Raw genomic sequence first — 57,671 nt, 5'->3', positions numbered from 1 at the left:
GGGCAATTGCAGGAGGATCTGGTATGGAATACTATATTGGATCATTTGATGGAAAAAAATTTACACCAGATACTCCAGATGCTTATTGGCTTGACTACGGTCCAGATTTTTATGCAGGGGTAACTTGGGAGAATGCGCCGAATAATGATGAATACCGTACAATGATTGCCTGGATGAGTAATTGGAAATATGCAAACAACACGCCAACTTCTACTTGGCGCAGTGCAAATACCATTCCAAGAAAGCTAGAACTAAAAACGGTAGATAACGGTGAAATTAAATTAATCCAAACTCCAGTTAGCCAATTAGAAAATTTACGTCATAACAGCAAATCTTATAAACAGCAAACAATTAGCGAAAATAATAATTTACTTTCTAATATTAGCAGTGATACGCTTGAATTAGTAGCTGATTTTAAGGTGGATAACACAACTTCTGCGAGCACTTTTGGATTCAAGGTTAGAAAAGGAAATAGCCAATTTACAACGATAGGCTATGACAAGAACAAGAAAACCATTTATGTTGATCGCACGAATTCTGGAGACTCCGGATTTTATGACCAATTTGCAAAATTACATGAAGCACCTCTAGCAACTACCAACGGTCATATTAAAATGCATATCTTTATTGATCGATCATCTGTTGAATTATTTGCAAATGACGGACAAGTTACCATCACAGACCAAATATTTCCAGATCCTTCAAGCAATTCTATTGAGTTATTTGCAAATGATGGTGAAGTTACACTTGATTCCCTGCAAGTATATTCACTTAACGATATTTGGGGCAAAAGCCCGCTCCATTCAGATATTACCGATTGGCATAATATTAATGGTCTATGGGCCGATACATACGCTGGCAAACAAGGAAGCGATATGGAGGATGCCTTTACACTCGGTAAACAAATGAGCAAAGACTTTCACTATGAGGCTAATATTAAAATCGGCAACCAAGGAGCTGGTGGATTAGTTTTCCGCTCCGATGACAATGCAGATAATGCGTATATTGCCAATTTAGATTTAAATGGACAATTAGTAAAGTTATGGAAAAGAGAAAGCGGACAAGCTATCATTCTAGCTACCGTTCCGTATAAAATAGATCCGGAAACCATTTACCATATGAAAATTGAAGCACATGATAATCAAATAAAGTTGTCCATTAATAATGAATTGCTACTAACGGAACAAGACGACTCCTTTACTGAAGGTAAATTAGGATTAAATGTATGGAATGGCACATCCTCCTTCCAAAATGTAAAGCTTAAAAATATAGATTAATAGTAAGAAAGGGCATGCCAAGCAATTCTTTTGGCACGCCCTTTCTTCTTTATAAGCTATCAAAATAATGGTTATAGCTTTTATTTGTAATTGTGCACTCTTTACAATTCTATTTAACGAATAGCACCGTAAGGAAGGACACCAGTAATTTTTGATGTATCTTTATCTAAAGAAATATTCAAAGTAGGAGCAAAAGTACCTCCTAAAATTGTATTATCATTATTTTCATGATCTTTTACTTCATTAATAAAACTTAATACGGTCAAATTATCCATTACCAGCCATGAATATGTTTGAACATCATTATCTTTAGGATTTGCAATTACTAAACCATTTTTATTCAATGGTTTATAATTTTTTTGTAAAGACGAGCTCACAAACCCATACAAACCATCTGGTCCTTGTAACCTAGGTGCATATGTAAATGCATGGCTTATTGTAAATAAATAGTACTTACTATTTTTCACAACAATATGAGGTCGCTCTAGCTGTTGATTAACACCAGTTGCATCAAGCAATGGTGGTAAAAGTTTTAAATCTGTATAACTTTTACCCTTTAATTCCGCAATCCCTATATTTCCATTATACTTTTCCGCACCTTCTGGAACAGGGTTGTTTTTTCGATACTCCCAATTACCAATATTCTGTTTCTGAACTACTGGATTATCTCCTCCTGTATTCCCTTCAAAGATAATGTATTTCTTCCCTGTTTTCGGATCTTTAAAGAAAGATGGATCGCGGAAAGAATAAACAATTGGGGCATTTAATGCTAGGGATTGTTCTTTCGTTTGATAATACTTTCCATCTGGCTGTAATATAACTTTATGTTTCGACCAATTAGATAACTTTAAGCTCTTTTTCTTCTTATCTTCTTTTATATCAAAACTTGTTTCTACAATCCTCTGCTCTAAATTGTAATAATTCTCAGGTCTAGGGTCATTCTTTGCACCTGATCGCCCAGTAGCCGTATAGTATAGATGAACCTTATTATCTTTCGTAATAATCGAAGATCCAGCCCATTGCATTTGACCTAGCGCATCTTCATTTTTATATGCTAATCCACCCATTTTCCAAGATACTCCATCCTTTGAATAAAAATAGCGAATAGCTGCCTCAAAGTGACGATCATTCCACCCGATAGATCTAGGTGCAGTAAGGGCAAAAATAACTTTATAACCATTTACTTTAGCAATTTTTCCTTCTTCAGTTGTAAGAGGCCAAGTATCCCAAATCCAAAGGTTGTTAACAGCTAAAGGAAAATACTTGTCTATCTCTGGAGAAGTATTTTTACTAGATAGTTTAAAGTTTTGTGCTTGTTGGCGAGTCCAATATGAAACTTTAGGTTCTTCATTAACAGTAGTAGTTTTAGCTTCAGCTACTTGTGGTAGATTAAAAGCAAATAATATACTAGCCAGCATTCCTCCTATAACTGTATATTTAATAGCTTTTAATAACTGTTTTTTCAAAAAATTTCCTCCGTTCATTATTCTATTATCCTAGTAAAAAACCCTTTATTACACTAGTCGAAATGTATAGAATAGCTTTAATTGTTTACTTTTGTAAAATCCTTGTATATAGTATCATATTTTGTTATAATTTCCAACACTAAATTCCTATTACAATATACATGACCTTATTTCTTAATTTTATATGGTATAGTGAGTGGGAAAATTGATTTAAGTAGTTGTTTCGATACATATTTTCCCTTTACCATATTTTTTATTTTTATTAAAATAACGGAAATTTATTAGTAAAAAAGATTGACTAATAATATTTTTCGTGTAATCTTTTCCATAAGTATGATTATTTTTAGTAGAAGAATAAAATTAGGCTGCCACACACCTATCTCTTTTCCTTAAAATCAATAGGTTATTTAAAAATGGACAACAATTGCCCTCCATTTCTTATTCAGAGCCCTACTACTCTCACTTAAGAATTCTATTAAAAATATAAAATAATACTTATTTAAGTATTAAACTGAATCATTCCTTTTCCACCTACTATTTTAATTAATTTTTTATTAAGGAGATGTTTTAATGCCAAAACCAAGTAAACTTTTAGTAACACTAATTTTTGTTTTGGGCTTATTTCTTCTAACGCCTAAAACTCTAATACTAGCAAATGAAATAAAACGTTCTAATACTAATGCAAACTTTGCAACGAAAAATTTAATAACAGTATATACATCCCGAAATACAAACTTAAAAAGTGATCCAAGAATAAATTCAAAAACAATAAAGAAATTAAATAAACAAACTACTTTAAAGCTAGTATCTAATAAGTCAAGTAAAGGTTTTAAAGAAGTAGTCTATAATAATACGAAAGGTTATATAGAAAGCAAACATATAAGCGACTATAAAGTTGAAAAAGTTACTAAGAATCAGCCTATAAAATATAAATCAATTATTAAATATGACTCACAGATGCCAACAACCTATAAAGAGAACACACAAAAAGGTTCCAATGGAATAAAAGAAATTACATATGAAAATAAGTATAAAAATGGCAAAGAATTATATAAATTAAAATATATAAGTGAAAAGACGATAAGACAAAAAATTAACAAAATAACAGTCGTTGGTAAGAAACCGGTTCCTCTATATGTGAACAACTTGCAAAGTTATATAACAAGAGATCATGTTGCTAACTATAAATATAATACTGATAATATAGTGCCTTCACATAATGGTAGTGATTTAAAAAATTTCCCGAAGGATAATAACGGTGTTGCTTTACATGTATGGGATAGTTGGCCGTTAATGACTGAAGATGGAAAAGTTGCTTCAATCGGTAAATCTAAATGGAAAGTCATATTTGGTTTAACAACACCGTATAATGACCGAACTGGAGCTTCTAAAATTGCTTATTATTATACTAATTCTGATAGTGACTTTAGTACTTGGAAGTTTGGTGGGTATGTTATTCCAGAAGATAAAAGAATTATTGATTCAACTAAAGGAATTGGTTCTGGCAGTAGGGAATGGTCTGGTTCATCTATAATTGACCAAAAAGGTAATTTACATTTATTCTATACGGTTTCGGATAGAGGACAAGATATAGCTACTGCTATTATGCCTATAAAAGATACTGGAGACAAATTAGTTATTGCCCCTCCAACTTTTAATGAAATAATCATGTCCCCTGACGGATATTATTATCAAACTCAAGAACAAGCAAATGAAAGAGCATCGGAAACAAATGCACCACAAAATTTCACGTTTAGGGATCCTCACTTCTTTCAAGATCCAAAGACAAAGAAAAATTATTTGGTTTTCGAAGGTAATACAGGAAATGGAAATGATGATAGAGAAGGACTTGTGTTTAGAGATTATTATGGTGAACAAAAGTTATACGAAAAAGATTATAAACAATTATCTAACATGGAAAAAAACACAAACGGTGCTCTAGGGATTGTAGAATTAACAAATAAAGAATATACAAAAGTTAAATACATGGAGCCATTATTAACCTCTAATCTAATTACCGATGAAATTGAAAGAGCAAATATTATTTACAATAATGGACGATATTATCTTTTTACAACAACCCATGGAGCTAATATGTTCATTGGTACTGGAAGAGATGGCGATTTAATTAACGATACCTTGTTTAATAATGAATTTAAATCAAAAATGGATTTGTCTGGCCGTGAGTTTATGTTAGGATATACAGCTACATCTCTTTTCGGAGAATATGAACCTTTAAATGGAAATGGGCTTGTGTTGACTACCAAAGTTAACGACTCAATTAACTATTCTTATTCATGGCTTGTTTTACCAAACTTAAATGTAATTTCATATGCAAGATTTTCAGTACCAACTGATGACCCAAACAGCCCTCATTTGGCTACTGCTGCACCATCGCTCAAACTCCATATTAATGGAAAAAGAACTAAAGTAGATCCTAAATTACTAGACCAATCTCAACTTATTGATGATACTATAAAAAAATAAATTATTATAGACTATTAGGTGATCAATCAAGATTCACATAATAGTCTATTTTTTTACAAGGCTGTTTTCTAAAAGTTTGTTGTTTTTGAATAAAACAATAAACATGGTTGAAGCACTGAGCAGCCTGAATACACGTAGACTCCTGCGGGAAAAGCGAGAAAGACGAGACCCCACAGGAGCATAGCATTGATGCGGCTCGGCACTCGTCCGCGGAAAGCGAAGTGTATTTGTATTCAGGCTGCGGGGTAAATAACAACACTCTATACGCAAAGAGCCTTTTACAAAAAGTGCAAAAAAATAAGAAGCTATTGCTTCAAAATTAATTCTCCTTCATTAGAGTTAATAAATCTTCACTACATTAGTGAAATTTAATCATATATTTATAAATGAAAGAACCCTTTAGCACCTCCAAAATAAAATACATGGATGGATAAAAGGTCCTTTATGTTACATGATATACTTTTTACTCATCATACTTACGTCTATTCAACTACTTGTGCAGGCTTTAATTTAGTCTTCATCAATGTTACACTATCTTCGTTAAACTTTAACTTTAAAGAAGGTGCAGCATCTCTTTTTGCAACAATTTGATTATCAATTGTTGAATTATCAGCAAAACTTAATACAAGCCCATTTTTTTGTACTCCCCATGCATAAGTATAATTTAAATCTCCACCAGTACTAGTCCCAGCTAGTACTACACCATCATCATTTACTGGAGAATATGGACCAAATAAATTTTGAGATGTGAAGCCATGCAAAGAATCATAACTATGCATATTATTGTTAAAATCTTGATTAAGCCACCCGTGTGAAGTAGTAAATAAATAGTATCTTCCATTTTTATATACCATACTTGGTCTTTCTGTTTCATCAGTAACCAAATTAGATGCTAACAATGGTGGGAGTAATTTTGCTTTAGTAAAATCATCATTCAACTCCAAAATACCTATACTTGCGTTAGCAGATTCAGCATTATTTGGTAAAATATCATGCTTATGGTTTTCATAATAGAACTTATTTCCAAAATATTTCTGCTGTACTAATTCCCCAGCACTTTCTCCAGTATTCCCCTCAAAAATTAAATATTTTTTACCTGTTTTAGGATCCGAAAAGAAAAACGGATCACGAAAAGCATACTTTTGTGGGATTCCATGTGTGTTTTGGTAATCTAGAGATTGGTATACCGTTTCATATAGCTTGCCATCCGCTTTAGCCAAAAGAGTCTGCTTAGCTTTTCCATCGCTATTAAATTTCACACCACTGCCATTAACTTCAATATTCATTACAGTTGTTACAATATTTTGATCATATAAACCTGGATATACAAAACTTGATGATGTATAAAATAAATGTAGTTTATTATCAGAACCTACAATTGCACTTCCTGACCATTCTTGTTTAGTATGATCAAAAGTTTCTGGGGTTACAGTTCCGCCTTCTATCCAATTATCTTTTCCGTTTTTAGAATAAAAATAATAAATTCTAGCAGATTCACCAGGTCCGTCATTTCTTTCTCCTAGTACAAAATATACGTACCAGCCACCTACTTTTGCTACATCTCCACTTTCTGTAAGCAATGACCAGTTATCCCATAGTCTATATTTGCTAGATAAAGCTTTCCCATTACTAAAATCTGGCTTAGGAACTAACCTATTAGGGTTATTATAAGTAATCCTAGCAGCTTGCTCTCTTGTCCAATTAGTTGTTTGATCATAATTATAATTCACAATGTTTTGATTTTGATTCGGAACCTTCACCTTTGAATTACTAAGGTTTTTCGCAGCTATATAGCCTGTGATTCTTTTTTTATTTTTATCTGTATATGTTACTAAAAAATATGTATCTGATTGAGGACTAATTGTACTAACCTTTGTATTTACTGGTACATTTATATTTAACGGCTTATCATTCAACCTTGGATACAGTATCGTATTCTCTTTTGTATATTTCGTTACTTGAACAGGATTTTTTGATACTCTTGAAGCATATATATAGCCTTCTTGTCCCTTGTAACTAACTTTAAACATTTTTTTAGACTTATTAGTTGAACTTTGTAACTTAGTATTAATTGGAATAGATACCAATTTCTTTTTGCTACTTGTCGAATCACTATATAAAATAGAAGTTTGCTGTACATAGTAGGTATTTTTAGTACTAGCTTGAACATTCAAACTTAAACTATTTATTAGCACTAAAAATACCACTGACATTACTGTAAATATACTTATCCTTTTCAATATTTTACCTCCTGTATAGTTATAATTACCCTTAACATAATACTATATTAATAGTCAATTGTCTATTTGCTCTTCCATTAGTGGAATTATCATCTATTAAAAAGTAATATTATCCACTAATCATCGAACTAAATTCATATATTATAAATGTAGAATCCTTGTCTGAATGTGAAGAAAGAAAGGTATCCTTTCCAAATAATTTCGCCTTTAATTGTTTTAACATATGGATACTAAATAAAAGGAAATCCTTCTACTTTACAACTTTTAAGTAAAGCTATTATAAAAAACGACTAGAAAGTTTATCCCTTCTAGTCGTTTTTACTTATTACTTAATATATTTTACTTTGTATAAGAAGAAGTACCTTCTTCCAATGTTATTTGCCCCTGTTCAAGAATATTGTTTTTCACAACAGAAGATGTAGATCCTTGTATGTTGACTAAAAAGCTTGGAGCAAATGTAGAACGGCGATTTATAAATTGTCCTCTATTTGTCATATAACTTGTAATTACGACATTATTGCCTTCTTTTTGCGGAATAGCATAATGAGCGTATGTGAACGTAACATCATCTTTTGGAAGATTCATATAAAGAACAAGTCCAGTTCCATTTAATGGTTTAAATTCTCCAGTTAATGAATCTGATACATACCCTAGCATATAAATATCGTTATTGGTTACACCATCAACTGCCATTTTAGAGCCCCTTGAACTTGTAAACAAATACCATTTCCCATTTAATTCAAAAACATTAGCACGTTCAATTTCATCTGTTACCGTGTTAGATGCAATTAATGGCTGCATCACTTTTTTTAACGTATAATCGTCATTTATCTCAATAATGCCTATTGCACCGTTTGCTAAAGAAGCTATTTTTTTCTTGCCATTATTAAATAGTTTAGCTTGAGTTTCTATATAGTAGTTATCATCTCCACCATAATAAGCCTTATTATAGAGAGAGTTATCTCCATGATAGCCGGTTTCTGTTCCCGTATTCCCTTCAAACACAAGGAACTTACGACCATTTTCTTCTATATAATGAGGATCTCTTAACGTATGGTTATCCTTTGTGCTAAATGCACCCTCATTAATAAACTGTTGTACATTTTGATAGATTTTTCCATCTCCATCAAAAATAGATTTATGATCTTCTACACCTTCTATTTTAATTGTTTCATTATCTGGTTGTGAAACATTAATTTGGGCTGTAGTTAAAGTTTGCTTGCTATATCCAGTTCCCCCATCCTCAGGTGATCCAGAGAAATCTGTATAGAATAAGCGAATTTTCCCATCAGATGTTAAGGTAGCAGACCCTGACCATTCTTGCGTTTGATACTTTAGATAAGGGTCATTTGGTACAAATTTATCACTATCTCCAAACACTCTCCCAGCGTTTTTCCAGCTGTCAAGTGATGTCTCACCTGCTTTTTGATAGAACATATAAACGAAGGTATCCTCACTGTCAATCGGATTCCCAGCTAAGCCAAAAACAATATTGTATCCATTATACGTTGCTACTTGTCCGTTTCCATCTTGCAATGGCCAAGTATCCCACACGTCTAAATTAATTAAGTTGCCAAACTTATCATACCCTTTTGCAGAAGGGATGTTTCTTATTTTAGTTCCATCAAATGCTGGAACTTTAAATTCTTCACTGTTTTGTTGTTGTACAATTTGCTCCATCTGATATTGAGTAATATGGGAGATGCCATAACTATTATTATTAGAATAAGGTTTTGCAGACGTATCCGAAGAACGTACATATGCTATTTGACCATTGTAAAGAACTTCATATGTTTTTTCTGATAAAACACTAGTTGTTACTAGCTTAGTATTAGTAGGCACTTGTGCAAGCAACACATTGTTCTTACCATAAACCGGCACAGAAACAGGTGCTTTTGAAGAATCCAACTTAGATGCATACACAGTAAATTGTTTGCCTTTTGTTGCTAAACGGTTTGTATAAACATAACCTTTTTTGCCATTGTATGTTACTTCTACCATTTTATCTGATAGTAAACTTGCTGTTGTCACTTTTGCATTAATTTCTAAGTTTGCGATTTTTTTCTTTTTGCTGCTGTCATATAAATTAGTTTTTTCTGTAATAAAGTAAGTTACTGGTACTGGCTTGCTTGAAAGACGGCTTATATAGATATAGCCTTTTTTCCCTTTGTATGTTACCTCTACCATTTTATCTGATAGCGGGCTTGTTGTTGTCACTTTTGTATTAATTTCGAGTGTTGCGATTTTTTTCTTTTTTGTTTTGTCGTATAAATTTGACTTTTCGTCGACATATTTCGTTACTGTTACTGGTTTTGTTGAAAGACGACTTGCATATACATAGCCTTTTTTCCCTTTGTATGTTACTTCGTACATTTTACTATATTTAGATGTTTTAGTCGTCAATTTATTATTAATATCCACTACGTCAATTTGTTTCTTTTTACTTGATGTACCATTATAAAGATTTGCTGTTTTTGCAACATAATATGTTGTACTTTTACTGCTTGCTTGAACATCTTGCTGAAAATTTCCGATTACGAAAAAACTTAATATGATCATGCAAGCAACTTTAAACCAATGTCTCATTATTCTCCTCCTTACAATTATTACATAAACAATATAACTTAAATCGACAAATTACACTAGATTTATATTATTTCATTTTATTTACAACTTTATTAAATATATTATACTTGTATTAATAATCATTGAAATAATAGGCTTTCTTTTTACTATTAAGATCGCCTAGAGTACATTTGGTGTTTTACTGGAAATTCAGGAAACGATAAAAATATCGTGGATTTGTCGAATTATGAAAAGCAAAAAAATCAGTCCATCATACCTTCTATAAAACGATAATCGGGGTGATTTTCGACAGTGTATAAAATTTTTAAGCTTCTTTCCTCAAAACTTCTTCCATTTTCTCATAAAGATTCTTTACTTCGCTAAATGGTTTCTTCGTTACTATACTTTATAAAAATACCAAAATGTTCAATAAAACTACCTTCTGCAATTCCCATAATATGTTAACATAGAATAAGCACATAACATGGGAGATGATATAAAAAATGTTTAACGAAACCATTTTATCTATTCAAGATTTACGAAAGAATTATGGATCAAAAGAAGTGTTAAAAGGCGTTTCACTCGAAGTAAAAAAAGGAGAAATTATAGGTTATATCGGTCCAAACGGGGCTGGAAAAAGCACGACCGTGAAAATACTGCTTGGCCTGGAAGAGGAATTTGCTGGTGAAGTGAAGATCTTTGGAAAGGACATTGCAGACGGTGACATAGCATACAAACAAAGAATTGGCTATGTTCCAGAAATAGCGGAGGTATATGATAACTTAACTGCTTATGAATATTTAACCTTCATCGGCGAGCTATATGGATTATCCTTTGATCTTGTCGAATATAAAGCAAAAACATTAATGGAATTATTCGGAATTGGCGAAGTTTTTCATACTAGAATCTCTTCTTATTCAAAAGGAATGAGGCAAAAATTGCTCATTATTTCTAGTTTATTGCATAATCCTGAATTATTGTTTTTTGATGAACCTATTAATGGGCTGGATGCAAATAGTGTGATGATTTTTAAAGAAATACTTACGCAAATGGCTTCTAATGGAAAAACCATATTCTACTCATCTCATATTATGGATGTTGTCGAGAAAATCAGCAGCAGAATCATCCTTCTTTATGATGGAAAAATTGCTGCAGATGGAACGTTTGAACAATTAAAGCAGCAAAACACAGAGGGATCGCTCGAATCCATTTTTAATCAATTAACAGGCTTTAGCGAGCATAAGGAAATCGGTGCTAGATTCATTTCCGTTATGGAAGAGGTGTAAAAATAGAGATGAAAGATTTTTTTACCCTTAAACTATTAGATCGATTCGAGCCTTTATTTAACCGCTTCGGAGTAAATTACGAGTTAATGAGAAAGATTCTGCAAATTAAGCTTACAATGGATCAACGCAGAGTGCCGACTATTTTTAATCAACAAAGATCAAAACAGAAAAATAAAAAAGACAGTAATGGCTACATAAAATCTTTATGGATTTACATACTTTTCGGGCTTTTTATCATTCCATTCATCATCATAGGAGATAATTATCTTTTTCAAATGAGCATTGCATTCGGCATCCTCATGTTTTTAGTGATGACCTCAATGATTTCCGATTTTTCATCCGTCCTTTTGGATATTAGAGACCAAAATATTTTATTCACAAAACCAATTAATAAAAAAACGATCCACGCTGCAAAAGCAGTTCATATTTTTATCTATTTAACCTTGCTCACGCTCTCCATCATTGGCATTCCGTTAATAGTTGGATTAGTAAAAGTCGGTGTTCTCTTTTTCCTCACCATGATTGTTTGTGTTATTTTAATTAATATATTTATTGTCGTGATAACGGCATTATTGTATTTATTCGTTTTACAATTTTTTGATGGCGAAAAGCTGAAAGACATCATTAATTATGTGCAAATTGCATTATCCTTATCTGTAATGATTGGCTACCAAGTGCTTGTTCGATCTTTTGAATTAGTTCATATACAATATGTTTTCGATCCACAATGGTGGCATGTGTTTATTTCTCCTATTTGGTTTGCAGCAATAATTGAACTAGCGATGAAAGGGGAGTTTACACCGTTTTATGCTGTTTTGGCACTTTGCGGCATCGTTATTCCGATCCTTGCATTTGCTGTTTATATTCGCCTCATGCCGTTATTTGAAAAAAACTTGCAAAAGCTTGCAAAAACAATAGCGGGTAAACAAAAAAGACGCAGCAAAGTAAGAGAGTTGCTGTTAAAATGTATTTGTTTTACAAAAGAAGAACGAACATTCTTTCGATTTGCTGGCTTGATGATGAAAAACGAACGTGATTTCAAACTGAAAGTATATCCATCATTAGGGTTTTCCCTTGTCATCCCTTTTATCTTTTTACTAACCAACTTTCAATCAGACGAAGGGATTCATTTTTCCACCAGTAAATCCTACTTTACGATTTACTTTAGTTTAATTATCATTCCAACGGTTCTTTATATGGTAAGATTTTCGGGAAAATACCGTGGTGCCTGGATTTATTCTATCACGCCTTTAAAAGGGCTCTACCCTGTCTTCAGCGGGACAATAAAAGCTTTTATCGTGAAACTTTTTTTACCATTGTATTTGCTTCTAAGTGTTATTTTTGCCCTTTTATTCGGGATACGAATATGGCCTGATCTTCTTGCTGTCTTCGTTAATGGCTGCATCTATGCTGTTATTTGTTTTTTATGTATGGAAAAAGCACTGCCGTTCTCAGAATCATTTGATTCGATAAACCAAAACAACAATTGGCAGATCTTTGTCTTAATATTAATTGTTCCGCTGCTGGCCGGCTTGCATTATTTTATTAGTAAAATATTGTTTGGCACCTATATTTACTTAGCTGTGGTAATACTTGCATTAGCTGTTTTATGGAAAATAGCCTTTTCTGTTTCCTGGAGAAAAATGAGGGAAGCTTAAGAAAAGCGGTTATAAGGAAGAAATGGAGAATAACTTAGCATGATTGATTTTATAAACCTTTCTACGGAAGAAATTGCCCAGCAGCTTTTAGGCAAGTTGCTAATTCATAAAACGCCGTCTTGTTTATTTAGTGGCTTTATCGTGGAAACGGAAGCTTATGTTGGAGAAATAGATATTGCTTGCCACAGTTATGCTGGAAAACGTACTGCTAGGCTTGAATCTATGTATCAACAAGGTGGAACGATTTATATTTATATGATGCACACACATCATATGTTAAACATCGTCACAAAAAAGGCCGGCGACCCTCAAGCCGTGCTTATTCGGGCTATAGAGCCTGTTGCAGGGATAGAACAGATGGAGTTAAACCGGAATAATACTGGAATTCTCGTCAGCAATGGGCCTGGAAAATTAACAAAAGCAATGGCGATTACAAAAGCTTTAGATGGCAGCACCTTAAATGAAAAGCATTTATTTATTGACGAAGCCAACAGCAAAATCCCGAAAGAGATGATCACAACACCTCGCATCGGAATACCTAATAAAGAAGAATGGACATTAGCACCGTTACGTTATTATGTAAAAGGAAACCCTTATGTTTCGGGTATTCGTAAAAAAGATTGGGTATTGGATTGTTGGAATTAAGCATAATTAAGTGTTTATTAGACAAAACTAAGGAAAAGCTCCTCTTTTTGTCTAATAGACACCTTATCAAAGACAAAACTACCAAAAAAGCTCCTCATTTTGTCTAATAGACGCATTATCAAAGACAAAACTACCAAAAAAACTCCTCATTTTGTCTAATAGACGCATTATCAAAGACAAAACTACCAAAAAAACTCCTCATTTTGTCTAATAAACACCTTATCAAAGACAAAACTACCAAAAAAGCTCCTCATTTTGTCTAATAGACGTATTATCAAAGACAAAACTACCAAAAAACTCCTCATTTTGTCTAATAGACGCCTCATTCAACTATAGATTATCTTTAGTGTGGAGACTTACTGTATAAAAGGGATTAGATCTTTTTAACAAATTCTGACTTTAGCTTCATAGCACCGAATCCATCAATTTTACATTCAATATCATGATCCCCATCAACCAAACGGATATTTTTTACTTTTGTTCCTATTTTCAAAACGGATGAGCTGCCTTTTACTTTAAGATCTTTAATAATGGATATAGAATCACCATCGTTTAAGACATTCCCATTTGCATCTTTAATTACTTTCACATCGTCGGCTTCTGTTTCTAACGTCCACTCATGTGCACACTCTGGACAAACGAATAGACTTCCATCTTCATACGTATATTCTGAACTACATTTTGGACAATTTGGCAAATCAAGCATTAATTGTTTTCCTCCATACATTATTATTCATTTCAACTTCTTATTTTATCGTAAAAATAGCAATTATGTACTTAAAATTTTCAAAGCATAAAGAACATCTTTTGTAATAAAAACCAAGGTATGATAAAAGTAGTTCAATATAGATAAGACAACAAAGGGGAAATTTATTATGCAAATTATTAACGTTAGAGAACATCCAGAATATAAAGCAAAAGCGATTAAATATTTTCAAAGCAAGTGGGCAAACGAAAACAATATGAAAGTTTATGAGGACTGTATTACACACAGCATAACAACAGATAGTCCCCTCCCTATTTGGTATTTGATGGTGGATTCAGGTAACATTATTGGCTGTGCAGGGCTTATCAGCAATGATTTTATTAGTCGTATGGATTTATGGCCTTGGTTCTGTTCACTTTATATTGAAAAAAGCTATCGTGGTAGATCTTTAGGTAAAGAGCTGCTTTTACGTGCTAAAGCTGATGCCTATAAAGCAGGATTCAATAAAGTTTTCCTCTGTACTGACCATATTGGATACTATGAAAAATATGGATTCACTTATATAGGTGACGGATACCACTCTTGGGGAGGTAGTTCAAGAATTTATGAGAGCAATAGCCAAGAATCATTTTTCAGTTAGCGATTTCTTATTCAAGAAATGACCATTTAATTTAATAAAAGGAGAATACATATTAGTCATGACAATATGTATTCTCCTTTTGAACCGCTCACTAATAACTATTTTAAAGTTTGTACCGCACTATGACCTTTTCTAACAAGTCCATAATAGGATAGCAAGGCTATAAAGCTAGCTGAAAAAATAATAATCCCCATAGGGACAGCTGTATTTTCTCCGCTTATTCCAACAAGGGGTGCCGTTAATGAGCCAAGAATAAAAGGCAATAAACCTAAAAGTGCAGAGGCGCTTCCTGCAATATGGCCTTGTGACTCCATTGCTAAGGAAAAGGAAGTTGTTGCAATAATTCCAATGGAAGAGACAATAAAGAAAATCGGAATGACGACTGCCAATAGTGGTGCATGCAATAGAATAGCCACAAGCAACACAGCACCCGATAAAGTAGACAAAAATAAACCTATTTGCAAGAAAGTTTTCTCTGAAATAACATCGGTAAATCGACCGACTAGCTGGCTTCCAATCATTAAAGCAATTCCATTCATGCCAAATAATAAACTGAATACTTGAGGAGATACCCCATACACATTTTGATAAACAAAAGGTGTACCAGATACATATGCAAATACTCCAGCAATGATAAATCCTTGTGTTAGAACATAACCTGCAAACTGGCGATCTTTTAACAAAGAAATAAAATTCTTTAACACTTGTGAAAAGTTGCTTGACACACGGTTTTCTTCAGGCAAGGTTTCTTCTAGTTTCCATGAGACGGTTAAAAATAATACTATGCCAACACAAGCCAACATAATAAAAACCCCAGTCCAATTTGTAAAAGTGAGGATACTCCCTCCAGTTACAGGAGCAATAATTGGACCAAGATTGTTTACGAGCATCAATAAGGCAAAAAATTTGGTCAGTTCTTTCCCGCTATAAACATCACGAACAATCGCCCTAGAAATAACGAGGCCACTAGCTGCTGCAAACCCTTGAATAAAACGAGCACCGATAAAAAAATAAATATTCGGTGAAAACGCACATGCAAGAGAAGATAATAAATACAAAATTAGGAAGGTTAGCAATGGTTTGCGGCGGCCTTGAACATCACTCATTGGACCAATGATCAACTGCCCAATACCTAAACCTAAAAGACATGTTGTTAAACTAATTTGTACTAAAGATGCATTTGTCTTATAATCTTCCACGATAGTTGGGAATGAGGGCAAATACATATCGATTGAAAAAGGACCTAAAAGTGCAAGTGATCCAAGTAATAAAGCAAGCCGTAATCGTTTATTTTCTTTTAATTTGTTCAAGTTTTTCACACCTTTCCTCACGTCCATTTTATACTATAATATAGAACAATTCAGCTTCATCTACAAAATGTATGCACACGCATATAAACTAGCATGGAATAATCACTTCGTCAAGTTTCAAATCTTCTTGAAAAGAAATGAATTTATCTACAACTTAATTGACCATTTCGACATATTTTACTAGATTTAATTCATAAAGATTAGAAGAGTACTAAACAATCGGAGGATAAAAAATGGAAATCAAACGCATCAGTAAAGAACAAACTTGGGAACTGAGACATAAAGTAATGTGGCCAAATAAAGATATAGAATATATTAAATTAGCTAATGACGAGGAAAGCGTTCATTTTGGCTTGTTCCAAAGTGATAGACTGGTATCTATTATTACCCTATTTATCGAGCAGGATCATGCTCAATTTAGAAAGTTTGCAACTCTAGAAGAAGAGCAAGGAAAAGGGATTGGCAGCAAATTGCTGAATCATGTCATTACAGAAGCAAAAAAGCTAGGAGTTAAAAGACTTTGGTGCAACGCCCGCCAAAATAAAACCAGCTTCTATCAAAAGTTCGGCTTAAAAGAGACAGATCAAGTATTTGAAAAAGGTGGGATTAGTTATGTGATTATGGAAATGTATTTGTAGAGTGATTTATATTTCAAATAAACGGAGGGTCCTCCTATGCTAAAACCAGCCACAAATTTCAAAATTATAAAGGTTTCAAGAGATGAGCTAGGGAGTTTTATGAAGGTTACATTACCTCTAATTGAAGGTGATTTTATCATTCGTTGGGCATTAGATGAATTTACATATCTTCAAATGAAACAAATAGTCTCTACTAAATATTTTGATTCTCTTGCAAAAGGATACCAATTTGAGCTCGTTCCACATTATAGCCACCATCTCGAAAAAGCAGATGATGAAACAATTTACAAATGTTCTATACGCTGTGTCCTGCCTGATCGAGGAAAAAATATACCATTTGTCTGCTCACCACAATTTGCTGGGAATATGAAATGGTTAACTCATGTAGTGAAAAGCCGTCATGAAATAGAGCACTTAGATTGGGAAAATTTCAAGTAAAGAGAGTCATTGATTATCTGGTAATAAATATCCTACTAGGCATCTGTCTAGTCCATGGGACATTCATGGAGCATATTATATTACGAAATAATCGCAATAAGAAAGGAGAAAAAAATGAATCATTCATATCCTTATCATCAACCGCAACACGTTAGACAGTTTCCGCAATACCCACAATCTGAAATATGGGCACAGCAACAAATAAAACAGCCTTTATCCCCTCATTTAAAAGCACAAACATTAAACAGCATTGACCCTTTTGTTCAATATGGCTTAAAAGAATCAAAAGCAACTTCATATAAACATGCATTACAAGAAGTTGCAGCAATGGCTTATTTGCTGGGTAAAGGCATGGATGCGCATACTGCCTATTTAACTGTTGAATCTTGGGAAAAGAATGAAACTTTTTAAATAATTTTAAGGAACACCTCTCAGACATCAGTCAATTGTAGTCGAAAAGAGGTGTTTGTGTATATTTCCAGTAATTAAAAATTTCTATTAATCTTATTTTCAATGTCATTGACTTCCAAAGTTTTAAAAATCTATAATAAACAATATACAAAATAGATAGAATTTTCAAACAATAATACATAATACGTTATCCAATTTTATTCTTTACAACATTGGGAGGGTCTTTATGAAAGAAAACATAAAAAAATATTTTAAGGAATTATCTGGAATGGTTGGGGTTTCTGGTTTTGAGCAAGAAGTAGTAAGCTATTTGAAAGAATATTTGTCCTTAGTAGCAGATGAAGTAAATGTAGATAATAACGGAAACATTATAGCTGTGAAACATGGTAAAGCCAGTGGACCAAAGCTAATGTTCTCTGCCCACTCTGATGAAATAGGTTTTTGTGTAAAGAATATCTCAGATGATGGCTTCATTTCGTTTGATAAGATAGGAGGCGCTTCTGATCAATTGCTTCTCGGAAGAAAAGTATGGATAACTAGCAGAAAAATCCCTGGCATCATCGGGATAAAAGCTGGTCATTTACAAACACCTGAAGAAAGTAGAAAGGTAAAGACGGTACGTGAATGTTATATTGATTTAGGGCTGACTTCAAAAGAAAAAGTAGAAAGTATAGGAATCGAGATTGGAGACCCTATCGTATTCCAAAGTGATTTTACAGAAATGTGTGATCCAGATTTAATCTCTACAAAGTCTGTAGATAATAGAATTCATTGTGCCATCCTAATTGAATTACTCCATCAACTAAAAGACAAAGATTTTGCAGGAACTTTATATATTGCGATTAATGTTCAAGAAGAAGTTAGTCTTCGTGGCATCTCTGCGGTCGTAGATAAGATAAAACCTGATTATGCCATTGTTTTAGATACCATTCCATCTGGGGACACACCAGATATCGACACAAAGAATGTACTTCCAGTGTACCTCGGCAACGGTCCTGTCTGTCCTATTTCGTACGGTTCTAGAGAAAGAAGTTTACACTCTGTTATTCACCCGAAAGTAAAAGAATTAATTAAAGAGCAATCTGAAAAAGTAAATGTACCGATACAATATATTACATTAGTAGGGGAAAACTATCTGACAGATGCAGCAAATCCATCTTTTATAAGTAATGGAGTTGCGGTTGCAACATTGGCTACTCCGCGTAGATACTCTCACTCACCTGTAGAGTTAGTTAATTTAAACGATGCAGAAGGTTTACTAAAAATTATAAAAAGCATCGTTATGGACAATGGAAATAAAGATTTAAGTTTCATTTAAAAAGATGACAAGCCTCCCTCGCTTGTACCTCACTGGGGGTCTTGCCAGCACGTTTTTCTGCAGGAGTCTCACAGATTCCCTTCCTATAAACAACATGATCGTTTAACAGAGCCTAATAATAAAATAACTTTAAAAACCTAATCTCTCTGCTACGAATGAGAGATTAGGTTTTTTTGTCAAAAAATTATTCTCTTGTTCTACCACTATACCTATGTCTATGGGGATTTGCTCCATTTACAGTCGTACTGCCACGAAATTCATGATAATGTCCACCGTTAGGAAGGGAAATTGCAGGTCCAGTTACCCCTCTAATCTCATGCTTGTGCCCATCATCAAAAGAAGTGAATGTAAAGTATCGATGAGTATGTGGAACACCACTTGGAGCAGGTTCCGTTGTACCAGCATATTGGTGTCTGTGACCATTATCAAATGAAGTAACGCCTGAAAATTTATGAACGTGTACTGGTCTTCCATTCCAACTTGTTATATAGAGATTGTGTGCATGCAGGGAATTCGCTCCGTCTAAATCAATCATGAAACCCGATATAGATACGTTCATCAGCAAAACTCCTTTTTTCTTTTTTCCATAATAATGTATTAAGAGGAAATCAAAAAAAGAATATAACTTCGTCTGCATTGGAGTCTAATTCAAAAATAACCATTCTAATGAACCGCTATGTTATTTTTTAGCACCCATACATTTATGAAGTTATTTCTACATATATATAGTTGAACTTAAATTATAGTGGGAGGAGTTAGAATGCAAAATCATCCTCAGATTCCTGGTCATGTAAGCACAGACCAATACAACAAAATGCTGCTGCCACCTGAATCGTTTGCCGCAAAGCCAGAATCGCTGACTGAACAATTGTTTGTAGAACGTTCTTTAACGGAAAATAAATTTTGGTTGAGGATTATGAAAGAACATGCCTTGTTTCTTGGGGAAGGATTTAACAAAAAAGATACTAAGCATATTGAACAAGCAGATCGCTTTTATCATTTCTTTGAGCAACAGGAAAAACGTGCCTATCAGACACCTCAAAACGTTGGTTTAGTAAGGAAATTAAATGAGGATTCCATAGACTTGGTAGCTGGTTTCCGCAATTTTAAAAGAAATCTCCTTATTCTTATTATTAACTGTAAAATTAGTGGATTTAACTTCCCCTTACTCGTTGATCATATCGCACGGGAAGCAGAATACTTTATACGAACCTTAAAAAAATTCAATAAAGGAATTATGGATCCCGTTCAAGATGCCATCATTAGCGAAAACGTTTTTTGGCTGCGGATCATGATGGAGCACTCCCGATTCATTGCTTCTCTGTTAGATCAGTCCGAACGTAATTTAATTAACACAGCAAGAAAATTTGGGGACGATTTTGAAACACTTTTAAATCAAGCAAGAGATGTTGAATCAATGCTGTATCATAAAAAGCCTACCTATCCTATTATTGGTAAAATGAATAAGGATAGTGAAAATGCCGCAACAGAACTGAGAAATTTCAAAAAAGCTGGATTAGACCTTATTAAAAGTTGCCAAATTAAAAGTGTAATAAATCCCCTGCTTGCTGATCATGTCGTTCGGGAAGCTGACCATTTCCTATTTATGATCCATGCACTTGAACAACGGTTAAAAACTAAACAAACGATTGATTAATAAGAAAATGCCAGGTATTTGAATCTGGCATTTCCTTGTTAGATGGTGGAAACTAGGCACAAGTCTCCATAGGAATTTTGTATGAATTATTCTTTTAAATGATATGGTACTGTTGCAACTACAACATTTCGTCTATATAAAAGGTATGTTTTTATACGTAAACTCGATTGGTTATGAAGAATATTATGCCAACCTTTTCTTACAATAAACTGTGGTATTATCACAGTTACCCGATAATTTGATTCCGTTGCTTTATGTTCAACTGTATCTATAAATTTTGTTAAAAGTTGAATAATACTTCGATAATGAGAATGTAAGGTTACAAGACGTACATTAGGCTGCCATGCATTCCATTTTTCTTCAAATTTCTTTTCTTCTTCTCGATTAAACGCAACATATACAGCAATAATTTTTTTAGGATTTAAGGCTTTTGCATAAGCTAAAGAATTGTTAACCACTTGGGTCATTCCTGCCACTGGTACAACAATAACATTTCCCGAGATTAGTTCACTTTTAATAACACGTAATTGCTCTCCTACTGAATCATAGTGCCTTTTTATTCTATAAAATAAAAACACAATGATAGGGATAAAAATTAAAACTGGCCATACTTGTACAAATTTTGTAAGAAAGAACATAATGGTTACGACAAAACTTATGAGAGCACCAATTGTGTTGATTGTTAATTTAAATTTCCAACCAGCAGGCTTCTCACGCAGCCATTTAAAAATCATTCCTGTTTGAGATAGTGTAAAAGGAATAAAAACACCTACTGCATATAATGGGATTAATTGTTCTGTTTTTCCTTTAAACGCTATGATTAGAATGATAGACAACAGTCCCAAAATAATTATCCCATTAGAGTATCCTAGGCGATCTCCCCTTGCTGTAAACATTCTTGGGATGAATTTATCTTTGGCTAGGTTTACTGCTAATAATGGAAAGGCAGTATATCCAGTATTAGCTGCTAAAATAAGAATTAAAGCAGTCGTTCCTTGGATAAAAAAATACATAAAGTTTCTGCCAAATATATTTTCTGCTATTTGAGATACTACTGTGACCTCTTCCTTAGGGGAAACCCCATAAAAATAGGCTAAACATACAATTCCTGTGAATAATATGGCAAGTAAAATTCCCATTGCAATTAACGTCTTCGCAGCGTTATTAGGAGCGGGATCCTTAAAATTAGGTATAGCATTGGATATAGCCTCTACGCCAGTTAAGGCTGAACTCCCAGAAGCAAACGCTCTTAGAAGGAGAAACAAAGTGATTCCACCTACAGGCGTACCAATTGGTGCAGACAAATCTGCAGAAACATTGCCTGTTACAACTTGAAACATTCCTACACCAATCATGATAAATAAGGCTAGTACAAATAAATACACTGGGTAAGCCAAGATGGAAGCGGATTCCGTTACACCTCTTAAATTTAAAACGGTAATAAAAATAACGAAGAAAATAGATATAATAATGTTATATGGATGCAAAGCAGGAAATGCTGAGGTAATGGCATCTGTTCCCGCAGAAACACTTACCGCTACCGTTAAAATATAATCAACTAATAAAGAACTTCCTGCAATTAAACCAGAATTAATACCTAAATTATTTTTTGAAACAACATATGCTCCACCACCATGGGGATACGCAAAAATAATTTGACGATAAGATAATATTAACGCTATTAATAAAACTAACACACCAACAGCAATAGGCAGCGAATACCAATAAGCAGTTGTCCCTACCGTTATAAGCACTAATAAAATTTGCTCTGGTCCATATGCAACAGAGGATAAAGCATCCGATGACAAAATCGCCAAAGCTTTTGTTTTATTAATTTTTTGTTCTCCTAATTCATTGGATTTAGGGGCCTGCCAATTAACAACCTTTTAAACGAAATCATTTTAACACCACCAACCATCATAAGTTACTAATATATTTCCCAAATAAAACAAAAAAACACGAAAAATCGAAAATTCACATGAAGCCTCGCTCTTTGTTCACCAACTAACAAGGAAAAGTCAGATTCTAACCTAATAAAGGCGGCGCGAGCAAAGCCACTCCAACCTTAATAAGGATTAAACACAAACTATAGAGCACCATCATTCGTATTTTTCCATTAAAGTAAGCGCAGCTCCGTACCCTTTTCCAAAAAGAAAAGCCTACATGTCATTTCGACCTGTAGACTCCATCTAAAAAACTTTATTTCATATCAACTTTGTATAAATTTTGCAAAGACTCAATAATCTCTCTTCTTCTAATAATACCGATAAAAATGTTGTAATCATCTACAACAGGAACAAAGTTTTGATTGAGCGACATTTTCATAATATCTTCTATCTGACTGTTTATGGAGATAGGTTCATATGATACATGCTTTTCAATTTCGCTCAATTTTATTTTTTCTGTCTGTTGAAGATCGAGGTTCTTTGAATTCTTTAATTTCCATAACAGGTCTCCCTCTGTAATCGTTCCAACATAATGACCATCTTTATTCAAAATTGGAACCGCACTATATCGATGATATTCCATTTTCTCCATTACTTGTCTCATTGTCCATTCATCATATACATAAACAACTTCACTTTTTGGAATAAGAAAGAATGCAATATTCACTGTAAATCATACTCCTTTAAAGGTTTGATATCTGTAGGCGATATAAATTTCCTTTTTTTCATTAAATGTATTTTTAGATCGCTATTTTAAACTAATAATTCTTTTTAGATTATATTTAAGCAATCAATTTTTTACCATTAAAAACATGCAAAATAGACCACAGAGGAATCCCTCGTGGTCTATAAGATTCATCGATCACCAGTTGCACCGTCCTCTCCCTTAACGCTTACGAGGTTAGCTGTCGGATTCGGGTTATGAAAGTAACCCTACTTTCTGAAATACTTCAGAAAGACTCACCCCAAGTGGAATTCTCCACAGTTTGGTTCCCCCGCTCCTAAATGGACTCAGCGATTTAGAACAATATTAATTTTATGAGATTATACTACTCCTGAAATTTCAACTTGTAAAGAAAAGTGCTAAAATCCGTTAATATTTACTGAATATGTTCAAATAAGTTTAAAAACTTGAAATATTTATTCTCTCACGACATTTTTCATTCATTCTCTTTCATTTTCATTAGTTTACTAAAATAATCAAGAGCGAATGCTAATAATCGTCTATATGATGTACCACTTATGGAGATAATCTATAAAAAAGCTGTCGGAATGAAATAACTAAATATGTTTTACCAAATTTAAAGAATAAACACCCAAAACAAAATCGCTAATACAAACCGATATAATGCAAAAGGAACCAATTTTATCTTATTAATTAAGCTTAAGAAAAACTTAATAGCCATTAAAGCTACTATAAATGCAGTTAAAAAACCTATAATAAATAATGGTAGATCACTAACATGCAGACTGTTCCAGTTTTCTAATAAATCTTTACCAGATGCTGCAACCATAATAGGAACCGCCATAATAAAGCTAAATTCCGAAGCGTTTTTATGATTCATACCTATTAATAGACCGCCAGACAGGGTTGCTCCCATTCTAGAGAACCCAGGAACTAAAGCTAAACATTGGAACAAGCCCATTCCTAATGCTTGTTTATATGTAACTTGGTCTAATGTCGTTGCAGTTGGATTTTGTTTTCGGAAACCTTCAGCGACTAACATGAGAATTCCACCTGCTATAAGCGAAATAACAACAGTTTGTGGAGTAAATAAGGTTTTAATCAAGTCATAAAAGACTGTACCAAGAATAAAGAAAGGAAGAATCCCGATTAAAATATGTGTATATCTTAACTTTCCTAAATCCTGATCATTTGTTTCGATTTCATATAATCCTAGAATGCTTAAAATACGTTTCCAAAAAACAACAACTACTGCAAGAATAGAGCCTAACTGAACAATAACCTCAAAAGTTGTTGCTCTGGTCGTCTCTTCAAACCCTAATAAATGACCTACTAAGATCATATGTCCAGTTGAAGATACTGGAGCAAATTCTGTTAACCCTTCTACTATCCCCATAATTATTCCAATTATAATATCCATTTAATTTCTCCTGTATGCTTTTACTTTCTTAAAAGACTATACTGAAATCCATAAAATGTAAACCAAAAACTATTTTCTAAAATATCAAATTTAAACTTATAGACATTATCATATGAAAAAAAGAGCTGTGCCATAAGTCAACCATGATGACTTATGGCACAGCCCTTTATCAAAGTTATTTATCATTACCAACTACTAAAATCAATTACTTTTAGTTTATAATTTTTCCGCAGAATAATTTGTTACTTCAAGCGGTGCTATTAAAAATTCCTCCGCTTTCACTACAAAATTCGTAAAGTGAGGCTGCTGATTATGTATTTTGACAGCTTGTTCATCCTTCCAACTCTCTACCATAATAAAGGTATTGGCTGAATCTACTTCTTCATAAAGCTGATAACTAATATTCCCAGCTTCTGCTTGCGAACCAGTAATTAATGGCTTTATTTCAGCTAGAAAACCATCCCTTTTTTCTGGATTCACTTTAAATACAGCATGTATAATAATCATCATTTATCACTCCTTGAACTTATCTTTTATACCTAAAAAATACCATTAATTAGAAAGGATTGTCCAGTAAAGTAACTTAAATCATTTGCAAGGAGTAAAATAATTTTCAGTCTACCCTAAAACAATCCTTTTCCCTCGTTCAAGTATATCAAAGGAAATACCGACCACATATTGACAACTTCATGTCTTTTCATCATCAGATAATGTTATTAAACTAGCAATCGTCACACTTTTTCCTTACAAATCGGTTATCGGCCCGCTTATGAATGGCTTTCTCCGATATGTTATCCATCCAACCGGTGGCCACCGTGTTTTGAGGAACGTCAAACTTCGGCACAAACGGTTTAATATCCAAAAGCGGAGTCCCATCGAGGACATCGACATTTTTCAAAAACAAATTACAACTATCAATACGTTCCACTTCGACGACAGAAAGACCTAATGAATTAGGTCGAACCGGCGCTCTTGTAGCAAACACACCATGCTCTTGATCGTCTAGAAATGCATGGACCTTAAGGCACGACGGACCGGCAAGATGGAAATAGTAGATTAAAATAACATGGGAAAATCCGTCTAAGCCTTCTAACCCTTCTACATACTGCGGCAGTACTTGTACGTGACCAGCAGTTGCCAGCTCTCCAGTGGGTTGAATGGGCATCTCACCCGGCGATGTAAACGGGCTGTGAATAATACCTATTGGTGTCAGCGAAATATTCTGCAATGGATTCATTAGATCTACACCTCTAATCTAAAATATAGAAAATCTATTGTTAACGAATTGCTTGTCTTTATAAATTTATGACACAACCGTTTTCTTATATTTCTTAAGTAAAAATAATGAAATAATAGGTAATACACAAAAGCCGACGTAAATATTTTGAAATACACTTGCCAAGTCTGTTCCTTTTTGTAAAACAATTAACATACCTGTTACGCCTACACCAAAGGCACCTCCAAAGAAGCTGATTAATTGATTCATGCCCAATCCTGCCCCTAAGTGTTCTTTAGATAAATACTGAGAAATTTCATTAGAATTACTGGCAGCTAGGCTGGAAAATCCGAGACTCATAAAAATATAACTAATCAGAACACCATAAATAGAGTGACTTGCTATGGATGCAAAAAGGACGACTGAAAGAAATTGAAAAACTATCCCCCATCGTAAGACAAGCGTATTTCCTAATCGATCAATAATATTCCCTATTTTCTTTGAGGCAAACGCAGTAATAATCGCACCAGGAAAAATAATCAATCCTATTTCCATTGGACTACGGTGAAAAACTTGCGCCAACATAATAGGTACACAAAACAATGTTGCAAAATTGATAAAATACGCGGCAAAACTAATCGTAATTAGGGATGTGAAACCTTTCTTCTGAAGCAATTTCGGATGGATAAATGGCGAATGTATACGATTGATATGCCACCAGAGCACTCCAAAAGAAACGATACTAATACCAAGCGACCATATAGCGAAAGTCGTCACAAACAGCAAAAGACCTGTGATCCCAACCCCTACCAAAATACTTCCGATAATATCAAAATGGATGGACTTTGTTTCTTCCTGCGGTACATGTCTATTAAAGATTGGAATGGTCAACATAACTGCCCCTGTTAGGACAAAAAGGAAATGCCATCCTATAAATTGTGTTAGAATCCCCCCGATCACTGGACCAAGTCCAAATCCAAGTGATGTACATGAAGCGATAATAGACATGGCACTACCTCTACGCTCTTTCGGGATATACCGGGAAAATAGCACATAACCTAACCCCGGAAATGCAGCTGCCCCCATTGCCTGAAGAATCCGTGCAATCAACAATAGAATAAAATGATGTGCGAAGTAGCCTATTAATGAAGAAATCCCTAATAGAACGGCACCAAACAGAACCATTTTACGGATAGGTAGATAATCGGTCAGCCGACTATAAGTAATTGTTGAAATCCCAAAAATGATGGAGTATGCAGTCACAATCCATGAAGCAGCAGTAGGTGTTAAAGAAAAATCGCTTGCTACTCTTGGTAGAGCGACGTTAAACATTGTTGTATTCATAACAACCAAGAGCGCTGCCAAGCTCCAAATTGGGATAATTACTTTTTCGTTAAATGTCTCTTGTGCATTAATTTTAGATGTGGTTTCCATAGTACCTCCAGTCTATTAAATTAAGTAAAATAATAAAATAGATGACTTTGCAGTAAGTATACTCCACATAAGTCATCCTATCCATTCTTCTGTCTTGTAACTCATTATCTTAGAAATATCGAAACATGCTCAACAAACAATTCAGGGTATTGAATCACAACTAATTTCCATTATAGATTCTGCAAAAAGCGAATAAATTTAGTTAGACTTTGTGGTTGATGTTGTCTTTGTTTAATGACAAAATCTATCTTGATCGTTTCTGATAGTTCTTTATATTGAACGGTTTGGATATTCTTTCGACTATTTGCAACATCTGCAGGTATTACACTGATGCCAAGCCCATCATGAACAGCTTGTAAAATAGACTCCAGTGAATCCAATTCTATGATGTTTGTACTTTTATCATTCGTTTTGTTTGTAAACTCTAAGAGTATTTTTCTATAGATGCAATCAGGGTCGCTATTAACGAGCAAAGTTTGATCCTGTTTCTTTTTAAACGGAGTCTGCTGAGGTGAAATGAGCATAACTTTTTCATAATAACTATAAACGCTTACAAACTGGGAGTTATTATACGTACCATTGATAAAAACACCATCAAGTTCCCCATAATAAAGCATTTCTTGCAGCTTCTGCTTATCCATTGTCCTTACTTTTACATCCATATTTTTATTTTTCGTTAAAAAAGAAGACAATAGCTGAGGTATTTTAACTGCAGAAATTGTTTGGGGTGCTCCAATTAGTAGGGATTCTCTCCACTTAGAAGGATTAATCTTTGATTTGGCTTCATCCATTAAAAATAAAATCTGATTTGTGTACTCTAATAAACTTCTTCCTTCACCGGTTAATGCTACTCCCCTATTATTCCGTGAAAATAATTGGACGCCTAACTCCTCTTCTAAACTTTTAATTCTCTGACTAACATTAGGTTGAACATATCCTAATTTTTCAGCAGCTTGAGATATCGATTGCATTTCAGCAACTTGTTTAAAGACTCGTAAATCATGACTTTCCATGAAACATTCCTCCATTGGTATCATTTAAAATGATACCTATCTCATTATCTACTATTATACCGTTCACTTGGTTGAATATATAATAAATCATGTTCAATCAAACAAAAAAGGATGATGTAGAATGGAATTACGAGATAAAGTATTCATCATTACTGGCGGGGGCACTGGTGTTGGAAAGGCAACAGCATTAAAATTATCACATGCGGGAGCAAAGGTTGTAGTTAATTATAGCCGCTCAGAAAAGGAAGCGGCAGAAGTTGTCCATGAAATAACAAAACGAGGTGGTACAGCATTTGCTTTTAAAGCAGATGTAGCAATTGAACAAGAAATACATGAGATGGTATCTCAAACTGTCGCCACATTTGGTACGATAGATGGTTTAGTGAATAACGCAAGCATTACTGCTCAAATAGCAATGGATGACTTAGACTCCGCAACAGATGAAGTATGGGATTCCCTTTTCAACGTAAATGTAAAAGGAATGTTTCATTGTGTAAAAGCTGTTGCTCCTTATATGAAAAAGAAAAAATCAGGAGTTATTATAAATATTGGAAGTGTGGCAGGTATAAATGGAATTGGCTCATCCATACCATATGCAGCAACTAAATCTGCTATCCACACAATGACGCAATCATTAGCGATTGCATTAGCTCCTGACATTAGAGTGAATTGTATCGCCCCCGGAGCCGTTGATACAAGATGGTGGGCTGGCAACAAAGAAAAAATGTATCAGCTTGCCGGCAACTTACCGCTTAAAAGAATTTCCACTCCTGATGATATTGCAGAGACAATTCTTTTTCAAATAACTCAAGAATCTATCACTGGACAAGTATTTATAGTTGATAATGGACAAACACTTTAAGATCGGATTCCCCTTTTTATCGGTAAGTCGAGAAAAAAAGGGGGGAGATTCTCCTTTCAAAATGTTGTCTGCAAGCAGTGATTCGCAGGCAACCCTATTACTTTTTAACGATAATCAGAATACCTTTAACATTTCGTAAACAACTCGCCATTAGTTTTACAAAAACCTTTCAATCCTTTTACAGATTTGGAAAATAAGCAGAAATAGTTTCTTTTTATGTTATTATCCTATACAATGCACAATAGATGATTTTCTTACAACAGGAAATTATACTTCTTGGCTACGAAGGGAGAAAAATCATGAAAAAGTTGATATTTCTATTATTTATAGGACTGCTGTCTTTTATGTTAACTGCATGTTCATCAAATAGCGAAGGCGATAAAACAAAAGAGAACAAAGAGACAAAAACCTCTCAAAAAGAGATGCAGGATCAAGCAAAACAAATGGAAGAAATGCAAAAGAAACTCAACAAGCAAAAAATAGACGAAAACAAAACTGTTGCTATTGTGAATGACAAGAAGCTTTTGGGCAGTGACTATAATAGCGTATTATCATCAACACAAATGCAGCTTCAACAAATGGGACAAGACCCAACATCAAAAGAAGCAGCAAAGCAAATTAAAGAACAAACTATTGACAGTTTAGTAGGACAAACACTTCTTATCCAAGATGCTGATAAAAAAGGCTATAAAGCATCAGAAGACGAAATTAACAAACAATTTGACGAAAGCAAGAAACCCTATAAAAGTGAAAAGGAATTTAACGAAGCGTTAAAACAAGCAGGTTTAGATATAAAGGAACTTAAATCACAAATTGCTGAGGGTATTAAATTCACAGCTTACGTTGATAAAGAAGTTCAAGTAGATAAAGTGACAGACAAAGAAATTCAAGAGTACTATAATCAAATTTCCCAGCAAGGAAGCAATACAGAACAAAAACCTCCGAAGTTAGAGGAAATAAAACCTCAAATTAAGCAGCAGCTGGAGCAGCAAAAGAAACAAGAAAAACTTGTAAAAAAAGTGGACGAGCTTAAGAAACAGGCGAAACTTGATATAAAAATTTAAATGAACGAGCGCCCTTGAGAATAAGGGCGCTTTATCGTAAATATAAGTATATATTGTTTGGTGTTGAAGCAAGCGCATTTTATTTTACTTATTATAAGGCTGTTTTCTCAAAGTTTGTTGTTTTTAACATGAAAAATGGGAGAAGAAGTCTCAGCAGACGGAATACACGTAGACTCCTGTGGGAATGCGAGAAAGACGAGACCCCACAGGAGCGTATGCGACGAGGAGGCTCGACGCTCGCCCACGGAAAGCGAAGTGTATTCCGTCTGCGAGTTATACGAATAAAGCCTATTATAAAGAGGCACTCTATACTTTTAGAGAGCCTCTTTTTATATTCATCTTGATAGCCTTTTACATACATTATGATTAATCAAACAAACTAAACTATCGTTTTGTCACTTCTCATCTGTTTGATCTATTGGCACACGCCTGCCGATACCAAATAAGTAATAACTAATAATAACAAGACATAAGAAAATAATCCCAACAATCAGTGATAAACGTGTATCATTATTAAACCACATACCGACTAATACCATCATTAAGAAGGCAATCGTCAAATAGTTGGTAAAAGGGGCAAAAGGCATTTTGAATGGATGTTTTGCCATTTCAGCTCCTTTTGCTTTTCTAAATCGAATTTGACTAATAAGAATGATAAACCATGGTATCATACCTGGAAGCACACTTGCACTGTACACGTACACAAATATCTTTGGCGGTGCAATATAATTTAAAACAACACCAATTGCTAAACCGATAAGTACAGCAATCGTACCGAATAATGGTACACCATTACGAGAGATTTTCATAAAGAATTTTGGAGCTTGTCCATTTACTCCCAATGTATAAAGCATACGCCCCGCACTGAAAATGCCACTATTACAGCCAGACATTGCTGCTGTAATGACAACAAAGTTAATAATACCAGCAGCTGCTGTTATCCCCACTTTTGCAAAAGTTGAAACAAACGGGCTTCCAAGCGAATCAAGTTGATTCCAAGGATAAACCGTTACAATAACAAAAATAGCACCAATATAGAAGATTAAAATACGCCAAATAATACTTTGAATCGCGCTCGTTATCGTTTTTTGTGGATTTTTCGCTTCTCCAGCTGTAATTCCAATTAGTTCAACCCCTTGATAAGCTGCAATAACAAGAGATAGAGCAAAGAAAAATCCTGACAAGCCACCTGTAAAGAAGCCGCCATGTGCCCAAAGGTTAGATAATCCGATCGGGTCTCCATCGTTGCCAAATCCGAAGAAAATAAGACCAATCCCTGCAATAATCATCAACACAATGGTAACGATTTTAATCATCGCAAACCAAAATTCAAATTCACCAAATGATTTAACGGAAATTAAGTTGGCTGCACCAAGAATCACCATTGCGATGAAACCTGGTATCCATGCAGGCAGATCTGGGAACCAATACCTCATATACTCCCCAACGACTATAATTTCAGACATCCCAACGATCACCCACTGGAACCAGTTGCTCCACGCAGTCATATAACCTGCTAATGGATGTATGTACTTATGGCCAAATGTTGCAAATGAACCTGTAGTTGGCTCTAAGTACAACATTTCTCCCATTGCACGCATAATAAAAAAGATAAATATTCCGCAGATTACATAAGCAAGCAAGACAGACGGACCTGTCCACCCGATTGTGCTGGCTGAACCCTTAAATAAGCCAACACCAATTGTACCACCTAAAGCAATCATCTGAATATGGCGTGCTCCTAATCCCCTCTTCAATTCTTTATTTGCCACTTTATTTCCTCCTATTACACGATTAATAGCCTGAATTTCAAGCAAACATACCTTTAATACGATCTCAGGTCGGTATTGAAATAATGAATCAGACGCCACTTTTTTCAATCTAACTTAAAAGCTTCCTCCTAAAATTATTTATCCCATCTTAATAAAATATTAGAAATATTCTTCATCTTCCTCCAGTATTTTAGCCAAACATCTACGGAATAATAATAAACTCTACTAAAATATACACTTTTTTTTGTGAAATACTTATCAATCATTGGTACGAGGAATGAAATTGACGAATCAGTTCATTTATTAGACAATCAAATATAAGTCTGAAAATGTGTCCAATACCATTTTTTCTTAGTCTGAGAGAATAATTAATAGTCGAAGGATGAAAGCAATATTTTATGGACGCATTATTAAATCAACATTTAAAGTAGGAGATCCCATTTCATATGTTGAACCTGGAATCGAAGGAAGATGAAACGGTTCATATTTATGGGAGGTGCTTAGATTTTTTATAACTTAAAGAGAGCACTTTGGTTGCTAGCGCGACCAATGAGCTGCTCTCTTTTTTTTAATTCTCTTCCTTTCCTCGATGTTTTCTTTTTCGAAGTTATTCATTTTTCATTTACCTGTGCAAGTGATGCTTTACGATCACTAGTTTTGGTAGTAGCAACATAGACACCTATCAGCACCATTACCATCCCCACGATTTGTATCAAAGTAATGGAACTACCATATGCAATAACTGCAAGTAATGTAGCTACAATAGGAGTTAAATTTAAATACATGCTTGCTTTACTGCCTCCTAATAATTCTACACCTTTGTTAAAAATAACATAACCGATCAATGTTCCACATACAACCATGTAGGCCATTTCAATCCAGCTCTGCATCGACATATTTGATACTTTATCCCAGCCACCTTCAAATACAGTACTGACCGCCAGAAAAATGGATCCTGATAACATCATAATGGTATTTGATAACATTGCCGGTGCTCCTTGAACAATAGATTTACCTGTTAGTCCGTAAATAACTCCACATAAAAGAGCTGCAACAAAAAGCAAGTCTCCTAAGTTAAATGAGAGAGAGAATAAAGCGGAAAGTGAACCCTTAATAATGACAATAATGACCCCTATCAGTGATAAAGCTAAACCCATACCAGATTTATTGCTCCAATTTTCTTTGCAAAACAAGACAGAACCTAACATGGTGAATACAGGCATAGCAGCTATAATTAATGCACCGTTTGTTGCAGAAGTATATTTCAATGCCGTAAAAAAGAGAGCATTGTAGCCGAAAACCCCAATGAGGCCAATAAATAATAAACCTTTCCAGCGTTTTCTGATCTCTTTCCAATGCCATTCTTTCTGAAATGTCACGATTATCACTAGTATAATCCCTGTTATACCAAAACGAAGTGTTGCAGCAATAAGCGATGGAATTTCCGTGATAACATGCTTTGCCGTTGCAAACGCCCCTCCCCAAAACAAAGGAACAAGCAGCATTAAAAAATAAATACTCTTCGATTGATTCTTATTCTCCATTTTTTCATCCTTCCAATTTTTTAAATAATGTTCATATGTTTAAAAGTTTAAACCTTGATTTTAAAAAGAACAAATCAATAGCTTTGTTCAATTGTTTGAATCAGTTCTTTGATTTGTTTTAGAAACTCTTTAGAACTCAATGAATAAAATTTTTCATTTCCATTCCTGTTAAAAGCAATCAAACTTGCTTGCCTCAATATTTTCAAATGATGAGAAACTGCTGGCCTTGAAAGCTTCATTCTCTCCGTTATTTGATTAACATTCAGACTATCTTGCTCAAGTAAAAGCATAATAATTTGTTGACGATTAACATCTCCTAAAGCTTGGAATATAGGAGTTGTTAATTTAAATTTTTCTAAAACTCGTTCTTTGTTATTACATTCATAGTTTTCCATACTCTTCATCCTTATATGTTTAAACTTTTAAACATACTTATTATGTGATAATAGTAATTATTTGTCAAATTCATTCAGGAAACATGTCGACCATTACTGCATCTTCTAAATAAAGTTTGATCAAAATTGTTCAACCAGCCCCCACCCTTTAACTGGATGAAAGTGGTAAAATAGTTAGTGAGAGGAGTGATTTTATAAGTTGGATAAATTGATAAAATTGATATGATTGGATTTCACCGACGAATTTGTTCGCTAATTTATTTTTCGGAATGATTTTTACTCGAAGTGTTGCATCTAGAATATGGTTCAGCACCAAAGAGAAAAAATTGTCTTCATTATCTGATCCTTTAACCTCAATTATTATTTTAAATGACATTGGTTTTTATTGAACAAAGCATTAAGGGAGAGAAATTGTATGAATGAAAGGTACCACTTTTTAGAAGATAAGATGAAAGAAAATATTAAGTTTTCCATTATTATACCTGCCCATAATGAAGAAAAGTACATTGAAAGATGCCTAAACTCGATTGCCGCAGCGTCAAAATCATATAAAAATCAGGTTGAAGTCATTGTTGTGTTAAATCGTTGTACGGATAGAACAGAGGAAATCGCAAAATCATACAATTGTATCACTTTAAAGAATACTGACAAAAACCTAATTAGAAATACTGGTGCTGAGTTAGCAAGAGGTGACATAATCGTTACGATAGATGCAGATAATTTAATGACAGAGAATATGTTGTCCGATGTTGAAAAGTACTTAACAACGGAGAAATACATAGGCGGTGGGGTTACCGGGAAATTTGAAAGAATGTCCATAGGTATAATAGTGTCTGTTCTATTACTAATAGTCCCATTACTCTTTAAGTATGGAGCGATATCTGTAGGGATCTTTTGGTGCTACAAAAAAGATTTTCAGTCAATCAAAGGATTTAATGAAAAGATGCTGATGGCGGAAGATGCTGACTTTGCAAAACGTTTAAAAGAGTGGGGAAAGAAAAACGGAAAAAAATACGGTACAATTAAAAACGGAATGATCACTTCATGCAGAAGGTTTGATAAATATGGAGACTGGGCTTTACTTAAACGTCCGCAAATGATATTAGCCTACCTTAAAGGAACGGACAAGAAATATGCGGATGAAGCATATTATGAAAATCAACAGAGATAACTACAGCCATTTGATTGGAAAATTATTAAAGTATACCCTGTACACGTTGTACAACTCCCATGAAAAATAAAAAGAATCCATTTTGGATAAAAGTTGATCAAATGGATTCTTATCTTTTTAATGAAATGAATTTTTTCATCATATAACGGATCTGTTCCTAGAATAACTTTTATAATTTACCAGCCCTTACTATTTAGTAACGAAGTAATATGTGCAAGATGATGGCGGCCATGCCAAGCGTAAATACCTATATTTTTACCTACAGAAACTTCGCCTGAATCAGGATGTATAAATGTCTTTTCCAAATCAGCAGGACTTAAACTTCGTAAAAGCTCGACCCAACGAATGTGCAGTGCTTCAAGCAACGATAGTGAAATAGGAACTGACAATTTATAATCAGGAAGCTCTGCCCATTTTCCTTCTTCATAAGTCTTGATTGTAGGATTTTCTTCCGTAAGTGCCAATTTAAAACGAACGTAGGCATTCATATGACTATCCGCAAGATGATGCACTACTTGACGAACCGTCCATCCGCCTGAACGATATGGTGTATCAAGCTGTTCATCATTCAAATCTTTGACAGCACCTCTTACTAAACTAGGCAACTCTTCAATCTCCTTTATCCAGCCCTCTATCAAACTCTCCGTAATCTCACCATTAAACTGAAATTCTCCAATCGGATATCTCTCATCCATCTACTATTCCTCCTTTATTTGGCAGTTTCCCCTAAAATTTATTTTAAAATATACTTAGATTTTAAGATACTTTTTATAGGACAAATCTAACACAAAATCTATATTTTTTAGAAAATTCCTCCTTGCCTTATAGTGCACTCTAATCGATATACTCTTACTATAAACATAATCCTCAAGACTAGAAATAAATATAAAAAAGCTTATTTCGATAAAGAGGAGTGAAAGAAGTGAATAAGTTGGAAGTCTGGAAAAAGAATATGTATGTTTTGAGCGTTGCACAATTTTTAGTCATGTCTGCATTTAGCATAATCATACCGTTTATCCCAATCTATCTTAAAAATGATTTAGGTGTTCATAATCAAACAGATATTCAGCTTTGGACAGGAATGATTTTTGGTGCTACTTTTTTATCGGCTTTTCTATTTCAGCCGATATGGGGAAAAATTGCAGATAGAACGAGTAGAAAAACCATTCTTATTCGTTCTGCCTTTGGCATGGCGCTTGCAACGGTCTTTATGACTTTTAGTTCTTCCGCTTGGCATTTATTAATTCTCCGATTTATTTTAGGGATATTTGGTGGATTTATTCCTGCTTCATCTCCATTTATTACTATGAATACGCCAAAAGAAAAAATCGGCTATGCACTGGGCGGTGCTCAGTCTGGTGCATACGCAGGCAATATTTTTGGACCTTTAATAGGTGGAATTTTAGGAGAGTGGATAGGATTTTATAAGATTCTTTACGTATCTAGCTCCATGCTGCTTATTGCAGGAGCTCTTATCTTCTTTTTTTTAACAGAACTTAATAAGCCTGAACCAACTAACTTGAAAGATGAAATGACCAAACAAAAACGATTAAACTTTCTTTTGGAATTACAAGAAATCATTAAAAAACCTCTAATTGGACCTTTATTTATCGTCGGATTTCTGATTCAATTCTCCACGATGAGCACTTCTCCATTTTTAGCCTCGTATGTGGAAAGCATGTGGAGTAAAGAGGCTTTTTTGACAACGATGGTGGGGTTATCTGTTTCTATCTCAGGGTTTTCTATTATGATATTTTCCCCTATTTTAGGAAAAAAAGCAGATCAAGTTGGACCGGAAATGATTCTTCTAATTTGCTTGTTAGGAAATTTTATTTGCTATGTTTCTCAAGCATTGTTTTCTTCTATCTGGCTTTTTCTTTTCGCTAGATTTTTGATGGGTATATTCGTAGGCGGCCTGCTTCCTTCCGTGATCAGTTTAATACGAATCCATGCACCTCAAAAAATGGAAAGCTTAACATTTGGTTATTATCACAGTGCTCTTTTCTTAGGAAACCTGATTGGTCCTTTATTAGGAGGCTATTTAAGCGGCATTATTCACATTAAAGGCGTTATTTTATTGGCTGGTCTACTATTTTTAATTAACAGCTTCACCTTAAAATTTTACTTATTTAGGCAAGAATCTTATGCTTCTTTGTTGATGAAAATAAAAAAGAGTGAGGGGAAAATGTAGGCTTATTTGAATAGTAAAAATGGATTTGTTCCTGTTGAAAGAGGGCATGTTTTCATTAATCAAAACATGCTCTTAAATGAAATTCTATTTGTTTTTTTATGTTAGCTTTCAAGAACAAAGGATAAAAAACTATAAGTCAATCATTATAACTAACGGGACAATCCTTTAGATACTTTCCTTTTTTTCTTTCCATACAGATAGGTCACACCAAACCCGACCAGTATCAGTAAAGTCACGAGGAATCCACCCTCTAGTCCAAAAGTTCCACCAGTTAAAAGATCGTTCCCGCCTGAAGTCCGGCGGGTTTATGCTCTCGCCCAGCGAGGTTCACCCTTCTTCCGGCAATGGCAACGCCAGCACTAGTACATCCTTTACGACGGAACTGGATAAAAAGACTAAACCGCTTTAATTATTCCGTTTATAATTTCCTAAAATAATAAAAAACCGACTGATGATAGAACGAGTCTATCTTCAGTCGGCTTATTCATAGAAGGTGTTATCTTAAAGATTGGTACTCGACCACCATTGCTATAATTGGTGACAGATAAAGAGTAACTATGTAATGGGTAATGGATTATTGGTTGTTCCTTTGCCATTTTCAATATACACTTTTGTACTATGGGGGTTTCCTTCTATGCCTTGAATAAGACTCTCACCTATTCAAGGATTAAAAATATTTATCTGCATCAAAATCTAATTCTATTTGATAGTTTTTACTATTTATTAAATTGGATAAACGGTTTGCTTGACGCTCACATTCCATGCTTTTCATTCGATAATCTTCTGGTTCGAATGTAGCGAGTTTCATTAACACTACATTTTCGCCAATAGAATACAAATGCTCTTCCTTTTCTGCAGCAGCATATTGTTTAAATTTTTTAGCTTTGGCTCTTAATTGTGTAGCTAGCTCAATAGCCTCAACTATACTGATATTTTTATTGCCAAAGTTAATTTCATGATCAATATTAGCTCGATACATGAGAGAATCTAATAAGCAATAATCAGCTCGAACCTCTTCTATTTCTTTTTCTACATCTGTCATCGTTCTTTTTTGATTAGGGATTTTCTTTCCAGCCTCTATTTGGACGAACGCAACACGATCCATTTCTTCTTCTAGCTCGTGAATTCGTTTAGACAACACACTTTTAAGTTTTACTGCTTCTGCTTGTGTTATTTTATTCATGTAGAACCCCCGGTTTCTTATATTTATATGTTCTCTTAAACTTTTATCCTAGTATTTTCGGACGACAATCCTATGAATATTTATTATTATGTTGATTTTATGTAAATAATTAATAAAGAGCCTTATCTCTAAATACTATAATTTATACCAATTAATTTCAAATGATAAGATGACACAATGAGTAATGCCACTCTTCAGCAATCTCAATACTCCCTCTTATTCCCTTTTTTCACAAACTCCCAATCTACCTCAATACTCTTCCTAACCCTTTTTAGAAGGTTATAGATTGTGTCTATTTCTTCTTGTGAAAATCCAGATAGGGCAACTTTATTAGAATGTTCACCTTCTCTGTTTAAAAATGGATAAATTTCCTTTCCCTTTTCGGTTGGGTATAAGCATTTAATTTTTTTATTATCTGAGTCATTTCTTTTTTCAATTAGTCCTTGTTCTTCAAGCTTTTTAATGGCACGAGAAGCTGTCGTACGGTCAACCTTTATCATTTCTGCTAATTTATCTGGGATAATTCCATGATTTTCGCATATCCGAACAAGATATAAATATTGACCTTTTGAAAGTCCCATTTCTTTAAATTCTATGTTGCTTATAGATTCCAAGCATCTAGCAATCATCCCAATTTCACGAAGAATTTCCTTCATTATTATAACTCCTCATTTGTTTTTTGTTGCATTTACAACAATATTAAATATATACTATGTATGATGTTTTAAGTATGACTCGTTTATTTAAATAAATCCAGAGAGGTATGAGGATATTGGAAGCAAAAAGAATAACAAATGAAACTGAATTAAAAAAGGCTTTTTATATTAGAGAAGAAGTTTTTGTTAAAGAACAAGGTGTTCCATTACAAGATGAATTCGACCAATATGATGAAATGAATGCTCCATCTGAACATGTTTTAGTATATTATCAAAATCAGCCAGTCGGCACTGGGCGAATAAGATTTGTTAATGGAGAAGGCAAATTAGAAAGAATCTGTATCCTGCAGCCATTTCGCAGCTTGGGGATTGGAAAAGTCATTATTAACACGTTAGAGGAAATCGCCCGCCAAGAAGGTGTTTCACAAGTTAAGCTGCATGGTCAAACACATGCAGAAGGGTTTTATCACAAATTAGGCTATCAAACTTCATTAGATGAATTTATGGAAGATGGCATTCCACATTACCTTATGTTAAAAGATTTATCTGATAAATAGGATGAAGGACATTTTGGTTGGTTTTCGATCCAATTTTGTCCTTCATAACCCGGATGAAGGACATTTCGTTTGCTTCTTAACCCAATTTTGTCCTTCATAACTCGGATGAAGGACGTTTCATTTGCTTCTTGATTCAATTTTGTCCTTCATAACCCGGATGAAGGACGTTTCGCTTGCTTCTTGACTCAATTTTGTCCTTCATAACCTGGATGAAGGACGTTTCGCTTGCTTCTTGACTCAATTTTGTCCTTCATCATAGCCTAGTTCACGGTCATTATTTTTTTGCTAAATCTTTCAACCTAAATCAATACGGTCGATTTTCCGAATTGCCATCGCAACAATTCCAAGAGCAATTAATGCTAAGCCTAGCGGAATATAAATGATACTGGCTAATGAAAAATTGGGACCTATCGATTGACACGATACACTAACGATTACTAGTGAGGAAATTATTGTTGCTGGTGTAGAATATTTTCTCATCCCGAAATATAACGGTACAAGTGCCGCCCCTGCACTTGCCAGACTAAACATCATTAAGTTTAATATTTCCGAAAAAAAATCGTCTAAAGTTAAACTTATTACAGAAGTTAAATGAAAGAGCTGATTTAATCCAATGAAACCAATAATTACTACTATATTAGAGATTGCCATCGTTATGAATGTCATCCAAAAGATAAGAATCAATTTTGCACTAAGAATTTTTTTTCGATTAATTGGATAGGAAAACGTGACAAGAATCGTTCGATTTTTAAACTCATCAATAATCATTTTTGAAATGAGTACAGCGGCAAATACAATAAAAACGCCCCTAACAAATGCTCCACTTATCGTAAAAAAATCCGTAGAATTTTTGATTATTATCTCGCCTTCGCTCTTTTCAATTACAGGAAACATACATAAAATACCTAGAATGATTATATTAGCAAGTACAGCACCTTTAATAAACCATCCTAATTTATTCTTTTTTTGTTCGAGTCTTATTATATGAAGCAAAGCGATCCCTCCTTGATTAAAATACCCAAACATTAACTCACAGGCTGAGCTAATTCCACTTTTTTAATAAAATACTCTTCAAGTGTTGTCCGTTTTTTATCAATGGACTCGATATTGATATCTTCCAAAATTAATGTCTTAGAAATAGCCGCTTGAGGCACTTCTGTGGCGTAGATTCGAATGACTTGATCATCCATCACCTTAAAGTTATTAATGCCTAATTTATCGTGCAGAACCATGGCTGCTTTTCTCTGATTGCTTGTTACTAGCTCAATATATTCTGTATTTCTTGCCCTAATCGTATCTATTGATGCTTCTTCAATCAGTTTGCCGCTTTTAATGACGCCGATTGTGGCTGCAATCTGCTCAATTTCACCTATAATGTGGCTGGAAATTAAAAGAGTGATTCCGTATTCTTGATTAAGCATTTTAAATAACTTTCTCATCGCCTTAATTCCAGCTGGATCCAGTCCGTTAATCGGTTCATCTAAAATTAAAAGTTCCGGTTTTGTAATGATTGCTCTTGCGACACACAGACGCTGTCTCATCCCTAATGAAAAATTTTTCGGCAGCTTATTTTCTACATTTTCAAGACCAACCATCTCCAAAGCATCGTAAATAGCCTGTTTGTTATGATATCCCATGTAGGCACAATGTAGTTCTAAATTTTCTAACGCCGTCATTTTTTCATAAAAAACGGGATATTCAATCATACTGCCTATTCTCTTTAAATAATCGAATGAATCGTGCTTTAGCGGTTTCCCGAAAATGGTAATATCTCCATATGACGGCTTCATCATATTTGTCAGCATTTTCATAATAGTTGACTTGCCCGCACCATTTGCTCCAAGAAACCCGTATATTTCCCCTTTTTTTATGTTCATATTTACATTGGAAACAACATCTTGCGCTTGAAATGTTTTTGTCAGATTGTTCGTCTGGACAACATAGCTCATGATAATCCTCCTCGTCATTTTAACTGCTTTTATTCTACCTGAAGCCCCTTGCTTTTTTCTGTCTTAATTCTTACAAAAATCTTAAGAAAATAGATAGCGTTTCAATGAAAAAATAAAGGACGTTTTTTCAAATGCTTTTGATTGTACAGAAATGTCTCCTCCCATCTCTTCAATCAGTCTTTTTGTGATGGTCAATCCTAGACCACTGCCTTGGAATGCCTTATTTCTGGATTCTTCAAGTGTAAACATACGTTCAAATACACTTTCCTGCTCCGTTTCATTCATTCCTTTTCCTCTATCAAATATTTCAACATATACGTGCGTTTCATCACAAAATATCTTTAAACCGATCATCTTCCCATCTGCACCATAGCGAATAGCATTTGAAATCAAGTTATTTAATACACGATTTAATGCTTCCTCATTTCCTAGCGCAAAAATGGGCTTATCCGGTATCTCGATGATAACTTCTAGTCCTTTTGTTTGGATCCATTCATAGAATAATAGAATATTATTTTTACAAATCTCAGTTAAATTCACTTTTTCAAGCGGAACATCTTTATCACCGGACTCTAATTTAGCTAAATCAAAAAAAGTATTCATTAATGTAATGAGTTCTAAAGATTTAGTATGTACTTGTTTTAGTAGCCTTGCTCTTTCTTGGTCATTAATAGGAGGTTCGTTTTGAAACATTTCAAGATAACCCGCAATCACGGTAAGTGGTGTTTTAAGATCATGAGATACATTGGCTAACATGCGTTTCATAGAGGTCTCCATTTTTTTAAACTGACGCGAATTTTCTATACTATCATCTATTAGTTGATTTAGATGAACAAGCAGCCCAACTAGTTGTTTATCACCTGATACAACCAAAATCCGTTCCCTTGATTGAGACTTTGTCATGAGCTCAAGTTTATTTGTTATATAAAGGAGATCTTTATCTCTTGCTTTCTTTAATTGGTATTGATAAAGAACACAGATCAAAAGGGCAATCACGACACAGCTTAATACAGCAATCATTTAAACTCTCCCAGTTTGTACCCAATTCCCCATAAGGTTTTAATATAGGCTGGTTTAGATGGGGAATCTTCAATTTTTTCTCTTAGGCGGCTCATGTGAACGTTTATAATATTTTCGTCTCCATAGTAATCATCGCCCCAAACGGAGCGATAAATTTGTTCTTTTGTAAATACCTTCTTCTGATTTTCAAAAAACAAGTGAAGAATCTTCCATTCCTTAGATGTTAAATGGATCTCTACCCCTTTCTTTATGACACGATGATTATCCGTATCCAGTTCAATCTCATGCACTTTAATTATTTTACTTATCTCTGTCTGACTGACTATGTACTGTGTTGATCTTCTGATGGCCGCTTTCACTCTTGCCGCAAGCTCGACCATCGAAAATGGTTTCGTGATATAGTCATCCGCTCCAAAACCAAGTCCTAACGCTTTATCCACATCACTATCTTTTGCTGACATAATAATGACGGGAATGTAGCTCTTAGTTCGCACCATTTGCAGAAAGTCCATCCCATTTAACTTTGGCATCATTAAGTCTAACAAGACCAAATCATAATGCGTATCCTTAAAGGAACTTGCTGCCTCCTCGCCATCAAAGACACATTCAACATGAAAGGATTCATTATTTAAATATCTTTTTACCATATCACTAATAGCTGGATCATCTTCTACAAGTAAAATAGTTTTCTGCATCGAAAAACACCGCCTGTAATACTTTTATATGATCGATTGTCCAATTCAATCAACGAATGATAGTTTCATTTAATACTAGATTAAAATCCATGTTGACAATCAAATTTTTCCAATTCCATTATACAATAACTCCAACCTCAAAGTCGTTAAAGCCTATTTCCTATTACCGCACTCTTGTTGCTATAAATGAACGCTAATAACCTAGATAGAAGAGCATCAGCTAACCTTTAAATCAAGAGCCTAAGGTCATCTAAATGAAGAATTTAAACTTGATTGATATAGAGAAATCTGACAGTTTCGTTAAATAAAGTGGCATGCTCTTCTATGTAAAAAAGATTAAAGCTATAATTGAGTAGTTAAGATTAGCATCGGCCATCTTCATTGTTTTACGGACAAGATCGTAAGCTGTTTCGGTTTGTAGAGGGCTAAATTTTATTTGGGGGTTTTATACAATGGAAGATAATAAATTAGTTCGAACGTTAATGATTGAAATTCCTTCGGTTCCGGGAAGTCTTGGTAAAGTGGCCTCAACAATTGGCCTGAATGGTGGCGATATCGGGGATGTTGAAACCTTAAAAGTAGGGCCTACATATACCCAACGAAACATTACCGTTCAATTTGAAAAAGAGGAACAACTTTCAGCGATTATTGAAGCGATCAATAGCTTAGATGATTTTCATGTCCAAACCGTATCAGACGAAGTTCTGCGTGCACACGAAGGCGGCAAGGTGCAGATGAAAAGTAAACTGCAGATTCAAACACTTGCAGATTTGCGTAAGGTTTATACACCAGGGGTGGCAGAAGTATGTAAAGTGATACAAGCAGAGCCTGAAAAAGCAAAGTTTTACACAAATATCGGAAACAGCGTGGCCGTTGTTACGGATGGAACAGCGATTTTAGGTCTTGGGGATATTGGGCCTGTTGCCGGAATGCCAGTAATGGAAGGAAAGGCTGCACTTTTTGAACAGCTTGTAAATATTAATGCGATTCCGATTTTGTTGGATACGAAAAATCCAGACGAAATCGTGGAAACGGTAAAGCATATCTCTCCTAGCTTCAGTGGGATTCTCCTTGAAGATATTGGTTCACCCCACTGCTTTGAAGTAGAGGATCGTCTAAAAAAAGAATTATCTATTCCCGTTATGCATGATGACCAGCATGGAACGGCTGTTGTCACACTCGCTGCGGTTATTTCAGCATGTAAAAATGTCGATGTTAATATCAAAGAGGCAGTTGTAGGACAAATTGGACTGGGCGCGGCAGGTTTAGCGATTTGCCGGATGCTGATGGCATACGGAGCAAAATCAGTGCTTGGTACGGATCTATCACAAGAAGCAAAAGTGCGTCTTGAAAACTATGGAGGTACGTCAGTTGATCAACTGGAAGAACTAATGGAACGCTGTGACATTATTATTGCAACCACAGGTGTCCAAGGGTTGATAAAAAAAGAATGGGTACGCAAAGGGCAGATTATTTTGGCACTTTCCAATCCAAATCCGGAAATTACTTCAGCGGACGCAATTGAAGCAGGCGCTGCATATGCGGCGGATGGGCGTTCTGTCAATAATGTCCTTGGATTTCCGGGCATTTTCAGAGGTGTTTTGAATGCACAGGCGAACGATGTAACCCACCCTATGTTGGTCGCAGCAGCCGAAGCAATTGCTTCCTGCACACAACCAGGAGATCTTGTTCCTCATCCATTAGATCTTAATGTACATGAACAAGTTGCGAAAGCAGTTGAACAAGTTATTATGGATGCTGGACCTGTACAAAAATAATATAAAAGAAGCATATGTTTTCCAAGTGTGCTTGTAACTTATGTTGCAAGCACACACAATAGATTAAGATTATTACTTAAAAAGAATCATATTTTCTACAACCTTTTTTCAGCTTTTCTTTGATAATGTTGACCCGAAGATTATCGATATCTATTTTTTAAATCATGATTGTATATCAACAGGAGAAGATATTTTATCGTATATAAATCAAAAACTAATTGATTATTTGTCCCTTTAACTGCATAAAAAACATCTGTTACAGACAATTTTCTTTTGGTAATGCAAGGATAGCTAAATCCTTTTTCGTTACATTTTGATAGGGTGTTTTTTTTAAAACTGATATATGCCCATCTGACTCCATAATAGCGAATTCAACCTCTTCAATGTTAAATACATCTTTCTCTCTAAGAACCTGATTTAAAGAATCCATTGTATATTTTAGATTCTTAAGATTTCTCTCGAGTATTTTTCCATTTTCTATGATTACTGTAGGATCACCAGAAATCGACTTTCTCGCATCTCTGTTTTTTAAAGTCAACAATGTTGCAAGTAATGTAATGAAACTAAATACAATTATGCAGGTAGTGATAGACCAAAACTTTATTTGAATATTAAAAGCCATATTGGCTGCAATAGAGCCTAATGTAATGGCAGCAATAAAATCATGATAGGTCATTTGCGAAATCATCTGTTGAATCAGGCATTTTCTTGAACTCCATGGAATTATTTTCATATTATTATCTCCACTGCTATTTGCAATTAAACATACAGGCAGCTTATATATTTTGCTAATGCTTGTGCTATAATTCGATTATAAGAACCTTTTCTTAAGCTTCAGCAAATTAGACCGATGTTTTGGTCATATCAATTCCCCCTTTCTTTTAATTCACTTTCGTACTACCATTTACTAGAGTAGAGGATAGAAAGGAGTACAAAAATAAAAAATGGAAGAAAAAAAAGTTACTTGGTTAGAACTTTTTTATGATTTACTCTTCGTGGCAGCTATTGCAACTGCGACTCATGTTTTAATTCATGTTGAAGAGGGATATATCCATTCAGAATATTTATTAAAGTTTGTGCTAATCTTTATTCCTATCTGGTGGGCTTGGGTAGGGCAAACCATGTTTATTAACCGGTTTGGACAAGATTTATTTCATCAACGACTATTTTTGATACTTCAAATGTTTTTTGTCCTTATTATGACATCAAGCTTATCAGTAGATTTTGATCCTTACTATCTTTCTTTTTTAATTGGTTATATTGGCTTAAGAGCAGTAACTGCGACCCAATATCTTGTTGTCCAGCGTATAGAAAAGGGATTTCGAAAAAAAGTAGCACTATATTTAGGAAGGTATTTTTGGATTGGAATCATTATTTCGTTATTCTCCGTCCTTTTTGATTCTTGGGTTCGATATGCTGTGTTATATATGGGTATCACTATCGATATTATGGTCCCAATGATTGGACGAAAGTATTTAGCAAAGGTGCCTACCAATACGGCTCATTTATTAGAGCGATTTGGTCTATTCACCATTATTCTCTTTGGTGAAGCTCTTGTCAGTACACTTGCCGTGATTCAACCTCAAGAAGGAAACTGGAATTCAATCGGCTTTTCGATCATTTCATTTATCCTAATTATATCGATGTGGTGGCAGTATTTCGATAATGTAGAAAAGAAAGTGGACAAGTCGATCCAAACAGCAGGTCAAACCATTATCTATGGTCATCTGTTTATTTTAATGACTTTAAGCATGATTGCTGCATCCATCAAGCTGTTATTTTTACATGAGGTGCATTATTCATTTATCTTATATTTTGTATTTGGTTCTGTATTGCTCTATTTCATTGCAACTTCTATTGTTTTTCATCAATACAGATATAAACAACACCGTTTGAAATTTTATCATTTAGGGTTATTTTTAGGAATTTTAGCAACCTTTTTTATTATAAATTTAATAGTAGTGGTCCCAAACATTGTCATAATGGGGGAGTTAGCCGTGTTTTATATTATCTATGCTAAAATAACGACCACTTGAAGAAAATCTGAAGTTTAATTAGATTCATCAGGTAAATAATAATTTACAATGCTATTTTTTTCACAAGAAATTAAGGGTATAAAAACCAGTATTAAACTATAAATACTGGTTTCTTTTTTAAAATTATGGCTACCCTGAAAGTAAGAGGGGTTTTCCGAAGCTTATCGCTCGCTTTCCGCGGGGCGAGCGCCAAGCCTCCTCGTAACGACGCTCCTGCGGGGGTCTCGCCTTTATCGCTAATCCCGCAGGAGTCGACCGACCGCTTCTCCAAACCAACATATGCAAAAGCTCAATTCATTAATTTAGAATTGCGCCTGATATTTGCTGCTCTTATATACTCTATTATTTGCCCCTTTAATAGAAATGAATCTATTTTGAAAAAGATTGATCAAAATGGACTTCTTTTTAAAGTAATCCTAACAAATCTGATCAGCCTACTATCTCTCTGGATGTTTTCTTACTATATTCTCATCATTTTCCATAAAAGACCATCCTGGATACTCTTCTGGCAGTCGGCTGACTTCATCAAGTCTGTTTAACTCGTCTTCATTTAAAGTGATGCCGCTCGCCTCAAGATTCATCTGTAGTTGATCTGGACGTTTGGCCCCAACTATCACACTGGTGACCGCTTTCTGGTTAAGCACCCAAGCTAAAGCAATAGTGGCAACCGATGTTTCACGCACTCCTGCAATTTCTTGCAACACATCGATGATTGCATAACTTTTTTCTTTATCCACCGGTGGAAAGACAAACTTGGTATGCCGGTCATCAGCACTTCCTTGATTATCGCGAGTATATTTGCCTGACAGAAACCCTCCAGCTAATGGACTCCATATGAGCAGCCCCATATTTTGATCCTTTACAACTGGAATAACTTCCCGTTCAATCTCTCGTCCTGCCAATGAATAATAGGATTGACTGCTTTTAAAAGCATGAAGGCCATTTAATTGGGAAACCCCTCTTACTTTCATCATTTCCCATCCCCTCATATTGGAGCAGCCAATGTAACGTATTTTCCCGCTGCGAACAAGGTCATCTAAAGCACGCAAGGTTTCTTCCCAGTCTGTTATTTGATCGGGATTATGAATTTGATAAAGGTCAATATAGTCAGTACCAAGTCGCTTAAGACTTGCTTCCACTTGTTCGATGATATGCAGCCGTGATAAACCGATCTCGTTTGGTCCGGTACCAGTACGTCCTCTCACCTTCGTAGCAATGATCGCCTGATGACGTTTGGACTTCAAAACTTTTCCGAGAATCTCCTCTGACCGTCCATCAGCATATATATCAGCTGTATCGAAGAGATTAACACCGGCATCCAGCGCCTGATCGACGAGTCGGCCTGCTTCTTTTTCATCAAGTGAACCAAATATACCCCAAGTTTTTCCGCCGCCAAATGTCATTGCGCCAAGAGCGATTTCCGAAATAAGTACTCCTGTATTGCCAAGCAGATTGTATTTCATACTCTTCTCTCCCTCGTATTATTATTTTTTAAATTCAGCAACAATCCAGAAACACTTTGGAAAGCGTTAAAATTGCATCCATGCTCCCCCTTTTTGTAAAATTTAATTATTAAAATTATTCATTACACTATAAAAGACGCCATTAAAATTAAATAGACGCAAAGTTTGTTAAAAAACTTTTCAAAGGAGTGAGCTTCCAATGGATATTCAGTTAGTTTGGAGCGAATATCAAGAGCCAATAAAGCGTTTTGTGGCAAAAAGAACGGATAATCATGATGATGTGGAAGATATTGTACAGAATGTGTTCATGAAGATAAATGGTCATCTTTCCGATTTAAGGGATGAGAAAAAAATGCAGCCTTGGATTTATCAAATTGCTAGAAATAGTATCGCGGATTACTACCGCAGAGGGAAAAAATCCGAGGAATTTACGGACCATCTTAAGATCATCGATGAAAATGAAGAAGAGGACTATTCCAAAGAAGTCATTTCTTGCTTTAAAGACGTGATTCAGCAATTACCTGAAAAATATAGAGAAGCTCTCGAACTTTCGGAGTTTAAAGGCATGTCCCAAAAACAATTAAGCCAGCATCTCGGCATTTCTTATTCCGGTGCCAAATCAAGAGTACAACGCGGAAGGGAAATGCTTAAAAATTCACTACAAGGCTGCTGCCATATTGAATCGGACAAATATGGCAATATTGTTGATTTCTATATTAAATAAAGATAAGGTACAATCACAACTAGCACTTTATAAATATTCAATTATTTGATGCGTAATTCAGTTTTATTTCATAAACAACATGTTTTACTAATTAGGAGGTAGCTAAAATGGAAACTATCAAAAATATTTATTGTATTGGTCGAAACTATGCTCTTCATGCACTAGAATTAAAGAATGAAATTCCCACATCACCAATGGTCTTTTCAAAACCAACGCATGCCATCGCTTATGCAAATGGAAATGCGATTAATTTGCCAGCCTATCGAGGAATCATCCATTTTGAGACTGAACTAGTTATACATATTGGGAAAGATTATTATAAAGGAGCAAAAGCAGACGATCTTATCGACAAAATGGCATTAGGCATTGATTTTACATTAAGAGATGTGCAAACTACATTAAAAGAAAAAAGACATCCATGGCTTGCAGCTAAAGGGTTCCCTCAATCTGCTGTTCTCACCGATTTCATCCCTTTCCCAGGCGTTGAAGCAGCTAAAGAAAAAAACTTTTCACTTGAAATTAATGGGGAAGTTGTCCAAGTAGGAAATATTAGCGATGTCATTTTTAATTTCCAGACCATCATTGATTTTTGTGCGTCGAATTTTGGGATTGGTAAAGGAGATATCATTTTCACTGGTACGCCAAGTGGTGTCGGAGAAGCCATTGATGGAGATAAATTTTCCTTAAAATGGGGAGATGAGGTTTTAGGTACATGTCAAATAGTTAAAAGTAATGAACCACCACAATTGAGTCTTTCCCCGAAGCCATTATAGAATATGTTAAAGTTTAAGAAAGTGTCGAAAAAATGGGACACTCTCTTAAACTTCAATAACATGTACCGTTCTATAAGGAAGCCTCTAGGATTCATTGATCCTGATTCCTCCATTATTCTGAATAAGGATTATTTAATGAAATCCCTTTTTCTTAGGTTAAAGCCCGTTTTAATCGCTCTAACCCCTCTAGTAAAACTTCTTGAGAACAGCCGATGTTCATACGAACAAACCCTTCTCCTCCTGATCCATATTTGGCTCCTGGTTCTAATCCAAGCTTTCCTTTTTCAATTAAAGCTTTATTTAATTCTTCATCGCTCATATTCAAGTTACGGCAATCCATCCAAAGAAGATATGTTCCTTCCGGCTCCATCAATCGTATAGACGGAATATTTTCTTCGATAAATTCTTTCGCAATTGCAACATTCTGCTTCAAGTAGCCTAATAACTCTTCCAGCCAGTTCTCTCCATATCGATAGGCTGCTTCCATTGCAATGATTCCAAAGGTATTAAGGGTATGATACCCTGTTCTTCGCTGAAAATTTTCATATCTGCTTTTTAATTCTTCATTTGGAATAATGCAAGCAGAAGCTTGAAGTCCGGCAATATTAAATGTTTTGCTTGGAGCGATGCATGTTAACAAAATCTCGTCATATTTTTTATCTAACGCTGCAAGAGGATAATGTACATTTGGCTCGTACACGTGATCCGCATGAATTTCATCAGATAGGATCAAGCAATTGTAGTGCAAGCATAAATCTCCTACCCTTTGCAACTCCTCTTTTGTCCAAACCCTTCCTCCTGGATTATGCGGGCTGCACAACACAAAAAGTTTTACACCCATTTGCAATTTCTTTTCCAAATCTTCAAAATCCATTTCATACCGATTATTCACAAGCTTCAATGGAGAGTTAAGCACAACTCGTTCGTTCTTTTCAATCATTTCAAAAAATGGCGCATAAACCGGAGATTGCAGCAAAACATATTCACCAGGATCTGTAAAAGCTTGGATTGCCGTACTAATCGCAGGAACAACTCCTGAATGATAAACAATCCACGATTGATCAATTTGCCAATTATGTCTATTCATAAACCAATTAATCATCGCATCAGCAGCAGAATTCGGTACGTATGTATAACCGTAAATCCCATGTTCAAGTCGTTTTTGTATTTCTGCAGCTACTTCTGCTGGCGGCTGAAAATCCATATCTGCGACCCACATCGGGAGAACATCATCTGTTCCAAAAACAAATTTATTATACCCCCATTTATATGACGCTGTATCCTTCCTATCAATTACCCTGTCAAAAATACTATTCATCAAAATCCCCACCTATAAGTAGTTTTTCTTTCGGAAAAAAATGTAGGGTATTCCCCTGCAGTCTATTGATAAATATTTTACCATAAACTTCAACTTCAGGTGTTCCTAATCTTTCGGACATAAAAACAGCCCTTTAGTTAATTTCATCCAAAGGGGTAAAGCTTCTCAACTTTTTTATCATCATCTTGGTTGGCGAGTCTTGTAGGTCTATGGAATATAGAGATCGCTGCAATTCTTCTGAAGGCTAGGGGTTCTCAAAAAAACATCATCCTTTCGAGTACTCAACTAAAAGAAAAATGTTTTTTCATGTTGGAGGAAATTTGTTTTGTTAGATTTGAACTGTATGTGGAACTACCCCTTTCAGATCTAAAGCAAGGATTTCTCAAAAAGTGTCAATTTCTGATAGTATATCGTTTTCTTTGTTGATAATTAATCCTTGAACCTTTACATGAGAAGGCATCAACGGATGACGACGAATGATATTAACACTATTTTGTACACCATCAGTTACAGTTTTGCTACCCTCTAACCATTCCATTATACTACCTTCAGGAAATTCTGGCGTGCAATATTTAGAAAGATAATCTAATGTTTGTATTTTTTCCTGCAATCCTTTGTTTTCGGATATTATGTTAAATATATCCTCTGTATTCCTCTGATCATCTTTTGCAGCAACCACAAATATTTTCTCAACTTTTTCTTGATAAACAGCAACAATAATATCTCTCATTATATCGCCAAAAGATTGGGAAATTACTGGATTATAACTTTGTAAGATAATGATATTTTCTGGATTAATATTGGTCTCCAGCTTCATTAGATGGTCCAAATTGTGCTCTATTCCAATCAAATATAGAACTTTTTTCTTTTTATCAATATGCATCAAAGTCACCCCATTAATAATTTGAATTTCGCTTCAGTCGATAATTTAAAATGATTAAGCAGCAAAACTTGAATGATATAGTAAAATAATCATTGTTTTAAACGTATCTAACGATTTATGACAATTGGTCTTGTAAGTCACCCGAAAGCTTAAAGATCATAATTCGTTCTCCAGTTTGTGTACTAAGATCGGTAAAAAAACTCACTACTTCTTGACCTGTTAACGTTAATATAATTTCCTTTAATTCTTCTAGACCTGATTCCACCAAACTATTTCGATTCTTTTTTACGGAAAGTAATCCTTCTTTATCTTTACATAGTGAATATTCAGCAGGGGTTAATATACCACGTAATGTAACAATAATCATATCTCGTAAAATATCTGATTTAACAGATATAGAGCCACGTCCAAGATAATTTTTCTCCCAATAAGTTAATGCTTTACTTATATCAGCTTCAATAGTTCCTTTTGATTTATCCATAATAAGTCCCTTTCCTTCCCCCTTTCTTTATTAAAAGTTACATATATGAATATTTGTTTCGTTTTATATCACTGGGTTCTCACTAGGCTTTTATATCAAACTGGGAAAGTAATTAAGACCAACTTTCCCAGTTTCCTTCTGGATCAAAGGACGCAAGTCGAATCCAGCCATTTTGAATTTTTTGATAAAAAGTAGGATTATGATCAAAGAGCCGTTCCACATACTCCTTCGGTGCTTGGATTACCACCAACAAGCGCAGGGGAGCATGATAAGCCTCTTGATCCGATTGCATCACGGACTGCCAAGGAAGTCCAGTTAATAAGTCACTGGCATTCCCTTGCATTACGCCAATACCAGATGTCACTGTTTGGGTCGTTTTATTTCCACTGCCATAATAATGAGGGGCAACAGTAGATGCGTAATATTGCAGGTTAATCCATTGGGCAACCGTTGCCGGACCAGCAATAATGTTTGCAAGTAAATCACCGTTCTTATCTTTTTTCCAATTATAGTTTTGGAGAAAAGCTCTCCCATTCAAATTGCACTCTTTCGTAAGCTCCCGATCCCCAATGATAAACGCGGCGTTGCGCGCCAGTCCCCATTCAGGACGCACCTCACTCCAATCTTCTGCAAAGCGCTGCGCCTCAGCCTTTGGATTTTTGTGATAAGAGTAGATATTTGGCAGTTTTGATAGTCGCTCGGCATTTGCTTCATCACTAACTTTTGGCAATGCATCTTGGATACGTTCAAATGCTTCCACCGCTGCATCTGAAAGTTCAGGAACATAAATCCAATGTAGTTCATCAAGTGATGTGATATGCTCAGCAGCCGCGAAAACTGTATCTTTCGGAATTGAAATCCCTTCTTCTGCAAGGGTTTCCCTCACTGCCTGCAAATTACACAAGGTAGCGAGTACACGTGCATTGAATCTACTTGATGCTCCTCCGCATGCACCGCAGTCCAGTGCAGAAGCATATGGATTGTTCGTGCTGTGACTTCCATGACCACAAATAACCACTAAAGGAGCGAAATGATCGGTGAGCCCCATCATTTTTAGCGCTTGCCGTACATACTGCACTTTTTGTTCTTCAGAAAACCCAACCGGCAACTCCGCATCTATGATGTGTTCATGGTCAAGCGAAAGTTCAGTAGAAGGTTTGCGCAGCCACGTTTTTCGAATTTTACGGAAAGCATAACCGGCAGTTCGTGGAACAAAGCTGCGAGCCAACGTATGCAAGCTAAGCCAAGGGCCGCTTACTTCCGGAAGCACCAGACTAGCAAGCAGGTTATTTTTCATGTTCTTAAAAGTTGAGCTGAGTGAATAGGCTGTATGCTTACGCTCTTTATATTGTTTTAATTCATGTTCAGGTGAAGATTCTTTTACTTTGAATTGCGGCTTTAGTATAACAGGCAAGGAGTTATGGCTATGCTTGCTGCCAAGCTTACTTGTTTCAATTGGCAATCCAAAAAAGCCAGCTGTTCCAAAAGTTTCAAAAGGACCTGATTTTTCAAGTTTGCGGCGAAAATGCTCTGAACGCACATCAATACAAAATGCAAATTGTGCCAATACAGTATCATTTTCCGCTGCCGCAGCCTGTTTCAATGTGATCATGTTCATCAATTGATCTTCGTATGTTTTTTCCCAAGCTTCCAACCAAAGCTGATTGTGGACAATTTTATCAAAATGATAAGCAAGCTTCAAACGTGCTGTTTGCTCCGCGGAAGATAACTGTATCCATTCATTGATTGACAGGTCACCAAAGTAGACCCAAGATGCAATCAACGATTCTAATAGCGCTTTATCCCCCTCTTTTTTTTCATCCAAGGGAAGATGAGGTTTGATTAAGGCCAACTCCATGGAAACTCGAACAGCCAAATATTCAGTTAACAATGAATGTTCTTGAGCTCGATGCTCCGAACGCCACAGCAGCATTCCTGCCCAACCTGGCAAGGAAAGTAAATGCGCTTCAAGATAACCTTGGATCTCTGAATATGGGATTTTAAGCAGCAGCAATGCCTCCTTTAAAGCACTGCCAGCATCTTTTGGCCATTTATTGAACTGCTGACGTATCGTATTGCTTAGTGCTGGATCATAAAGAACCAGTCTCCGCCACGCATGATAGAAACCTTCTTCACGATTTGGCATGGACCAAACAGCTTGAGACTCATCCAAAAACAATTTACACCATTTAATTAAATGACGGTTGAGATCATGAGCCACCTTCTCACCGCCTAGCTGTTCTAAGCGCTGACTATAGGTTTGCACCGAATGCTCTTCAGTTATCTCGAATTTATAGCTAGTTAGATTTTTTGCCAAGCTCTTTAATTCAGGATCTTCTAATAGATTGGAAGGCGGCTTATCCTGTGTAAGAGCAGACCAGCAGAACTGCTCGGCAACGTTCTGTGGCAGTTCTAAAGACTGTAAATCAAGCCAGTGTTTTAGCCTGCTTTCTAGAAAATCTTGATTAATCTCGCCACGATTTCGTGCAGACTGCAACAACGAATCATTGGGATATATATCTACATCACAAGTATCTTTCATCTTGCATGCAACTTGTTCAAATGACTGATCTTCCAAACCCGTCCAGGGGTTACGTGCTGCAAATGTGTTAATAGGACCAAGCGGTGCAATAACTTTGCTTGCTGCTTTCACTAAATCGTTCATATTAAGATCAAAACAATCAAGTTCTTTTTCCCGATTTAATGTTGTATTCATCGTACATTACCTCCTCGACAGTAATTGTGCCAAATATTTCGGATGACTTTCGACCAAATCATTTTTAGGTTCACCCAATTGTATAAGCCAAAGATAGATAACAGCAAAGAAAGCCGATGAACGATTACGTACTAACCATGCAGCAAAAACATTTCCGGCAAGCAAAATAAATAGAAGTAAAATAGCTGCTGATGCAGGCGGCTCTATACCTTGATAAACTGATTCATGCAACAGCCTATCAAAGGCGGTATGAATGATGCTAAACACGATCGCAGCACCGGCAAACAGCGAAAATCCTGTAATGCGGCTAATAGCACCGTACCCAAAAGCCATAAGTTGCGTCCAGGCAATTGATATAGACCAGCCTAAGGTTAGAGCACTTATTAATTGATACACTTCTCCATGTGAAGTTAGCCAATAGCCAACCCCCACTAGCGTACCTAAAATGCCTCCAGAGATGACCCATAAAAATGTTGATGATTGGGGCGCCTCCTTAGATTTTGATACATTGTTACTTACCACAGAACCAGCCTGTAAAAAAAGGGTTGATTTAAATAGACCATGCAGCACAGCGTGAGTAATGGCTGCTATATAAGCACCTAATGCGCATTGAATCAGCATAAACCCCATCTGCGCAATCGTAGAGCCTACCAGCTGTCGTTTATAATCAGTTTGAACCAACATAATACCGGTTCCAATCAAGACGGAAATACTAGACAGAACGAGCAGAATAATCTGGGCTGCATCGCCGCTAAAAAGAGGTGCAAAACAAGTCAATATAATTCCACCGGCATTCACTATACCTGCATGCATAACTGCAGAAACTGGTGTTGGAGCAACTACCGAATCTAACAGCCAGCGGTGAAAAGGCCATTGTGCGGCTGGAATTATTACAGCAATAATCAGCAATACATTTATACAAGTTCTCTCCCATGAAGCTAGTTGCGCAAGATTGTTTTCAGTAAGTATGAGCGACAACTGCCAGTGTCCCGCACTCTGTGTAAGCCAGATAATTGCAAACAACAAAATAAGCCAACTAAGTGCGAACAAACGACCAGATAGCGCAGCTGCATTTCTCGCCACTTGCCACTCCTTTTTTAATCTAAGGAGCAATGTCAGCCCCAGAAGTGTAGCTCCCCAGGAAATCAATAACCAACGAAGATCATCACTAAGCCAAGCAACTGCATCAAAAACAGTAGTAAGAGTCAGCAGCGTAAAATATTTTCGATAAGAACGGTCGCCGAGTAAATAGCGAACAGAGTAGCGCTGCACAATGAAGCCCATTGTAAGGACAAACAATGCCAGCAGCCATGATAAGGAATCAAGATGCCAAGGGCCAATAATCAAACTCTTTTTGTTAGAAATAAGGGCCAACAGAGCGGCGATTGGGGGTAATGAAATGATGCCCACATGAATGCGAACAAAATTCAAGGGAACCCTTGGGTATAACAAAAATAATGCACTAAGCACAGAAATCGCAAGCAATATAAAAAATACGATTGGCAGTGAAATAAAATCCAAGTAAACTAACATCCAGCTCCCCCCTTTTGAATGAATAGATAGAAGCAACCAAAATTTCGAAAACATCTATCTTAGCAATTTGCTTCATTTTGTAACTTTCCTTTCTATTGAATAACATTTAAGAAAAACACAAGACTCCAAAATCCAGTTCTAACCTAAGTGTTGAAAATACTATGCTTTTTTATCTTTAAAACAAAAAAACCGACAATTTCATCATTTTAATGGCATAATAAATCCATTAAACTCTGAAAATTGTCGGTTTACTATTAACTAGCCCAAATGCGGTTTTTTAAATAGTCTACCTTTTATACAACACTTCCTTCATTGATAGTAAGGAAGTTATATTTTCCGTTCACCTTGTTTTTTAACCTCTACTTTAATAGATTTACTTTTTCATAAAGTCAAAATTAAATTTTTAACTGTATGCTAAAGTGAGCTATATTTTTATAGAAGTTGTTTGAAC

49 protein-coding genes, 1 pseudogene and 1 riboswitch (1 of these 51 only partly in view) are annotated in these 57,671 nt (G+C 35.1%); of the genes and pseudogenes, 20 read left to right on the top strand and 30 right to left on the bottom strand.

The window, feature by feature from the left end; genetic code table 11:
• Positions 1–1,277, top strand: partial view of a GH32 C-terminal domain-containing protein gene (locus ACTXGU_RS05715; protein WP_443480535.1) — the 3' portion only. The gene continues 826 nt to the left of window position 1, outside the view; 1,277 of the gene's 2,103 nt are visible here — the last part of the coding sequence; the start codon falls outside the window, past its left edge; its stop codon occupies positions 1,275–1,277.
• A 113-nt stretch (positions 1,278–1,390) separates the two neighbouring features.
• Here ACTXGU_RS05715 and ACTXGU_RS05710 read toward each other — a convergent pair whose 3' ends face one another.
• The gene (locus ACTXGU_RS05710; RefSeq protein WP_443480534.1) at positions 1,391–2,743 is read right to left on the bottom strand and encodes a glycoside hydrolase family 68 protein; all 1,353 of its coding nucleotides are present in this window, start codon (positions 2,741–2,743) and stop codon (positions 1,391–1,393) included.
• A 570-nt stretch (positions 2,744–3,313) separates the two neighbouring features.
• Between ACTXGU_RS05710 and ACTXGU_RS05705 the strand changes: the two genes are divergently transcribed.
• Positions 3,314–5,230 carry a glycoside hydrolase family 68 protein gene (locus ACTXGU_RS05705; protein ID WP_443480533.1) on the top strand — a complete coding sequence of 639 codons (1,917 nt, stop codon included), beginning with the start codon at positions 3,314–3,316 and terminating at the stop codon, positions 5,228–5,230.
• Positions 5,231–5,712: 482 nt separating this feature from the next.
• Here the strand turns inward: ACTXGU_RS05705 and ACTXGU_RS05700 are convergent, their stop codons facing one another.
• Both ACTXGU_RS05700 and ACTXGU_RS05695 read right to left on the bottom strand, forming a co-directional pair.
• Positions 5,713–7,470, bottom strand: a complete 1,758-nt coding sequence (locus ACTXGU_RS05700; protein WP_443480532.1) for a glycoside hydrolase family 68 protein — start codon at positions 7,468–7,470, stop codon at positions 5,713–5,715.
• 339 nt (positions 7,471–7,809) lie between these two features.
• A complete protein-coding gene (locus tag ACTXGU_RS05695) occupies positions 7,810–9,237 on the bottom strand; it encodes a glycoside hydrolase family 68 protein (RefSeq protein ID WP_443480618.1) in 1,428 nt (475 codons plus the stop codon).
• Positions 9,238–10,538: 1,301 nt separating this feature from the next.
• Between ACTXGU_RS05695 and ACTXGU_RS05690 the strand changes: the two genes are divergently transcribed.
• Genes ACTXGU_RS05690 through ACTXGU_RS05680 form a run of 3 tightly spaced genes read left to right on the top strand, consistent with a single transcriptional unit; the run spans position 10,539 to position 13,624 of the window.
• On the top strand, positions 10,539–11,321 hold the full coding sequence (locus ACTXGU_RS05690; protein WP_443480531.1) for an ABC transporter ATP-binding protein: 783 nt from the start codon (positions 10,539–10,541) through the stop codon (positions 11,319–11,321).
• Positions 11,322–11,329: 8 nt separating this feature from the next.
• Positions 11,330–12,979: a hypothetical protein gene (locus ACTXGU_RS05685; protein WP_443480530.1), complete on the top strand. Its 1,650-nt coding sequence runs from the start codon at positions 11,330–11,332 to the stop codon at positions 12,977–12,979.
• A 42-nt stretch (positions 12,980–13,021) separates the two neighbouring features.
• On the top strand, positions 13,022–13,624 hold the full coding sequence (locus tag ACTXGU_RS05680; RefSeq protein WP_443480617.1) for a DNA-3-methyladenine glycosylase: 603 nt from the start codon (positions 13,022–13,024) through the stop codon (positions 13,622–13,624).
• Between the two features lie 373 nt (positions 13,625–13,997).
• On the opposite strand, the gene ACTXGU_RS05675 is transcribed toward ACTXGU_RS05680, so the two are convergent.
• Entirely contained in the window at positions 13,998–14,330 is a 333-nt protein-coding gene (locus tag ACTXGU_RS05675) for a zinc ribbon domain-containing protein YjdM (RefSeq protein WP_443480529.1), read from the bottom strand.
• Positions 14,331–14,499: 169 nt separating this feature from the next.
• On the opposite strand from ACTXGU_RS05675, the gene ACTXGU_RS05670 reads away from it, so the two are divergent.
• On the top strand, positions 14,500–14,970 hold the full coding sequence (locus ACTXGU_RS05670; protein WP_443480528.1) for a GNAT family N-acetyltransferase: 471 nt from the start codon (positions 14,500–14,502) through the stop codon (positions 14,968–14,970).
• A 98-nt stretch (positions 14,971–15,068) separates the two neighbouring features.
• Here ACTXGU_RS05670 and ACTXGU_RS05665 read toward each other — a convergent pair whose 3' ends face one another.
• The gene (locus ACTXGU_RS05665) at positions 15,069–16,280 is read right to left on the bottom strand and encodes a Bcr/CflA family multidrug efflux MFS transporter (RefSeq protein WP_443480527.1); all 1,212 of its coding nucleotides are present in this window, start codon (positions 16,278–16,280) and stop codon (positions 15,069–15,071) included.
• Positions 16,281–16,513: 233 nt separating this feature from the next.
• Between ACTXGU_RS05665 and ACTXGU_RS05660 the strand changes: the two genes are divergently transcribed.
• The 4 genes from ACTXGU_RS05660 (at position 16,514) to ACTXGU_RS05645 (ending at position 19,085) form a co-directional block, all read left to right on the top strand.
• Complete coding sequence (locus ACTXGU_RS05660; protein ID WP_443480526.1) at positions 16,514–16,918, top strand: GNAT family N-acetyltransferase; 405 nt, start codon at positions 16,514–16,516, stop codon at positions 16,916–16,918.
• A 36-nt stretch (positions 16,919–16,954) separates the two neighbouring features.
• Positions 16,955–17,356 carry a hypothetical protein gene (locus ACTXGU_RS05655; protein ID WP_443480525.1) on the top strand — a complete coding sequence of 134 codons (402 nt, stop codon included), beginning with the start codon at positions 16,955–16,957 and terminating at the stop codon, positions 17,354–17,356.
• A 114-nt stretch (positions 17,357–17,470) separates the two neighbouring features.
• The gene (locus ACTXGU_RS05650) at positions 17,471–17,767 is read left to right on the top strand and encodes a hypothetical protein (protein WP_443480524.1); all 297 of its coding nucleotides are present in this window, start codon (positions 17,471–17,473) and stop codon (positions 17,765–17,767) included.
• 226 nt (positions 17,768–17,993) lie between these two features.
• Positions 17,994–19,085 (top strand): M42 family metallopeptidase, encoded by a 1,092-nt coding sequence (locus ACTXGU_RS05645; RefSeq protein WP_443480523.1) that lies wholly within the window; start codon positions 17,994–17,996, stop codon positions 19,083–19,085.
• A 184-nt stretch (positions 19,086–19,269) separates the two neighbouring features.
• On the opposite strand, the gene ACTXGU_RS05640 is transcribed toward ACTXGU_RS05645, so the two are convergent.
• Positions 19,270–19,644, bottom strand: coding sequence for a YmaF family protein (locus ACTXGU_RS05640; RefSeq protein ID WP_443480522.1), 375 nt, complete (start codon positions 19,642–19,644; stop codon positions 19,270–19,272).
• A gap of 201 nt (positions 19,645–19,845) precedes the next feature.
• Here ACTXGU_RS05640 and ACTXGU_RS05635 point away from each other — a divergent pair, with 201 nt between their 5' ends.
• Complete coding sequence (locus ACTXGU_RS05635) at positions 19,846–20,742, top strand: DUF2935 domain-containing protein (RefSeq protein WP_443480521.1); 897 nt, start codon at positions 19,846–19,848, stop codon at positions 20,740–20,742.
• 86 nt (positions 20,743–20,828) lie between these two features.
• Here the strand turns inward: ACTXGU_RS05635 and ACTXGU_RS05630 are convergent.
• From ACTXGU_RS05630 to ACTXGU_RS05600, 7 genes and pseudogenes are all read right to left on the bottom strand, one after another.
• Positions 20,829–22,642: pseudogene (locus tag ACTXGU_RS05630) on the bottom strand (APC family permease).
• 299 nt (positions 22,643–22,941) lie between these two features.
• A complete protein-coding gene (locus ACTXGU_RS05625) occupies positions 22,942–23,355 on the bottom strand; it encodes a CBS domain-containing protein (protein ID WP_443480520.1) in 414 nt (137 codons plus the stop codon).
• Positions 23,356–23,562: 207 nt separating this feature from the next.
• Positions 23,563–23,715, bottom strand: a riboswitch (cyclic di-AMP (ydaO/yuaA leader).
• A gap of 274 nt (positions 23,716–23,989) precedes the next feature.
• Positions 23,990–24,793, bottom strand: a complete 804-nt coding sequence (bacA, locus tag ACTXGU_RS05620) for an undecaprenyl-diphosphate phosphatase (RefSeq protein ID WP_443480519.1) — start codon at positions 24,791–24,793, stop codon at positions 23,990–23,992.
• A gap of 216 nt (positions 24,794–25,009) precedes the next feature.
• The gene (locus ACTXGU_RS05615; protein WP_443480518.1) at positions 25,010–25,303 is read right to left on the bottom strand and encodes a putative quinol monooxygenase; all 294 of its coding nucleotides are present in this window, start codon (positions 25,301–25,303) and stop codon (positions 25,010–25,012) included.
• 211 nt (positions 25,304–25,514) lie between these two features.
• Positions 25,515–26,030, bottom strand: coding sequence for a tRNA (N6-threonylcarbamoyladenosine(37)-N6)-methyltransferase TrmO (gene tsaA, locus ACTXGU_RS05610; protein ID WP_443480517.1), 516 nt, complete (start codon positions 26,028–26,030; stop codon positions 25,515–25,517).
• A gap of 66 nt (positions 26,031–26,096) precedes the next feature.
• Positions 26,097–27,443, bottom strand: a complete 1,347-nt coding sequence (locus ACTXGU_RS05605) for an MFS transporter (protein WP_443480516.1) — start codon at positions 27,441–27,443, stop codon at positions 26,097–26,099.
• 170 nt (positions 27,444–27,613) lie between these two features.
• Positions 27,614–28,456, bottom strand: coding sequence for a LysR family transcriptional regulator (locus ACTXGU_RS05600; RefSeq protein WP_443480515.1), 843 nt, complete (start codon positions 28,454–28,456; stop codon positions 27,614–27,616).
• 121 nt (positions 28,457–28,577) lie between these two features.
• Here ACTXGU_RS05600 and ACTXGU_RS05595 point away from each other — a divergent pair, with 121 nt between their 5' ends.
• Together ACTXGU_RS05595 and ACTXGU_RS05590 are read left to right on the top strand one after the other, a co-directional pair.
• Complete coding sequence (locus ACTXGU_RS05595) at positions 28,578–29,318, top strand: SDR family NAD(P)-dependent oxidoreductase (RefSeq protein WP_443480514.1); 741 nt, start codon at positions 28,578–28,580, stop codon at positions 29,316–29,318.
• A gap of 299 nt (positions 29,319–29,617) precedes the next feature.
• Positions 29,618–30,382: a SurA N-terminal domain-containing protein gene (locus tag ACTXGU_RS05590; protein ID WP_443480513.1), complete on the top strand. Its 765-nt coding sequence runs from the start codon at positions 29,618–29,620 to the stop codon at positions 30,380–30,382.
• Between the two features lie 395 nt (positions 30,383–30,777).
• Here ACTXGU_RS05590 and ACTXGU_RS05585 read toward each other — a convergent pair whose 3' ends face one another.
• From ACTXGU_RS05585 to ACTXGU_RS05575, 3 genes are all read right to left on the bottom strand, one after another.
• Positions 30,778–32,154: an amino acid permease gene (locus tag ACTXGU_RS05585; RefSeq protein WP_443480616.1), complete on the bottom strand. Its 1,377-nt coding sequence runs from the start codon at positions 32,152–32,154 to the stop codon at positions 30,778–30,780.
• A 611-nt stretch (positions 32,155–32,765) separates the two neighbouring features.
• Positions 32,766–33,698: a DMT family transporter gene (locus tag ACTXGU_RS05580; protein ID WP_443480512.1), complete on the bottom strand. Its 933-nt coding sequence runs from the start codon at positions 33,696–33,698 to the stop codon at positions 32,766–32,768.
• Positions 33,699–33,772: 74 nt separating this feature from the next.
• The gene (locus tag ACTXGU_RS05575; protein WP_443480511.1) at positions 33,773–34,093 is read right to left on the bottom strand and encodes an ArsR/SmtB family transcription factor; all 321 of its coding nucleotides are present in this window, start codon (positions 34,091–34,093) and stop codon (positions 33,773–33,775) included.
• Positions 34,094–34,508: 415 nt separating this feature from the next.
• Between ACTXGU_RS05575 and ACTXGU_RS05570 the strand changes: the two genes are divergently transcribed.
• Positions 34,509–35,264, top strand: coding sequence for a glycosyltransferase (locus ACTXGU_RS05570; RefSeq protein ID WP_443480510.1), 756 nt, complete (start codon positions 34,509–34,511; stop codon positions 35,262–35,264).
• Between the two features lie 176 nt (positions 35,265–35,440).
• Here ACTXGU_RS05570 and ACTXGU_RS05565 read toward each other — a convergent pair whose 3' ends face one another.
• Positions 35,441–35,959, bottom strand: coding sequence for a YfiT family bacillithiol transferase (locus ACTXGU_RS05565; RefSeq protein WP_443480509.1), 519 nt, complete (start codon positions 35,957–35,959; stop codon positions 35,441–35,443).
• A 227-nt stretch (positions 35,960–36,186) separates the two neighbouring features.
• Between ACTXGU_RS05565 and ACTXGU_RS05560 the strand changes: the two genes are divergently transcribed.
• A complete protein-coding gene (locus ACTXGU_RS05560) occupies positions 36,187–37,455 on the top strand; it encodes an MFS transporter (protein ID WP_443480508.1) in 1,269 nt (422 codons plus the stop codon).
• A gap of 667 nt (positions 37,456–38,122) precedes the next feature.
• Here the strand turns inward: ACTXGU_RS05560 and ACTXGU_RS05555 are convergent.
• Together ACTXGU_RS05555 and ACTXGU_RS05550 are read right to left on the bottom strand one after the other, a co-directional pair.
• The gene (locus tag ACTXGU_RS05555) at positions 38,123–38,638 is read right to left on the bottom strand and encodes a hypothetical protein (protein ID WP_443480507.1); all 516 of its coding nucleotides are present in this window, start codon (positions 38,636–38,638) and stop codon (positions 38,123–38,125) included.
• A gap of 203 nt (positions 38,639–38,841) precedes the next feature.
• The gene (locus ACTXGU_RS05550) at positions 38,842–39,294 is read right to left on the bottom strand and encodes a MarR family winged helix-turn-helix transcriptional regulator (protein ID WP_443480506.1); all 453 of its coding nucleotides are present in this window, start codon (positions 39,292–39,294) and stop codon (positions 38,842–38,844) included.
• Positions 39,295–39,410: 116 nt separating this feature from the next.
• Here ACTXGU_RS05550 and ACTXGU_RS05545 point away from each other — a divergent pair, with 116 nt between their 5' ends.
• Positions 39,411–39,851: a GNAT family N-acetyltransferase gene (locus ACTXGU_RS05545; protein WP_443480505.1), complete on the top strand. Its 441-nt coding sequence runs from the start codon at positions 39,411–39,413 to the stop codon at positions 39,849–39,851.
• A 294-nt stretch (positions 39,852–40,145) separates the two neighbouring features.
• On the opposite strand, the gene ACTXGU_RS05540 is transcribed toward ACTXGU_RS05545, so the two are convergent.
• The 4 genes from ACTXGU_RS05540 to ACTXGU_RS05525 form a co-directional block, all read right to left on the bottom strand.
• Positions 40,146–40,844: an ABC transporter permease gene (locus ACTXGU_RS05540; protein WP_443480504.1), complete on the bottom strand. Its 699-nt coding sequence runs from the start codon at positions 40,842–40,844 to the stop codon at positions 40,146–40,148.
• Between the two features lie 32 nt (positions 40,845–40,876).
• Positions 40,877–41,800 (bottom strand): ABC transporter ATP-binding protein, encoded by a 924-nt coding sequence (locus ACTXGU_RS05535; protein ID WP_443480503.1) that lies wholly within the window; start codon positions 41,798–41,800, stop codon positions 40,877–40,879.
• An 81-nt stretch (positions 41,801–41,881) separates the two neighbouring features.
• Positions 41,882–42,820, bottom strand: coding sequence for a sensor histidine kinase (locus ACTXGU_RS05530; RefSeq protein WP_443480502.1), 939 nt, complete (start codon positions 42,818–42,820; stop codon positions 41,882–41,884).
• A complete protein-coding gene (locus ACTXGU_RS05525; protein ID WP_443480501.1) occupies positions 42,817–43,515 on the bottom strand; it encodes a response regulator transcription factor in 699 nt (232 codons plus the stop codon). Before ACTXGU_RS05525 ends, ACTXGU_RS05530 begins: the two co-directional genes overlap by 4 nt.
• Before the next feature lie 452 nt (positions 43,516–43,967).
• Between ACTXGU_RS05525 and ACTXGU_RS05520 the strand changes: the two genes are divergently transcribed.
• Positions 43,968–45,293 carry an NAD-dependent malic enzyme gene (locus tag ACTXGU_RS05520; RefSeq protein WP_443480500.1) on the top strand — a complete coding sequence of 442 codons (1,326 nt, stop codon included), beginning with the start codon at positions 43,968–43,970 and terminating at the stop codon, positions 45,291–45,293.
• Positions 45,294–45,549: 256 nt separating this feature from the next.
• Here ACTXGU_RS05520 and ACTXGU_RS05515 read toward each other — a convergent pair whose 3' ends face one another.
• Positions 45,550–46,026, bottom strand: a complete 477-nt coding sequence (locus tag ACTXGU_RS05515) for a DUF421 domain-containing protein (protein WP_443480499.1) — start codon at positions 46,024–46,026, stop codon at positions 45,550–45,552.
• 211 nt (positions 46,027–46,237) lie between these two features.
• Between ACTXGU_RS05515 and ACTXGU_RS05510 the strand changes: the two genes are divergently transcribed.
• Positions 46,238–47,329 (top strand): low temperature requirement protein A, encoded by a 1,092-nt coding sequence (locus ACTXGU_RS05510; protein WP_443480498.1) that lies wholly within the window; start codon positions 46,238–46,240, stop codon positions 47,327–47,329.
• 437 nt (positions 47,330–47,766) lie between these two features.
• Here ACTXGU_RS05510 and ACTXGU_RS05505 read toward each other — a convergent pair whose 3' ends face one another.
• Positions 47,767–48,792, bottom strand: coding sequence for an aldo/keto reductase (locus ACTXGU_RS05505; RefSeq protein WP_443480497.1), 1,026 nt, complete (start codon positions 48,790–48,792; stop codon positions 47,767–47,769).
• A gap of 199 nt (positions 48,793–48,991) precedes the next feature.
• On the opposite strand from ACTXGU_RS05505, the gene sigZ reads away from it, so the two are divergent.
• Positions 48,992–49,516, top strand: a complete 525-nt coding sequence (sigZ, locus tag ACTXGU_RS05500) for an RNA polymerase sigma factor SigZ (RefSeq protein ID WP_443480496.1) — start codon at positions 48,992–48,994, stop codon at positions 49,514–49,516.
• A 107-nt stretch (positions 49,517–49,623) separates the two neighbouring features.
• The gene (locus tag ACTXGU_RS05495) at positions 49,624–50,289 is read left to right on the top strand and encodes a fumarylacetoacetate hydrolase family protein (protein WP_443480495.1); all 666 of its coding nucleotides are present in this window, start codon (positions 49,624–49,626) and stop codon (positions 50,287–50,289) included.
• Positions 50,290–50,440: 151 nt separating this feature from the next.
• Here ACTXGU_RS05495 and ACTXGU_RS05490 read toward each other — a convergent pair whose 3' ends face one another.
• From ACTXGU_RS05490 to ACTXGU_RS05470, 5 genes are all read right to left on the bottom strand, one after another.
• Positions 50,441–51,607, bottom strand: a complete 1,167-nt coding sequence (locus tag ACTXGU_RS05490; protein ID WP_443480494.1) for a MalY/PatB family protein — start codon at positions 51,605–51,607, stop codon at positions 50,441–50,443.
• Between the two features lie 382 nt (positions 51,608–51,989).
• Positions 51,990–52,490 (bottom strand): carbonic anhydrase, encoded by a 501-nt coding sequence (locus tag ACTXGU_RS05485; protein ID WP_443480493.1) that lies wholly within the window; start codon positions 52,488–52,490, stop codon positions 51,990–51,992.
• A gap of 115 nt (positions 52,491–52,605) precedes the next feature.
• On the bottom strand, positions 52,606–52,971 hold the full coding sequence (locus ACTXGU_RS05480) for a DUF2294 domain-containing protein (protein ID WP_443480492.1): 366 nt from the start codon (positions 52,969–52,971) through the stop codon (positions 52,606–52,608).
• 112 nt (positions 52,972–53,083) lie between these two features.
• A complete protein-coding gene (locus tag ACTXGU_RS05475; RefSeq protein WP_443480491.1) occupies positions 53,084–55,687 on the bottom strand; it encodes a DUF2309 domain-containing protein in 2,604 nt (867 codons plus the stop codon).
• 6 nt (positions 55,688–55,693) lie between these two features.
• Positions 55,694–57,220, bottom strand: a complete 1,527-nt coding sequence (locus ACTXGU_RS05470) for an NADH dehydrogenase subunit 5 (protein ID WP_443480490.1) — start codon at positions 57,218–57,220, stop codon at positions 55,694–55,696.
• Positions 57,221–57,671 lie beyond the last annotated feature (451 nt).

This window comes from Niallia sp. 01092 (assembly GCF_052318935.1).
In the GTDB taxonomy this organism is placed as follows: domain Bacteria; phylum Bacillota; class Bacilli; order Bacillales; family Cytobacillaceae; genus Niallia.
Note: the sequence above shows the minus strand (reverse complement) of the source record. Positions and strands in the feature narration are given on the sequence as shown.

Bases quoted from the DNA above. Each gene is read 5' to 3' on its own strand.
- ACTXGU_RS05515 (WP_443480499.1), bottom strand. From the start codon at position 46,026: ATGAAAATAATTCCATGGAGTTCAAGAAAATGCCTGATTCAACAGATG.
- ACTXGU_RS05495 (WP_443480495.1), top strand. From the start codon at position 49,624: ATGGAAACTATCAAAAATATTTATTGTATTGGTCGAAACTATGCTCTT.
- ACTXGU_RS05595 (WP_443480514.1), top strand. From the start codon at position 28,578: ATGGAATTACGAGATAAAGTATTCATCATTACTGGCGGGGGCACTGGT.
- bacA (WP_443480519.1), bottom strand. From the start codon at position 24,793: ATGGATATTATAATTGGAATAATTATGGGGATAGTAGAAGGGTTAACA.
- ACTXGU_RS05590 (WP_443480513.1), top strand. From the start codon at position 29,618: ATGAAAAAGTTGATATTTCTATTATTTATAGGACTGCTGTCTTTTATG.
- ACTXGU_RS05685 (WP_443480530.1), top strand. From the start codon at position 11,330: ATGAAAGATTTTTTTACCCTTAAACTATTAGATCGATTCGAGCCTTTA.
- ACTXGU_RS05485 (WP_443480493.1), bottom strand. From the start codon at position 52,490: ATGCATATTGATAAAAAGAAAAAAGTTCTATATTTGATTGGAATAGAG.
- ACTXGU_RS05555 (WP_443480507.1), bottom strand. From the start codon at position 38,638: ATGAATAAAATAACACAAGCAGAAGCAGTAAAACTTAAAAGTGTGTTG.
- ACTXGU_RS05660 (WP_443480526.1), top strand. From the start codon at position 16,514: ATGGAAATCAAACGCATCAGTAAAGAACAAACTTGGGAACTGAGACAT.
- tsaA (WP_443480517.1), bottom strand. From the start codon at position 26,030: ATGAATCCATTGCAGAATATTTCGCTGACACCAATAGGTATTATTCAC.
- ACTXGU_RS05635 (WP_443480521.1), top strand. From the start codon at position 19,846: ATGCAAAATCATCCTCAGATTCCTGGTCATGTAAGCACAGACCAATAC.
- ACTXGU_RS05470 (WP_443480490.1), bottom strand. From the start codon at position 57,220: ATGTTAGTTTACTTGGATTTTATTTCACTGCCAATCGTATTTTTTATA.
- ACTXGU_RS05600 (WP_443480515.1), bottom strand. From the start codon at position 28,456: ATGGAAAGTCATGATTTACGAGTCTTTAAACAAGTTGCTGAAATGCAA.
- ACTXGU_RS05675 (WP_443480529.1), bottom strand. From the start codon at position 14,330: ATGCTTGATTTGCCAAATTGTCCAAAATGTAGTTCAGAATATACGTAT.
- ACTXGU_RS05615 (WP_443480518.1), bottom strand. From the start codon at position 25,303: ATGATGATTATTATACATGCTGTATTTAAAGTGAATCCAGAAAAAAGG.
- ACTXGU_RS05565 (WP_443480509.1), bottom strand. From the start codon at position 35,959: ATGGATGAGAGATATCCGATTGGAGAATTTCAGTTTAATGGTGAGATT.
- ACTXGU_RS05580 (WP_443480512.1), bottom strand. From the start codon at position 33,698: ATGGAGAATAAGAATCAATCGAAGAGTATTTATTTTTTAATGCTGCTT.
- ACTXGU_RS05570 (WP_443480510.1), top strand. From the start codon at position 34,509: ATGAATGAAAGGTACCACTTTTTAGAAGATAAGATGAAAGAAAATATT.
- ACTXGU_RS05550 (WP_443480506.1), bottom strand. From the start codon at position 39,294: ATGAAGGAAATTCTTCGTGAAATTGGGATGATTGCTAGATGCTTGGAA.
- ACTXGU_RS05520 (WP_443480500.1), top strand. From the start codon at position 43,968: ATGGAAGATAATAAATTAGTTCGAACGTTAATGATTGAAATTCCTTCG.
- ACTXGU_RS05510 (WP_443480498.1), top strand. From the start codon at position 46,238: ATGGAAGAAAAAAAAGTTACTTGGTTAGAACTTTTTTATGATTTACTC.
- ACTXGU_RS05650 (WP_443480524.1), top strand. From the start codon at position 17,471: ATGAATCATTCATATCCTTATCATCAACCGCAACACGTTAGACAGTTT.
- ACTXGU_RS05535 (WP_443480503.1), bottom strand. From the start codon at position 41,800: ATGAGCTATGTTGTCCAGACGAACAATCTGACAAAAACATTTCAAGCG.
- ACTXGU_RS05480 (WP_443480492.1), bottom strand. From the start codon at position 52,971: ATGGATAAATCAAAAGGAACTATTGAAGCTGATATAAGTAAAGCATTA.
- ACTXGU_RS05525 (WP_443480501.1), bottom strand. From the start codon at position 43,515: ATGCAGAAAACTATTTTACTTGTAGAAGATGATCCAGCTATTAGTGAT.
- ACTXGU_RS05640 (WP_443480522.1), bottom strand. From the start codon at position 19,644: ATGAACGTATCTATATCGGGTTTCATGATTGATTTAGACGGAGCGAAT.
- ACTXGU_RS05705 (WP_443480533.1), top strand. From the start codon at position 3,314: ATGCCAAAACCAAGTAAACTTTTAGTAACACTAATTTTTGTTTTGGGC.
- ACTXGU_RS05490 (WP_443480494.1), bottom strand. From the start codon at position 51,607: ATGAATAGTATTTTTGACAGGGTAATTGATAGGAAGGATACAGCGTCA.
- ACTXGU_RS05475 (WP_443480491.1), bottom strand. From the start codon at position 55,687: ATGAATACAACATTAAATCGGGAAAAAGAACTTGATTGTTTTGATCTT.
- ACTXGU_RS05690 (WP_443480531.1), top strand. From the start codon at position 10,539: ATGTTTAACGAAACCATTTTATCTATTCAAGATTTACGAAAGAATTAT.
- ACTXGU_RS05575 (WP_443480511.1), bottom strand. From the start codon at position 34,093: ATGGAAAACTATGAATGTAATAACAAAGAACGAGTTTTAGAAAAATTT.
- sigZ (WP_443480496.1), top strand. From the start codon at position 48,992: ATGGATATTCAGTTAGTTTGGAGCGAATATCAAGAGCCAATAAAGCGT.
- ACTXGU_RS05530 (WP_443480502.1), bottom strand. From the start codon at position 42,820: ATGATTGCTGTATTAAGCTGTGTCGTGATTGCCCTTTTGATCTGTGTT.
- ACTXGU_RS05645 (WP_443480523.1), top strand. From the start codon at position 17,994: ATGAAAGAAAACATAAAAAAATATTTTAAGGAATTATCTGGAATGGTT.
- ACTXGU_RS05655 (WP_443480525.1), top strand. From the start codon at position 16,955: ATGCTAAAACCAGCCACAAATTTCAAAATTATAAAGGTTTCAAGAGAT.
- ACTXGU_RS05605 (WP_443480516.1), bottom strand. From the start codon at position 27,443: ATGGAAACCACATCTAAAATTAATGCACAAGAGACATTTAACGAAAAA.
- ACTXGU_RS05505 (WP_443480497.1), bottom strand. From the start codon at position 48,792: ATGAAATACAATCTGCTTGGCAATACAGGAGTACTTATTTCGGAAATC.
- ACTXGU_RS05670 (WP_443480528.1), top strand. From the start codon at position 14,500: ATGCAAATTATTAACGTTAGAGAACATCCAGAATATAAAGCAAAAGCG.